The sequence below is a fragment of the Pedobacter punctiformis genome (genome assembly GCF_027213715.1).
GTDB classification, from domain to species: domain Bacteria; phylum Bacteroidota; class Bacteroidia; order Sphingobacteriales; family Sphingobacteriaceae; genus Pedobacter; species Pedobacter punctiformis.
Genome location: NZ_JAPWGM010000007.1, coordinates 1 through 57671, shown reverse-complemented (window position 1 = coordinate 57671; position 57671 = coordinate 1). Strand labels below are relative to the sequence as shown.

Sequence of the window (57671 nt, the reverse complement as noted above, 5' to 3'; positions counted from 1 at the left end):
AAAAAACATGATCGTAAACGCTTACGGTAAAAATGTTTACCCTACCCCTGTTGAAAACATTTATCTGAAAAGCCCTAAAATAGATCAGCTATTTTTAATTGGTGATAAACGTGAATTTATTACCGCCATCATTATTCCAAACCGGGAAACACTGGAAGAAACTTTTAAGTTAAAACCTTCTTTCTTTGATGAAGCAGATCCGTTTATCCAGAATAAGGAAATTATAGACTGGATTGAGCTGGACATTAAAAAGATTTCTAATGAACTGGCTAAATTTGAACGCATTAAAAACTTCAAAATAAAACGCAATCCTTTTAATATTGATGAAGGTGAAATTACACCAACAATGAAGGTAAAGCGCAGGGTTGTTGAAAAGAAATACGCTGAAGCCATTAACGATATGTATGAGGAAGGCATAGAAGCCGAATCATAATTAAAAAGGGTCATGATTGCACAATAATCATGACCCTTTCTTTTTAAAATTGAATTTTAATCCAGTTACAAAGCCAGTCCATTAGCATCTGTAGTAAGTATTTCTGTCATATAATCAAAAAATGGGCGCATATTTTTAAATGCCTGATCACATTTATTCAAAAAGTCAGTACTCAAAACCTCTTCATCTGAAAATTTACGAACCAGCAAAAACTGTTTGTAACGAAGTAAATCAATCGCTTCATGATCTGCCTCAAACCCCTTTGGGGTGGTTTTTAACTGTTCGCCTTTTAAAGTTTCAAACGAAGCAATAAAGGTTTTATCTTTTAATATTTCTCTTAAAGGCTGATCATCAAAAGCAATGTTTTCTCTTATTAGTTTTAAATCTTGCGGTGATGGCCCAAAAAAGCCGCCAGCAACAAAACTATTGCCCGGCTCGATATGAAAATAATATCCTCCCCGCCTTTGCTTACCCATTCGTTTAAAACTACCGCTCCAATGTGTTTTATAGGGCGTTTTATCATTAGAAAACCGTGTATCCCGATAAATCCGGTACAGACTTTTCTTTCCTGAAGGCGTTTCTATTACATCATGTGTATTCATTAAGTCCAGTAAAGCTTGCGCAAAGGATTCTATAAGTACCTGCTTCTTTTGAAACTCCGTTTTATGAGCATTGAACCACTCCCGGTCATTATTTTTCTTTAATAATTTTAAAAAATCTAAACCCGAAGGCTGTATTTGTTTGATAGCAGGCATATTGGAATCTAATTAATTAAAGAACGATAAAAATTGTCCATGAACAAATATAACATCTGCAAAAAATTAAATCACTGTTTTCTATTTGCTAAATTTTTATAATTAACATTATATCCATCAAAGCATTTAGTTATTTCTTTTCCTTTCTTATCTTTGCAACCATCAGCTTTTAAAGATTATAAAAGGTGCAAAGCACTATATTTCGTACCTGAATTTTCGGAAAATTAAAAATGTTTTCATTTTAATCATCGCTGTTAATTTATAATTACATAACAAATTGCAAAATCATTACTTTTGCAAAAAATACCCGAAATGAGTATAGGATTATCAGAACAAGAAATATTACGACGCGAGTCGCTAAAACAACTACGCCAACTGGGTATAGAACCCTATCCTGCAGAATCTTATGAGATTAATGTAAACGCTGCAGATATTTTAGCAAACTACGAAAAGGATAAAACGGCCTACAAGACGGTTAGCTTAGCCGGCCGTATCATGGGACGCAACATTATGGGTGCCGCTTCTTTTGCTGAAATTCAGGATTCTACCGGTCGTATTCAGGTTTATTTAAAAAGAGATGAACTTTGTCCGGGAGATGATAAAACTTTATACAATACGGTATTTAAAAAGCTTTTAGATATTGGAGATTTCATCGGTGTTAAAGGTTATGTTTTTACCACTCAAACCGGAGAAATTTCTATCCACGTTACAGAATTTAAAGTTCTGGCTAAATCATTACGCCCTTTACCTATTGTAAAACGCGATGACGAAGGAAACGTATATGATGGTTTTACAAATCCTGAACTACGTTACCGCATGCGTTACGTAGATTTGACGGTAAACCCTGATTATAAACAAATTTTCATCAAACGCAGCAAGGTTATCAATAGCATGCGCAACTATTTTGATGAACAAGGCTGGATGGAAGTTGAAACACCTATCCTTCAACCTATCCATGGCGGTGCTGCTGCAAGACCTTTTGCTACACACCACAATACTTTGGATATGCCGCTTTATTTGCGTATTGCGAATGAGCTGTATTTAAAAAGATTAATTGTTGCAGGTTTTGATGGCGTATATGAGTTCGGCAAAATGTTCCGTAATGAGGGGATGGACCGTACGCACAATCCAGAGTACACCTCAATGGAAATCTACGTAGCCTATAAAGATTATATCTGGATGATGGCTATGGTTGAAGAATGCCTGGAAAAAGTGGCTATTGCTACTAATGGCTCTGCAACAGTTAAAGTTGGCGAAAACGAGATCAATTTTGAAGGGCCATACGAAAAACTAACCATGTATGAGTCTATTCAAAAATATACCGGAATTGATGTTTCGGCAATGACCGAAGAAGAATTAGCGCAAACCTGTAAAGATTTAAATATCGAAACCGATTCTACAATGGGTCGTGGTAAATTAGTTGATGAAATTTTCAGCGCTAAAGTAGAAGCTAATTTAATCCAGCCTACATTTATTACTGATTATCCGATAGAAATGACACCGCTTGCCAAAAAACACCGTTCAGCAGCAGGGTTGGTAGAGCGTTTTGAAATTTTTGTTAATGGTAAAGAAATCGGAAATGCCTATTCAGAACTGAACGATCCGATTGACCAAAAAGAACGCTTCGAAGATCAATTAAAACTTGCTGATCGTGGCGATGCTGAAGCTATGGCAATGGATGATGATTTCGTTCGTGCTTTAGAATATGGCATGCCACCAACTTCAGGTTTAGGTTTCGGTATTGATCGTATAGTTATGTTAATGACGAATCAAAGTACCATTCAGGAAGTTTTATTTTTCCCCCAGATGCGTCCTGAGAAAAAGAAAATAGAATTGACCGCTGAAGAGACAGAATTATTTTCATTGGTTTCTGAAGGCGAGCAAGCACTTTTATCTGATGTAAAAGGAAAATTAACCGAGTGGAGCAATAAGAAATGGGATACTACCTTAAAAGCTTTAACTTCTAAAGGGATTTTAAAAGTTGCTAAAACCGATGATGGCTTATTTTTATCGCATAAATAGTTAAGTTTTTGCTCCTGAATTTTAAAAAACAGGAGGATCATCTTAACATAAAGATAACAAAAACTTAAAAGGCTTGCTAACAAACAATTAGCAAGCCTTTTCTATATTTACAGCAGTCATCAATAAAATCATCTGTTATGAACTCGAGTTTAGAAATTACGGAAAGCGAATACTGCATTAAGTTAAGTAAAGATACTTTTGATCTTTCCTTAGTACATCAGTTAATTAAAAGAATACAGGCCGAAGCCTTTTTCTTCAAAAAAGCTAACGATGAAGAAGATATCATCAGTCGTAGAGCACAAAGGGAAGAATTAGAAGGTTTTGATTATTTAGGCGATAAATAATCAAAACCTTCCTAAATTTATTTCATAATCTGTTCTAAAATAGGTTATTGAAATAAATTCAGTACAATATCTCTTAATCAATATCCAGATTTCCTTCTACAGAATCATCCATTGTTTTACCGGTTATAACTGATGCCGCTATTTTTAAAAATGCAACAGCGGTTCCATGTTTGGTATCCCAATAATAGCCTTCGGATGGGATTACCTTAATCAAAGTAATATTCGGATCATCTTTCCCTCCCTGAAACCAGGTTTTGATAAAAGGGCTCCACAATTCATCAATTTTCGCTTGGTCTCTGCTCACTTCAGCAATGCCATATATATTTACAAATCCTGAGTGTGCCCCAGCCTGAAATAACAAATGTGTAAACGGGTCTGTTGTAATTTCATTATTCTTATGGCTATCTTTCATGCTCATAAACCAAATATTACCTTCATCGTCAACCTGTTGTATAGCCATTGGCCTAACTGATAAAGGTAAACCTGTTTTAATATTGGTACAAAAAAAGCAACTTTCAGCCTTTTCTGCCAGGTTTTTTAACTTTTCAATAGCTTCTTTTCCGCCTAAATCCTTAATATTTTCTTCTTGCGTATTGTTTGTACTTCCTTCTTGTGATGTTTTCATAGGTATAAGATTTTATATACACTACACTCAAAAAATAGATTTGGTTTTAATATTTTAAAAAGGAGCAGGGAATATTTATTTTATTCTTGCAATGTATATGGTCAAATTTTCTACTTCAAACCAAAAAAGTTATCTTTAATATAACCCTCGTAGTATTTTTTATTTTGAATAAAAAATTGGTATATTACGGTCACATCTCTGTATTTGCAATACAAACCATCCCATTTTTTAACGAAAAAAAATTAATAATGTCAAAATTATCAGATAAAATTGTTGGTGTGGTTTTAATTGCAGGATGCGCTATATTTTGTAAAATGTGTACAGATATGCATTTAAAAGGTGGGGATAATAAGGCAATTTCGAATTACGAAAAAATGATTTTTGATAATTCTATTATTGAGGCAGAGTTATATCCAAATTATAAAGAGGTTACAGTTAAAATTATGAAACTGCCTATAAAAACTTATGAATTCAGGTATCATTTCGATATTAACAATCAAAAATACGAAGGAAGTCATACATTCAATGCCGAATTACCTAAATCAAACATATTAAAAGTTTATTATTTAAAAGATGATCCAAATTTTAATTGCTATGACCCTAAAGCAAATCTAGAAATTGAAAAAGAGGAAAATTCTTCAAATAAGAATTTGTACTGGGCTATTGGCTGGGGAGCATTTGGTTTATTAATGCTTATGGGGTTTATCATTAGTTTAAGGGAAGAAAAAACCCAAAAATTATTAGAAGAAAGTAATGGATAAAGTGTAATTATAAATGAGCAAAGCTATCTTTAATCAACCGATTTATTATGAAGCTTGTCAAACCAGAACCATTTCGTGCCGAAATTTATATTATTGGAATAAATCCTTATGTTTTCATTCCAGAAGCCTATTTAAATTATCTTTTTAAGCAGGCAAAAAAAGAAAAAGGAAAAATTCCGGTCATCATGAAAATAGATGGTCATCTTTTTCAACAAACACTGATAAAATATGCCGGTCACTGGCGCTTATACCTCAACATGCCAATGCGAAAGGCGGCCGGAAAAGATGTTGGGGATACTGCAACGTTTGAAATGGAATTTGATTCTGAAGTACGTAAAATCGAAATACATCCAAAGTTAATGGAAGCTTTGGAAGAAAATAAAAGAGCTAAAGAAATTTTTGAACAGCTTGCACCCTATCTCCAAAAGGAAATTGTAAGATATATAGCAAACTTAAAAACAGAAGAATCGATAGAGCGGAATGTAATTAAGTCCATTCAATTTCTTTTGGGTAAGGAAAGATTTATCGGACGGGATCATCCATAAGCACCATAGCTTATTGCGCCGTACCTTTAAGGCTAAACCTGATGGAAATGGCAGCCCCCGATTTTTATCGGGGCTATAATGTACAGCGGGACTCCAGCAGCAATGGAATACTGCTGATCCATTTCCAAATAAAAAAAGCCACCTCAGTTAAGAAAATGGCTTCTGTTTAAAATTGAATATTCTAACGGTAACGAACTTGCTGTTGCTTATCCATCATTCCCATCTGATCCTTCATTTGTTTAATCTGATCGGCCAGTAATTTATTTTTATCTGCTTTTTTAGCTTCAGCAAGGTACATGGTGGCTTCTCTTTTATTTCTTTTTGCCATTGCAATACCTGCAAGGCTAAGTTTGGCTAAAGCAACATTATGATCCATGTGCAAACCTAAGGCAAGCGACTTTTTAAAATACTTTTCGCTTTGCATAGGGGCTCTTCTGCTTTCAATTAATCCAATCAATAAATTGTAATAGCCGTGTTGAACCTTAATTAACTGAGTTTCGTAATTGGTAATGCGCTTTAAAAACATTTCTGCTTTCGGCATATTGTCTTTACGTAAAAACCATTGTGCTAAAAGCATATTTTCATTAAAGAAATAAGTAACCAGTACAATTAATGCTAATAAAATGGCAACGATGCCCCAGGGCCAGAAACCAAAAATAAATAAAGCTACTGCGCCACCCAATAATGCAAACCCCGCAATTAATCTGATAATATTTGGCATAAATTTTATTCTAATTATTTTTTTTTGCAAATATCGTGTTTAAATAGCAGAAATTAGATTTTAAAACAATAATTTCATTAAAAATTTCAAAACCATGAAAACCCTCTTCTCGATTACCTTAATTGTACTTGCCATGAATGTTGCTGCACAAGAAGTAAATAAAAAAATCCACGACCAGGCCCACAACAAAGATATTTTAATTAATAGTTGTACGCGTGAAGGGATTACAACCTTTCCCGAATTTAAAGAGATGTATGATCCGCTTTATGAAGCGTACGTTCCGGATGCAGCGACTATGATTGAGCTTAAAAAATTAGTTAAAAAAGAAAGAGTTAAAATCATTTTCGGTACCTGGTGTGGCGATAGCAAAGTAAATGTACCTAACTTTTTTAAAGTATTGGATGCCCTGCATTTCAAAGAAAAAAATGTAGATATTATTGCTGTTGACGGGCATAAAAAAGCCGAAAATGGAATTATTGATGGTCTTGACATTCAGAGAGTGCCTACTTTTATTGTTTATGATAAAAAAGGAAAAGAATTAGGCCGAATTGTTGAGCATCCTAAAACAACTCTTGAAGGAGATTTGTTAGCCATTTTAAAAAAGAAAAATCCCTAGATCAAAAGCGATTAATTTTTGATATACATTTACCATTTTATACATTGATATGTCTGCATCATTAGAACCGGGCTGGTTGGCTGTTTTAAATCAGGAGTTTGAAAAAGACTATATGATTAAGTTAAAGGCTTTTTTGCAGGATGAAAAACAAAAAGGCAAAATCATCTATCCAAAAGGTGCTGACATTTTTAATGCCTTAAACACAACGCCATTTGATGAGGTTAAGGTTGTAATTTTAGGTCAGGATCCTTATCATGGCACTGGACAGGCGCATGGACTGTCGTTTTCTGTACAGAGAGGCATGACCATCCCTCCATCATTAAAAAACATTTACAAGGAGTTAGAAACTGATATAGAAGGTTTTAAAGCACCAAATCATGGAAATTTAACTCACTGGGCAGAACAGGGTGTGTTACTTTTAAATGCAACACTCACGGTTCGTGCGTCAGAGGCAGGTTCACATCAAAACCAGGGCTGGGAAATTTTTACTGATGAAATTATAAAAGCTTTATCACAAAAACGGGAACATTTGGTTTTTCTGCTTTGGGGCAAGTATGCGCAACAAAAAGCAGCATTAATCGATCAGAAAAAACATTATGTGTTGACTGCTGCACACCCCTCGCCTTTCTCTGCTTATAATGGATTTTTCGGGAGCAAGCATTTCTCTAAAGCCAATCAACTTTTGATTCAAAGTAATTTAAAACCTATCGACTGGCAATTACCGGCTTAATGAAAGTTTATCTGATCAGCGGGCTTGGTGCTGACAAAAGAATATTTTCCAAAATTAAATTGGATAATCAATTTGAAATTATTCACTTAGATTGGATTGAATATTCAGAAAGCGATGATATGATTAGCTATGCCAAGAAATTAAGCAAGGGTATAGATCACACAAAACCATTCTGTATTGTTGGAGTTTCTTTTGGAGGAATGATTGCTACTGAAATTGCTAAAATTCTAAATCCAAAAATTACCATTGTAATTTCCAGTATTATAAACAGTAAACAACTGCCACGCCTTTATAAATTCTCAGGTAATTTAGGTTTATTAAATATTATTCCGGCGGCAGTTTTAAAATCTTCCAATAAGCTTACTCAGAATTATTATTTCGGAACTAAATTACCCGAAGAAAAAGATTTGCTTAATAAAATTGTTGAAGATACTGATCCTAATTTCTTGAAATGGGCTATTGGTGTAATTCTAGCTTGGAATAATCAGGTAAGGCCAAAAAATCTTTATCACATCCACGGAACAAATGATAAAATATTTCCAATAAAAAAAGTGGAACCCGATTTTGTTATTAAAAATGGAGGCCACTTTATGGTTTATCAAAACGCTGAGGAAATTTCAACGTTAATTAATACATTGCTTATTAATTAACTACCTAAGACATCCTAGTTAATCATTTATAAAACATCCAAAAGTCCTTATTATTTACTTTGGTGGGTTTATAATGATTCAGGTGGAAAAATTTCACACTAAATTTTAATATTCCAAAGGAACGATAGGTTCTTTCTTTGTTGTTGACATGATCATCATCGTTTGGAAAGTTTTAACGACAGAGATTTTGCTAATCTTATCCATAATTAAGCGCTCGTAGGCTTTGATATCCTTTACGTAAACTTTCAATAAAAAATCAGCTTGTCCGGTTACGTGATGACATTCTGTAATTTCTTTAATTTGGTTTACTTCGTCCAGAAAAATTTGAATGGTATTATTTTTATGAAAATCCAGTTGGATTTGAATAAAAGTTTTTATACCTAACCCTAACTTTTCTTCATCAACTAAAGCATGATAACTTTTAATGTACCCGGCCATTTCAAGCTTACGTACCCGTTCTAATGTTGGAGCTGGTGATAAACCGATTTCCTGTGATAAAAGCAGGTTGGTGATTCTTCCGTTTTCTTGTAGAATTCTTAAGATTTTAAAATCAATTTTATCTAATTCTGATGCCATATAGTTTCAAAGGTATTGAGAATACAAACATAACCAAATTATATTCTAAATTTTAACATAATTTATCTTATATATTTTAATTTTATTTTTTTAGATTTACCTAAAAATAAAATTAGACACACATAAATGCAAAGCTTCACTGAGGAGAATTACCTTAAAATAATTTATCATTTATCTGAAAGCACAAATACGGTTCAAACCAATGCCATAGCAGAACAAATTCAAACTAAACCAGCTTCGGTAACAGATATGATTAAGAAACTGGCAGAGAAAGGTTTGATTGATTACATTAAATATCAGGGGGTTACTTTAACAGAAAAAGGCAAGCAAACTGCTATAAATATTGTGCGCAAACACCGTTTGTGGGAAGTATTTTTAGTTGATAAACTAAATTTTAAATGGGATGAAGTGCATGATGTTGCTGAAGAGCTTGAGCACATTAAATCTGAAAACCTAATTGAACGTTTGGATGAATTTCTGGGTTTCCCTAAAGCTGATCCTCACGGCGATCCAATTCCTGATAAAAATGGAAGATTTGCAAAAACACAATTTGTTAAGCTTATTGAATTAAAAATTGGAGAAAGCGGCACCATTACCGGAGTAAGTCAACACAGTTCTGCCTTTTTAAAACATTTAGAAAAACTTGGCCTAACACTTGGTAAGCAGGTTAAAATATCTGATGTGACGGATTTCGATGGTTCAGTAGAAATTTTAGTGGATAACAAACAAATTAATATAAGCAGAGAAGTAGCAAAACATATACTAACAACGGAAAATGGCAAAAACTGAATCACTGAGTGAAGTTCATCAAAGCGTAGCCACAGATAAGCGAAAAGGATGGCGCAGAATATTGGCTTTTATCGGTCCCGCCTATTTAATTAGTGTAGGTTACATGGATCCGGGCAATTGGGCAACCGATTTAGCCGGCGGAAGCAAATTTGGATATCAGTTAATCTGGGTATTGCTAATGTCTAACCTTATTGCCTTGTTATTGCAATCTTTAAGTGCACGCCTGGGTATTGTCCGTGGCCTTGATTTGGCACAAGCCTCTAAAAATGCCTATCCAGGCTGGGCAAATATCCCTTTATTTGGGTTGGCACAAACAGCCATTATTGCTTGCGATTTAGCAGAAATTATAGGTATGGCAATTGGGCTTCAGTTGCTTTTTGGATTACCTTTAATCTGGGGGATTTCCATCACCATTTTCGATACCATTCTGCTGCTTTTCTTACTAAACAAAGGAATGAGGGCTATGGAAAGCTTCATTGTATCCATGGTATTTATTGTTGGTATTTCCTTTTTGGCCGAAATGTTTATTGTAGAACCTTCGATAAAAGAAGTGGTTAAAGGTTTCGAGCCCTCTCTTTTAAGCGGAGATGCATTGTATATCGCAATAGGAATTATTGGTGCAACGGTTATGCCGCATAACCTTTATTTACACTCCTCGCTGGTTCAAACCAGAAAAATAGAAAGGACCAATAAAGGTATTAAGGAGGCTTTAAAGTTTAATCTTATTGATACAACGGTAGCGTTAAATCTTGCTTTTTTCGTTAATGCTGCAATTCTTATTCTTGCTGCTGCAGCCTTCTATAAAAATGGATTACACAAAGTAGCGGAAATACAGGATGCACACAAATTATTATCAAACATTTTTGGAAACGTTGCACCAACCTTATTCGCAATAGCTTTAATTGCCGCTGGACAAAGTTCGACCGTAACGGGAACACTGGCTGGGCAAATTGTGATGGAAGGCCATATAAACTTGAGGATTCAACCCTGGTTAAGACGTTTAATTACCCGTTTATTAGCCATCATTCCTGCATTCTTTACCATTTTATATTATGGCGATGATGCATTAGGTGGTTTACTGGTTTTAAGCCAGGTTGTTTTAAGTTTACAATTGGGCTTTGCCATTATCCCGTTAATTCATTTTACTTCGGATAAAAAGCTGATGAAGGATTTCGCCATTAAAATCTGGGTTAAAGTTTTAGCATGGGCAAGTGCAGCCGGAATCATTGCATTAAATGTAAAGCTGGTTATCGAAGAGATTAGCCGGTGGACAAAAGAGTCGGGTGGCTGGTGGATTTATGTCATAATTTTTCCGGCGGTAATTTTAACGGTATTATTTTTAATCTATGTTTTCTTGCATCCTATTCTTGATAAACAAAACACTGAGAAACAAATGGTTCCGCATGGAAATGCCTTGTCGATTGGTAATATTGAAAAAATTAAATACGAAAGGATTGGTATTGCAATAGATTTTTCTAAAAATGACCGGAATACCATCAGACATGCTTTAATTCAGGGTGGAAAAGATGCTCATTATTACCTGATGCATGTAGTTGAAACTGCCGCAGCCCGTTATCACGGAGATAAAGCAATGGACCATGAAACACAAAGTGACGCAGAAAACCTCGAAAAGTATAAAAGCAATCTTGCCGATTTAGGCTACGATTCCAGCATATTTATTGGTTTTGGAAGTACCGCAAATGCCATTGCAGATATCAGTAATAAAAATAATTTGGAACTCCTGGTTATGGGTGCTCACGGTCACAAGGGCCTTAAAGATTTAATTTTTGGCACCACGGTTGATTCTGTAAGGCATAAGGTTAATATCCCTGTACTGATTATCCGGTAGTCAGTTATTTTTTAATGTTTTTAAGCATTTTCTTAACCCCTCCATCTCCACTGTTGTAAACCAACAATTTTCCGGCAGGAGAATAGAGGTACATTGCAGGATATTTTGAAGGTAGAAATGCAGGAATAAAGGTTTTGTTTCTATCCTGAAGTACGGTTACATTGGCTTTAGCGTCTAAACCCGGTGCATATGATTTAAAAAATTGCGGTACAATGTAAGCTTCGTCCAGGGTAATCATGTAAATATTTACATTTTTGAATTGGTTATAATTATCTTTCAGTAATTTACTCTCTCTTTGGCAATGTTCACAGGTACAGTCAAAAAGAACAAACAAGTTTTGCTTTCCCTGTTTCATGTCTTTATTAGAGAAAGCTTTTCCATCTAACTTAAAAAATGTAAACTGCGGTAAAAAAGTTGGTTGTTGTGCCTTTACCTGTAAGGCAACAAATAAAACAAAGACGAAAAGAAAGTTTTTTAATTTCATTATAATTATAAATTACACTCAAACATAAGTCAATTAATTCTTTAAGACCAATTAAAATTGAGGTTTTACAAACAGATGAACAACAATGTTGTTAAATATCTTCAAGATGATTTAATTTAAAATAGGTATAACATTAATTTTTAAGATATTTGCATCCCGGCTATTTTAGCCATTATTAAAACGTAGGTTTATATTTAAACTTACTTATAGAAAGAGATAAATTTTGAAAAACGATATTAATATAAAGAATAAGAGAGCATATTTTGATTACAATTTAATAGATAAATATGTAGCCGGAATTGCACTTTTGGGTACAGAAATAAAAGCAATAAGACAGGGTAAAGCAAATATGACCGATGCTTTTTGCATGTTTATAGGCAATATTATATATGTAAGAAATCTTCACATTTCAGAATATAGCCACAGTTCTTTTTATCATCACGATATTAAACGCGACCGGGCTTTGTTGCTTCAAAAGAAAGAACTTAAAAAGCTAAGGGTTAAAGGCGAAGAAAAGGGTTATACAATTGTGCCTTTACGCATTTTCATTAACGAACGGGGCTTTGCAAAAATGGAAATTGCTTTAGCACAGGGTAAAAAAGAATTTGATAAACGCGATAGTATCAAAGACCGGGATAGCAAACGCGAACTGGACAGAGCGTTGAAAAGATAACTTAACCGGCAGTTTTCAGTTTAAATTATTAACTGGAAACTGCTGGTTTACAAACTAATTACCAGGCCTGATCGCCAACCAAAGGCACAAACCTAAAGGTATCTAAAACTATTTTTTCATAGTCTGTATCGCTTACCCGAATTACGGTAACCATTTTCTGGGTATCCTCATCACCAACCGGAATAACCAATATTCCACCTATTTTAAGTTGTTTCAGTAATATCTCCGGAACAAAAGGTGCACCGGCTGTTACAATAATCTTATCGTAAGGTGCTTTCGCTGCAATACCTTTAGAACCGTCTCCACAATAAAAATCAGGCTTGTAACCCATTCCCGGCAATACCTGAATGGTTCTGTTGTATATATTTTCTTGTCTTTCAATGGTAAAAACCTTTGCACCTAATTCCATCAAAATACAAGTTTGATAACCCGAACCTGTTCCGATTTCTAAAACTTTATCTCCTTTTTTTATGTGCAGCAGTTCACTTTGATAGGCAACAGTATAAGGTTGTGAAATGGTTTGTCCATCTCCTATCGGGAAAGCTATATCTTTATAAGCCTGATTCCAGAAAGTTTCATCAAAAAAGAAATGACGGGGAACTTTGCCTATTGCTTTCAGCACATTCACATCCTCAATTCCACGGGATTTTAACAACTCTACAAGTTTTTTCCTTGCACCACGTTCACGATAATTATCAACAAATTTATAGGCCATCTGATGTCAAAATTAGCTTTTTTAAATGGGGATACAAGGCTAAAATTATACTATTATGGTAAGTGACAGTAAATCAAAACTAAAAACATTTTCTCTAATTCGGACATAAGAATAATAATTGTAAGTTTAATAAAGAATTATTTTTACTTTTGAAATCGTAAAAAAGCTACCACAATACATGAAAAGAATTTTATTAAGTTTATTTATTTCAATTACCACTCTAGCCTCCTTTGCACAATCTACTGGTGCCGATTATAATTATTCAATAGGGTTCAAAGCTTTTAGCTTAATGCAAATGCCTAAAGTTTTAAACCAAACCAATACACAGGATTATACCAATGCCTATGCTAACGGGATTTTATTAAAATTTAACGACAACCAAATTAGCTATAGAATTAGCGGTAATTACTTTCGTAATGACGTAGAATTTGATAATACCTGCGAGACTTGCGAAACCGGAAAAGGAAAAGTAACGGATTACTCTTTCAAAATCGGATTTGAAAAAAACTTTAACTATTCAAGAATACAGCCTTATTTTGCTTTTGACTTAGGTTATCGTTCTAATCGTTTCACAGGAACTGTTTCTCCTAAAAGTACAGGGGCCAGCAGTGTAAATCAAACTGCAGACGCCACTAAAAATGGGTTGGTTTTAACACCGACCATTGGTTTAAGAGTTAATATCATTTCTCAGGTTAGTGTTTTTGCGGAAAGTAACCTTGATTTTTATTACTCGTATGAAAAACAAGATATTACGTATCCAAGCGGAGCTGCCAGAACGGTAAATACTTATAGAAAATGGGAGTTTTTATTAAACCCAATTTCTGCAGGAATTCAGTTTAATATAAACAGAAAAAACTAATACGGATCTACATCAATCTGAGTAATAACGCTTTTGAAATCTTTAGTTGCATTAAATTCAGTTAAAGTTTCACGTAAAGCGTTTTTTACTTTTTGGATTGCTGTGTGTTTATCGGCCTTAATGATAATTTGCTTGATGTAAAGATTTCTGACCCGGCTTACCAAAGGCTGTTCAGGACCTAAAACCCGTTTACCAAATTTACTTTTTAATGTATTGGCTAGTGTGGTGGCTGCGTAATCCAACACATGTGCATCTTTATGTTTGATGTACAGAAAAATCATTCTGGAAAACGGAGGATATAAAAACCGTTCGCGTTCAGCAATTTCATCGTTGTACATGCCAGCATAATCGTTGTTGACAACCTGTTTTATAATGCGATTCTCTGCATCATAAGTTTGAATACACACATTTCCCTGATCTGCCCTTCTGCCCGCCCTGCCCGCAACCTGTGCAAGCAATTGAAAACTCCTTTCATAGGCTCTAAAATCCGGATAACCAAGTAATGTATCTGCATTAATTACACCGATTAGATTCAAATTATCAAAATCCAAACCTTTTGCAACCATTTGTGTACCAATCAGAATGTCAGTTTTTTTATCCTGAAAATCGCTGAGAATTTGTTGCAAACCATTTTTGGTTCTCGTACTGTCCATATCCAGCCTCGCTATGGTTACATCCGGATAAAGGAGTTTAAGTTCTTCTTCTATCCTTTCTGTACCGAAACCTTTTTGTTCTACATGCACAGAACCACATGCAGGGCATATATTTACGCTACTTTGGTGATACCCGCAATAATGACAGTGCAATTTGCCACTGCTTTTATGATAGGTTAAGCTTACATCGCAGTTTACACATTTTGGAGTATATCCGCAGGTGGCGCAGATTAGAATCGTTGCGTAGCCTCTTCGGTTTTGAAAAAGAACGATTTGTTCCTTTTTTTCAAGTGCCTGATCGATATCTTTAATTAATACGCTTGAAAAATAAGAAACCATTTTTTTCTTTTTGGTTTCTTCGGAAATACTAACTACCTGTTGATTTGGAAGCTGAACGCCACCAAAACGTTCTTTCATTTCTACAAGGCCATATTTCCCGTTCAAAGCATTAAAATAACTTTCAAGCGAAGGCGTAGCCGAACCTAAAATTACTTTTGCCTGATGCAGATGCCCAAGGTAAATGGCTGCATCTCTGGCCTGATAACGAGGCGCCGGATCATATTGTTTATAAGAAGGTTCGTGTTCCTCATCTACAACAATTAGTTTTAAATCCTGGAAAGGCAGAAAAACGGCCGAACGAGCTCCCAAAATTACTCTGTAAGCGCCATTTCTAACTTTATTCCAAATTTCAACGCGTTCACTATTGTTAAATTTAGAATGATAAACGCCAATGGCATTTCCAAAATAACGTTTAATCCGTTCAACAATTTGGGTGGTTAAGGCAATTTCCGGCAGGAGAAATAAAACCTGACCATTACTTTCCTGTATTATTTTCTCAATCAGTTTAATGTAAACCTGCGTTTTCCCGGATGCGGTAACTCCGTGAAGCAATACCACATCTTTTTCTTCAAAAGATTGATTAATGCTGGTTAAAGCTTTTTGCTGGCCATCATTTAACGTAAAATTCACACTAAATTCTTCATCATGGGCCGCAAGCCTGCTTACCGGCCTTTTCATCACAACAAAAATGTCTTTATCCGTTAAAGCTTTTAAGGCAGCGGTACCACAGTTACTTTCTTCGAGAAGCTGTTGTTTAGAAATGGGTATGCCGGCTTTATGAAGTTTTATATAAGTCAGCAGCGCATCCAGTTGTTTTGGTGCCCGTTCTAAAATTTCAAAAAGTTGCTTTAAATTTTCTTCCTCCGTATAAAAATCATTCAGTATAATAAAGGATTTTAGCAACGGTTTATACTTTTGAACCACCTCTTCAGCAACCAGAATCAATTCTTTATCCAGTAAATGATTAATAATTGGATAAACTGTTTTTTGACCTAAAAGCTTAGATACATCATTAACGGTAAGTTTTTGTTGTTTCTTAAGTGCTGAAATAATCAGTTCTTCTTTATCATTTAAGGTTACGTCCTCATTATAGTCTTCGCGAAGAATAAGAATGGTTTCACTGGCCAGTTTTAAGCTTGCCGGAAGTGCCGCAGCCATTACATCACCTTCATTACACATGTAATATTGTGTCATCCAGTTCCAAAACTTTAACTGGTTTGAAGTAATTACAGGTTCTGCATCAATAACATCAATAATATATTTGGCTTCGTAAGCGGTTGGAGGTTTAGTGCTTATGGCATTAATTAATGCGGTATAAATCCGATGTTTACCAAACTGAACAACTACCCTTTTTCCTATTTCTATCTGGCTGTTTAAATCAAAAGGCACACGATAAGTATAGTTCTTCGCCAGCGATAATGGCAAAATAACTTCAACAAAAAGTGTTTCTCTTTCTGTAAAAAAATCGATATCAGGTGTATTCATTATTTATCCTTTACTGCCGCAAAAAACAACATTATCCAGCCTAAAACAAATAACAAACCTCCTATTGGGGTAACAGGGCCTATTAAATTAATAAAACTTAGATTTAAAATGCTACGGGTGGCAAGCAAATATAAAGAACCGGAGAATAATATAATGCCAAAAGTAAAACAGAAATATGCAATATTTATCAGCTTGTTTCTGTAACGGGCAAAGGTTGAAAGGTATAAAAGAGCAAAGGTATGGTAGAACTGATAGTCGACACCTTTTTGCCAAATTTCCAGCGATGGCGCATCTATTAAACTTTTTAAACCATGCGCACCAAAAGCACCCAACAAAACAGCAACAGCACCAAAAAAAGAAGCGGTAAGGATAATTCGTTTATTCATAAAACTTGCTCAAAGCAATCGCTAAATTAATAAATTGACGAAGAACTTCTTACTAATCGATGTAATAAATTAAATTTGTTGCATAAACACATGAAAAAAATAATAATTTTATTAAGCGCACTATTTTTAGGAGTGGCCTTTATGGCCTATCTGTATTTCTCTAAATTAAGTACGGATAATAATGCTAAAGACCTGGCCCTGCAATCGGCCACCAATAATGCTGCACTAATATTCTCCTTTCAAAATGATAAAGGCTTTTATGATATAATTTCAGGACAAAGTTTGATTCAACAGGTTTTAGGAGATGAAAAAACCAAATTACTAAGCGATTTAAAAGAAAATATCATTAACAAACCTGCTTTTAACAATTTAATTAAAGATCAGCAGATTTACCTGAGCGTTTTACCTGATACGAATAAAAGCCTTAACTTTTTATTAACGGTCCAAATTCAGCCTGAAAAAAATGTTAAACAATTTTACGACCAGCTAAAGGCTAACGGTGCAATTTCAAAAACCAATGAACCTAATATTTTCACTTTAAAATTAAACGATAGCTTATCAATTTTTATAGGTATTGAAAATAAGGTTATTACCGCTTCTACCTCTTTAAAACTAGTAAAAGATGCAGAAATAAGGTTAGCAGAAAATCCATTTACGGCATACATAAAAGAAAATAACCGTTTTAATAAGAATGTACTTGCTCATATATACATTAACTTTAATCAGGCTCCGCTTTTACTTAAAAACATAATAGCCGGAAATATTAACGGCGAAATTGCTTTATTTAACAAGCAGGATAGTTATGCGATATTAAATTATAATTTCAGTAAAGAGAAAATTCTTTTCAATGGTAGTACAGAATTAAAAGCTTCAGATAATTACCTTAAACTTTTTGAAAATACAGCTCCGCAGAGTATCGCCATCACTAGCCTACTTCCTGACAACACTGCAAACTATGCTTTATATGCCACGGACAATTATAAAACGTGGTTTAAGAAATTAAATGACTGGTTGACGGAAAGAAACGAAAGTGAGAAAACTGCAAAGATTATTAAAAATATAAAAAGCGAATACAGGACTGATTTAAATACAATATTCCCGGTTTATGCTAAAAATCAGTTTATTGTGTTTCAATTAAGTACAACAGAAAAACTGGGTGCCATTTCTTTAACAAACGGAGAAAAAGTAAAACAACTTTTACTGGATGTTAGTGCTGATTATGATGAGAATACTAAACTTTTCAAATCATCAGACATTTTATACTGTTATTTTGGTGAACCCTTTAAAAAATTTGGCAGACCTTATTATACTATTATTGATAACAATTTGATTGTAGCCAATAACGCCAGTACAATACAGTCGTTTCTTAATCATTATAAAAACAATAAATTGTTAATGCAAAGCCCGCCATATATGGATGCATTAAATCAAATTTCCAATACTTCGAACATTAGTTATTACATTAACACTAAAAATTCAGCAGATATTTTTAGAAACAACATTTTATTGCCATTTTACAAACACTTAAGAGCAGATAGCGCATTGAAAGATTTTGATACTTTTTACTATCAAATGAGTGCGGATAAAAATAAGTTTATCACTAACATGCTTTTAAACAAATATTTAAAACCAGAAATACCAGATTCTTTAAGCAACCGTTAATTAAAAAATAAGCCGTAACTCTGTCTACATGAAGAAATTTTTACTTGCATTAATTCTATTAGTAAGCGTCAACAAATTACACGCTCAGCAATATTCGCTGTTTGGAACCAAAACCATGTTTGATGCTTTCGAGAATCCATCACAAAAGTCTTTTACATTAGATTCTTCCAGAAAATTTTCTTCTAATTTTTTTCTGCCCTATTTTGGGGTAAACGGAGCCAACAGAGGCCCTGCAGAATATGTAGTGAGAAAATATACTCAGGAAGGTATAAATGACACTAAATCGCTTGATATTGGTACGGGCGAGATGAATAACTTTTATGAAAACAGCAACGTGTATATTGCAACATTCCGCCTTTTCAAATCATATAAATACCAAAAGGAAATGGGTTTTGCATGGCAGATCAGATCAGATTCTCATATTGATTACACCAACGAAACCTTAGCTATTTTTGATTCTTATGTTCGATTTCCAGCCAATACTTTACTGACTGATATTTTCAATACCAGCGGATACCAGCAAACCTATCACCAGTTTAGTTTTACTTATCGTGAGAATTACGATAAACAACTCGCTTTTGGTATAAAAGCAAGTTTATTAAGTGGTATTTTATACAACAAATTAAACATCTATAATTCAAGTTTATATATTGATAATACCGAAAATGCTTTAGCGCTGGGTTTAAATGGCACTTATTCGAGCAATTTCAGAGAAACAGATGAAATAAATAAGAAAACTTTCTTTCCTAACTTCAAAAATCCGGGTTTATCCTTCAGTTTCGGCACCAATTATACCACTAAAAAAGGTTTATTTTTAATGGCAAATATTAAAGACCTTGGTTTTATCTGGTGGCGGAGTAATTCTCAAAGAACATCAATAAATACAACAAAAATTATTGATAATCTGGCTTTTAATCAGGCGAATACTAACCAGGAAATTAAAGATATATTTCTGCTTTCAGAAAATCCAAAAAAGTTTCTCAGTCCAACTAATGCTAAAGCAGATCTATACATTTCTAAAGTATACGGCTTTTATAAACCGGGTTTAGTGATTTCTAAAAATCTATTTTATCAGGGTGGAGATATTGCTTTGGTTAATACTTTCAGTTATAATGATTTTTCGGCAAGTGTAACGCCTCAATATAACCTTAACAATATTTTTATGGTGGGCTTACAGGGGAAATATCAAACACCAAATTTTGAGGTATTTTTAGGAACCGATAACTTAATATCAACTGCTACTCAGCTTAATGGACTAAAAAACAGTGATGCTAATATCGGCAGTGGCCCTAATGGCGCTTCATTTTATATGGGTGTAGGCATTAAATTTGGAAACGTAGTAAATCACCCGCAATTTAGTGATACCATGCCCGGAATTAATGATAATGAAGGCGGAAGTTTCTTTAAAAACCTGTTTTCAATTTTCAGCAGAAGGTAACTAAACTTTCTTTTTAGGTTGAGTTAAAACAAAGTCTTTCAGATAAAAGGGTTCAAAATAAGCTACATCTTCAAAATCATTTGCTTTAAAAGCATTAAAGGACAGTGCCGACATGTAACCGGCCGAATTGAAATTTATTTCACTAAAAGCTGAATTTGGATGCGCAAGTATTTCAGCACATTTTGCTGCGCCATCTCCTAAAAAAGTAATTTGATGTTGGTTAAGTACTGCACTGAAACTGGCTTCATCGATAATCTTTGCAGAGGTAGGCATTAAAACCTTTAATTCAGCATCAAACAGCGAAGTGTATACTTCCATTCTTCTTGCATCAATCATCGGGCAAACCAGGCCCTTATAATCAGAATTTTCAAAAAGAAAACCGGCAGCCATCATTTTCAGGGTTTCTATTGCAATTAAGGGAATATCTAATGCGTAACATAAGCCTTTAGCTGTAGAAACACCAATACGAAGGCCTGTGTAAGAACCCGGTCCCTTACTTACCGCAACGGCATCTAAATCTTTATAGGTCAGTCCGGAAGCCGTGATTACTTCTTCAATAAACAAGGTTAAATTACCTGCATGAAGGTTTTGGCCACTTTCTTCTTTTAAAGCAATGGTTTGTCCATCAACAGACAGTGCGACAGCGCAAATTTGAGTAGCAGTTTCAATCTGAAGTATTTTAGCCATTTGGCAAAGATATTAAAAATGTAAAATGAAGAGGATAATAAACATTCATCTAACGGAAATACTAAGGAACGGGATCGTGTCCATGCTTCCCCCAGGGATGACAGCGGCCTATTCTTTTAAGTGCCATCCACCCCCCTTTAAATGGTCCGTATTTCCTTATTGCTTCCATACCATATTGAGAACAGGTTGGTGTAAACCTGCAATTTGCCCCAAGCATTGGAGAAATTGCATACTGGTAAATCCTGATTAAACCTAAAAACAACCAGCCAAATATTTTATTAACGATCTTCATTTGGTTGAATCAAAGTTTTAAACCGTTTAAAAGTAGCCAGCAATTTTTTCTCTAAAAAGGTATAATTATACTTTTCTTTACCAACAAACTGAATGGAAAACAAAAGTAATCCTTTATCTTCCGGTAATTGGGTATAAAAATTTTCTTGTTTGTTTAACCGATAAACTTCACGGATGCGACGTTTTAACAGATTACGGTCTACTGCCCGCTTATATCTTTTTTTTGGAACATTGATAACCACCTGGGCCGGAACTTCGGCAGGTTGATCAATAAAAAGATAAGAAATACGAAATGGGTATAATAAAAAAGAAGAACCGTTTTTAAACAACAGATCTAAATGTTTTCTGCTGCATAACCGTTCTTCTTTTCGAAATGTGTACATGTTTTTTTGATTGATAATTGCAGAATTTGATCTGCCAGTTCCGGTTAAGCCGGAAAAGCAATCAAAAATTATGCTTTGTGCTTGCGCTCGTCAGAAACTGTTAATCTTTTTCTTCCTTTAGCACGACGTGATGCTAATACCCGTCTGCCGTTAGCTGTTGCCATTCTTTCGCGGAAGCCGTGTTTGTTTCTTCTCTTTCTTTGCGAAGGTTGGAATGTTCTTTTCATGACTGTATATTATCTGTTGTAATTTTTAAAATTAAGAGGTGCAAATATAAAATTATTCGTTTATAAATGCAAGTCTCTTTTGTTTTTATTTTTTATTGAAAGGCAAATGTAGTAATTATTCCGGAACTCCCACCCCAACCTGACTTCTAATGATAAAATTTAATGCTTTTTACCCTGTTTAATGTACTTATAAACCAAGTGCAGCCTTCAGTTTAATATAACCAGTTTTACTAACGGGTAGCCAGATATCAGATTTTAACAATACCACGTAACTATCTTTTTCTTTAAGCTCTATTTTAGTTACCTGTGCCAGATTGATAATATAAGAACGGTGAATCCTTATAAATTGTCCTGCATCAAGTGTTTGTTCAAAGAAAGACATTGTTTTATTTTTATAAAAGATACCATCAGCGGTGCTTAATTTCACATAATCGTCATCGGCTTCCAGATAATGAATATCAGCTACAGGAATAATTTTAATTACACCATCTTTTTTAACAACCACCCGGTTATTTTGCGCCGGGCTTAGTGCTGCTGCATCCAAAACAGCTTCGGTATTTTCAGACTGGTTTAACCTGGAAGGCAATTTTTGCATGGCCTGATCAAAACGGGTTTTATCTATCGGCTTAAGCAAATAATCTACTGCATTTACTTCAAAAGCTTTTATTGCAAATTCGTCAAAAGCGGTGGTAAAAATAACTGCTGGTTTACTATCTACAAGTTCAAGCATTTCAAAGCCACTAATTTTAGGCATTTGAATGTCCAGGAAAATCAGATCAGGTTTGTGCTGAGCAATTGCCTTTAAACCATCAAAGCCATCACTGCATTCGGCAATAATTTCTATTTCATTATAATCAGAAAGATAATGTTTTACAATATCCCTGGCCAGAGGTTCATCATCTATTAGTATTGTTCTGATCATTTTTTTGAGGAATTTTTAAAGTGGTAATATATAAATTATTTGCCTCTGTTTCGGTTTGCAGTAAATCTGTATTTGCAAAAAGCAAATATAATCTTCTTTTTATCGCTGTCAAACCAAAACCTGTTCCTCCTGCAGCTTTCATTTCAGGATCGAAAGGATTCTGCACCCTTATTTTCAAAATTTGCTCCTGAACGGTTACATCAATTTTTATCGTAATCCCTGATGAAGTATTATAAAGGCCAAATTTTATAGCATTTTCTACTATTGGCTGTAATAATGTACCAGGCAAGCAAAGTTTAAGGGTATCTTCATCTACATTAACCTCTATATTTAACCGATGACTAAATCTTACTTTTTCAATGTCAAGATAAAGCTGAATATACTCCATTTCTTCTTCTACAGATACCCATAATTCATCATCCCGTTTTAGGGTACCTCTTAAAAAAGAAGCCAGCTTGGTAATCATAACGCCTGCTTCTTTTGGGTTAACCATGGTTAGGGCGAATACAGAATTTAAACTGTTAAATAAAAAGTGTGGTTGCAATTGATGTCTCAACTTGTTCAACTCGGCCTCTTTAGCCAGGTTTTGAGCAGCTAAAAGTCGCGACTGCATTTCTGATTGCTCCTCCAGCCGGTACCATAAAATATTAGCTAAGGCACACCATCCCAGGCATATAAACGAAATTAATCCACGAAAAGAGAATGAGAAATTATAAAAATCAATGTAGTTTTTATAATCTGCAAAAATGTAAAGCAGTATGTATTTTGCGGCAAAAAGAATAACAAGCGATAAGGCCAGTGTTACAATCAATACATATAAAATCCGTTCATTTTTAGGCTGATAATAGCCCAGCATGTTACTAATGCTTACGCAGGCTATTGCAAGTAAAAAATTGCTTGTAAAGCTATCTGTAAAAGAAATCAGCCAGGAAAAATTAATAAAATAGTGCAGGCCGGCAGCGCACAGAACCATCCAGGCAATGGCAAGTGCTGCAGATATTTTTTGTATTTGTGGTACAGATAGCGGTCTAGTTGTCAAAGCTGTTTAGTTAGTTTCTGTTAGCAATTTATTTCTGTGCTTTATTTTTTCAAGGTAATCTTTAACCGATACAGGTTCTAAAATTACCGAACTTATTTCTACGCCTTCTCCAGGTTCAACGATCTCAGCAATTCCACCTACCCCTACAAACTCCCAGATTACGTTTTCATTTAAAAAATTTTTAAACGAACTGTTGTATTCTGTCGCCAGCATCTTTGCTTTTTTAAAAGCACTTTTAATATCAATTTCTTTAATCAGCCGTATTTGCTCATTAAACTGAGGTGTGTGTTTACCTTCTCCACATATAATTTGGTAAACATAATTTACTGCGAACCATTTCATTGCTAAGGATTTAAAAACTTTTTATCTCGATCCCTCCAAACATTGCTGTACCATCTAAAACCAGCGTTTTTTGAATCTCTCCTTGTGGCATCACATGAGATCTTTTATCTTCCACACTACCAAAAATGGCTGTTACATTTGATTTGATTGCCCAGTTTTGTGGAACTACTAATTTTATACCGCCAAAAACTGCGGTTACATCAAGTTTAACTGTATTATTAAAGTCGGCTTGGGTTAAATTGATATCTGCGCCTCCAAAAACAGCTGTAATATCTCCTCCTCTAAAGTTTTTTGAATAAACGGTTTGATGACTGCCGCCGAAAACAGAAACTACCTCTATAACATCATTGTTATTAATATCCTGATCCAGGTTTTGAGAAGTTCCTGTATCTGCATTAGGATCATTAAACTCTTGGTTGAAACGATCTCTGAACCTGCCTCTGTTTTTAAAAGAATATTTAGGTCTGAAAATCAGAAATCCGCCCAAAATAACTAAGCCTATTCCTAAAGCATATTTAGAAAAATCAAAATCTATTCCAGCGATATCATCTAAGGTAAAATATCCGCCAATTAAGACCATAATCAGCCATCCTGCGCCTCTAAATTGACGTCTAATCCCGATAAAGATACCGATTATCAGTAAAAGTGTATGCCAGCTGAACACCCAATGTGGTAGCCCCATCCCTATGTTATTCAACAGGAAAGCCAGCCCAACAAAAACGATTATCAAACCACTTAATGCCCTGCCTGAATTATTATTATTATTTGAATTTTCCATTTGTGCAATCATTTAATATTCAAATGTATTTATAAACTACAGATTACGCGAGGCGTTATCCGTAAGACTTAAACAAACGGCGGTAAATCGACTGATTTCATCGGTGAAAATTATTTTACTATTTTGAGGTCATGAAATTTCTATTATTGATCATCAGTTTTATAGTTCCAGTTGGGCTTTACGCACAGGATATTAGTGTACATTATAAAATATATGATGTTAAAAAACACCAAATCATTACCCTCGAAAACATTGTTTCGGATATGGCTAAAGCAGACGTTTTATTTTTTGGTGAAGATCATAATGATTCTATCGGGCATTATCTGGAAGCAGAATTATTTAAAAAACTCAATGAGAAATACCCTAAACAAACGGCTCTAACCATGGAAATGTTTCACACGGATGTTCAGCCGGTTATAAATGAATATATTGCCGGGTCAATTTCGGAAAAGAACTTTATTAAGGAAAGCAGAGCCTGGGGCAACTATAAAGACTATAAACCAATGATTGAATATGCCAAACAAAATAATTTAACTGTTATTGGTGCAAATGCAGCAACAAGGTATAGCAATGCCGTAACAAAAGATGGATTATCTGCATTAAAAAGCTTACCTAAAACATCAGTACAGTTTTTACCTCCATTACCAATTGATACGGCTGAAGGAAGATATAACGAAAAATTTATAGAGACTTTAGGTGGCCACAGTATGGGAACCATGAAAATTTATCAAACCCAAAATCTTTGGGATGCAACTATGGCCTGGTCTATTGCCAAGTTTTTAAAAGAAAATAAAGGTTTTAAAGTTTTGCAATTAAACGGACGTTTCCATAGTGATGAAAAACTTGGAACAGCGGCCAAGCTACAAAAGTATGCCCCAAAATTACGCACATTAAATATTAGTTCATTCTCTGACGCAGGATTTGATCATCCTGACTGGAATAAATTCTCTAATCTTGGTGATTACATTATCCTTACCGACCCTGGAGTAAAGAGAAGTTTTTAAATTAAGGTAACGATAAAGCCGGGAGCATCTTTATCGTTACAAAAATTATGAATTAAGCTTTCGCCTTAAGTACGTCTCTAATTTCGGTCAACAAAATTTCTTCTTTAGTTGGAACCGGATCAGCAGCTGGTGCTTCTACTTCTTTCTTTTTCGTTTTATTAACTGCTTTAATAATGACGAATAAAACTAAAGCAACAATAATAAATGAAATTAATTGTGATAAAAAGTTACCATACTTAATTGCTGTGCCAGCAATGGTCAGTTTATTCAGATCTTCTAGTCCTGCTGCTTTAAGTGCAGGCCCTAATACAGCTGGAGTAATAATATCTTCTACCAATGAGCTTACAATTTTTCCAAATGCAGCACCAATAATTACACCGACAGCCAAATCGATGACATTGCCTTTTATAGCAAAATCTTTAAATTCTTTTACAAATCCCATAGTTTAGTTTTTTATCAATTTATTTACGAAAGTAACAAACATAAAATTGATTACAAACGTTTAAAAAATATTTTAACCAATCATATCGAAAGCATTTAGATTAATTCTGAGGAATATCTGAGATCATTTGTTTATTTTTGCGAAATACTTTTAATTTAACTATGCTAAAGCAACATTTACAACAAAAATTATTACAAAAGTTATCACCGCAACAAATACAATTTATAAAGTTGTTGCAAGTGCCGACTGTTGCTTTAGATACCCGGATTAAAGAAGAACTGGAAGAGAACCCCGCTCTTGAAGATCCTAGTTTAATGACTCAGGATGAACCAAAGGGCGAATATGACGATTTAAATGATGGTCCGGATGATTACGAACAATCCTCTGAAGATACCAGCATGGACGAGTTTAATGTAGATGATTATTTACAGGATGACAGCACCAACGATTACAGTACCAATTACAATAATGGCGACGATGACGAAGAAAAAAAGGAAACTCCAATAGCCATTGAAAGTACATTTTTTGAAAGTTTACAGGAACAATTAGACCTTATCCCTCTATCTGACGAGGATTTTGTAGTGGGTAAGCAAATTATTGGCAGTTTAGATGATGATGGCTATTTACGTCGTCCTTTAAGTTCGATGATTGACGATTTGGCATTTTCTCAAAATGTGATGGTTGAAGAAGAGGACGTATTGGAAATGTTAAAGCTGATTCAAAGTTTCGATCCTCCCGGAATTGGTGCAAGAGATTTAAAAGAATGTTTGCTTATACAATTGAAAAGAAAGGATGTTCAAAATCCGATCATTGTTAAAGCCATTAATATTGTAGAGAACTATCTGGATGAATTTACCCGTAAACATTACGATAAACTTGAAAAAAGTTTAGGGTTGGATAGTGAAGAGTTGAAAGAAGTTGTAAATGAAATTTTGCGTTTAAACCCTAAACCGGGTGATGCGAATCAGGTTACAACCAAACAGATGCAAATTATTCCTGATTTTCACATCAGTAATAATGATGGCATCTTGATATTAACCTTAAATTCAAAAAATGCTCCCGAACTTAAAGTAAGCAGGTCTTACCAGGAAATGTTTGAGCACTACGATAAAGCTTCTTCTAAGGATAAAAAACTGAAAGAGGCGGTACAATTTGTTAAGCAAAAATTAGATTCGGCTAAATGGTTTATTGATGCAATTAAGCAGAGACAGCAAACTTTGCTTAAAACCATGAATGCCATTATGCACTATCAGTACGAATATTTTTTAACAGCTGATGAACGCAAAATGCGCCCTATGATTTTAAAGGATATTGCCGATAAAATTGATATGGACATCTCAACAGTATCGAGGGTTGCCAACTCAAAATATGTACAAACAGAATTTGGGACATTTTTATTAAAATCTTTCTTCTCTGAAGCCATTCAGACAGAAAACGGTGAAGAGGTTTCCAACAAAGAGGTTAAAAAAATTCTGGAAGACTGTATTGGAAATGAAGATAAGCGCAAACCACTTGCAGATGAAAAATTAACTGAAATTTTAAAAGACAGAGGATATAACATTGCCAGGAGAACGGTTGCAAAATATCGTGAGCAAATGAATATTCCTGTTGCCAGGTTAAGAAAGGAACTTTAATCAATCGTTTTCAATTGATGGTTAGCGGTTTGCTAAAAATTGTTAGCCAATAGCTGAACTACCACATTTTTATATAGGAAGGTACTTTATAAATATTGTTTAGCAACAGGCCTAATACAATTTCGTGACTGCCATTACTAACCTGATTTAGCTCTGAAGTTGTAAAATCATAAGAATAGGTCAAATTCACCATTTTCCCGATATTAAATCCGGCCATTGCAGAAAAAGAGTCGTCTTTGCGATAACTTCCACCCAGCCAAACTTTATCTTTAAAAGCAAACTTCACATTTAAATCTACAGAAACCGGTGCAGGTTGCACATATTTAACCATTATAGAAGGAATCGTCGCAATTTCGTCATCTACAAAAAACTTATAACCAGCGGTAGCAAAATAGTGTGGTACTTCTTTACCTTTATTATAAGCATTATCGTTTGTTAGGTTTAGCTTTTGAGGCAGAATTTGCTGTGCTGAAATACCTGCAAATAACCTGGCCCCGTACAACCACAATCCAATATTCAGATCAGGTTTTAATTGGTTTGACCAAACCCTCGGAATAGACGGATCAGTTGGATTATTAAAAGTTAAGGCATTAATGTCCAGAGATATACTGGAAAGCCCTGCACCAACTCCTGCCGATAAGTTAAAATCACTGTTTAATTGCAAATGGTAAGCATACGTAACATTTACATCCAAACGGGATAATGGCCCTGTTTTATCTAAAACTGCTGTAACGCCCATTCCGTGGTGCGATGGCGAAGACATGTAGTTTTGCATATAATTACGATCCATTGGGCTTCCGGTTTGCTCCGGAAAAGAAGTCAGGGCGTTACTCCACAGCTGATTATTTCCCAGTGCCCAGTTAGCAGATACAAATGAGGTTTGCGGTGCATCATTTATGCCAGCCCATTGCTTACGGTAACCCATTTTAAAGTCGATATAATTCTCAATGCCTGACAGTGCAGGATTAAGCAAATACTGATTAAAAATATATTGAGTATATTGAGGTTTCTGTTGGGCAAAACCTGAAAAATACATAATCAAGAATGGAAATATTAATGTATATTTTTTCAATTTTATCTGATTATTGTAAGTGGTCCATTTATTGTTTTTCTTCCATTCCTTGGGTTTATAAGGTAATAATAAACACCTACAGGAAGTGGTTCATTTTGATAGTTTCCATCAAAAGGCACTTTATATCCATTACTAAAGAAAACACGGCTTCCATTTCTGTTAAAAACCTCAACGGTAGCATTAGGATAGCTATCTAAATAATTTATTGTCCAAACATCATTAACATTATCGCCATTTGGAGAAAATGCATTTGGAGGATTTAAAGCCTGCAATACTTTAATCAACACATAGCTTGTTGCCGGGCATCCTTCATCGGTAAGCACATCGAGTTTATACTGAGTATCCTGATCAGGAGAAGCTATGGGGTTCAAAACAGCATCATTATTCAACCCTGCTGCAGGGGTCCATTTATAAGTCAGATTTGAGCCTTCAGCTGTTGCAGGTATCCTGATTTCTCCGCCGGCTAAAATATAAAGTGTATTACCTGCATCCGCCGTCGGCGATTTAAAAACCTGTATGCTTTTTGTAATGGAAGAGCTGCAATCATTATCACCTATATAAGTGTAAGTAATATTGTGCGAACCTACACCAGCGGCTTTTGGATCATATGTTCCATCCGCCGACATTCCATTCCCATCACTGCTATATTCGCCATGGCCAGCAAAACCGGATGTTTCATTCGCTTGTGTAATCATTACTGAACCTTGATTTTCACATATCGATTGAATATCGTCAAAAACAATTTGCGGAGCAGGTTTCAACGTAATTTCTTTTGTTACCTCCTTAATACAAAGACTATTATCTCCGGTGTAACCAACAATTCTGATTGTATAAGTCTTTGATGCCGTTCCACCAAATGAGTCATAAGATAAATTAATATTATCTGTGTTATTTGGATATAAAATTGTTTTTGTGATCTCGTTTGCCTCTCCTGCCTTATAATCCTTATAAATTTCAATTTTAACAATTTTACCAACTAAAGCTGTAAACCCGCTGGTTATAACCACATCGGCATTGCTGCATAAATTATCAGGGTTATGAACCGTAAAATCTGCAACATCCACCCTTCCGTTAACGACAAATGACTGCGTACTTACAGACTCGCATCCATTACTGTTGGTTATGGTTAAAGTTACAGTATAAGGCCCCGGGCTAATATACTGGTGCCTGCCATCTTTTGTTGTCGACGTATTTGTGCTGGCATTTGCCGGATCTCCAAAATCCCATTTATAAGTAAATCCTCCGCTTGCATCTGTTGCATTTGTTGAAGTATTAATAAAAGTTGCCGCGACATCGGCAGAGCAAATATCTGGCAAGGTAAAATTGGCCTGAGGCAAATCAAATACTATAATTCTTTTTTGAAAAGGTGTACTTACACAACCCTTTTCAGAAGTTGTTGTTAAAGTGATGACCTTGTCACCCAAAGTGGTAAACGTATAATTAAAAGGTGTTCCATCGGTTTTATCAACCGGCGCTGAACCATCGCCAAAATCCCAGTGCCACTTTACAATTTTATTTGGACTTTTTAAACTGCTTATGGTAGATTGATCCGTAATTAAATAACTGGTATTGATACATGCTTTTGCCAGACTGGTAAAATTTGAAACCGGTAATGGGCTCACCACAACATCCTGACTAAAAACATCAGAAGAACAGAGCATTCCGGATTTTACAGATAATTTTACGGAATATGTGCCTTCATGGGTATAAGTATGTTTGGGGTTTTGCGCTGTTGAAGGTGCAGTACCATCACCAAAATCCCACAACCAGCTTGTAATCCCAAAATCAGTGGTATGAGGATCACTTTTATCTATAAAGGTTATTTCGTTTGTTTCGCAGCTTAAAGTTACGGGTTCAAAATCTGCCGTAGGCAATTCATAAATGTTAAATATATAATTTGTTGTTAAATCTCCACTTTGACAACTGGATACGTTTTGTGGTACATGTGCCGTTACAACAAATCTGTGCTGACCTGGAGACGTAAAAGTTAGTGTATTGGGATATTTATATACATAAGTGGTTTGCCCGTTAATTACTTTCACTTCGTGCGGAGGATTAGATCCGGATACGAGCGGAGTTTCTCCATCCAAAGACCAGGTAATCTGATCTGCTTCATAGGGTAAATTCACTTTAAAATCGCTGGCCTGATTTACGCAACCATTAGCACTTTCCTCATTACTTGATTCGTTTATAACCGTTAGATAGTTATTTGAAGCCAAATTGGTGCCGGCAGAATAGGCATAAGATTCAAAATCACCATATCCATATGCAATTGCATTAAAACCGTCGTTTGCGGTTAGCGTTAAGTTTTCATCAGAAACTGCAATTTGTGCATAGGAGAATAATGGATTACCATTTAATGGTATCCAGGTAGCAAGAGGGACAGTATTATTAATTTTAAAAGAAGCGGTTTGATTGGTTTTAATTAAAACATTAATATACTTCTCAAAAATTCTTTCATCATTGGAGGAGAAAACGGTTATATTATTAATGTTAAACTCAACAGAATTCAAGATCACCATATCAGGGTCTCCATAGGGTACTGCTCCTCCACTTGGGTTTGCACAACTAGCAGAATACATATATTGAGCCAGTAAAAAGTTTTGGTCTCCCGTTACAAAAACACCGGAAGCCAATCGTGGAGAAGTAAAGAAATCGCCCTTGTTTAAAGTAGCAACTAAAGCACCGTCCTGATAAATTTTAGTATTGTCAACTACAGCAAGTGCCCGGTAAAAATAAGATTGGTTATGAAATGGCGCAACTCCATAGGTTTTTCCCAGACTTGAAATAGCATATAATTGCTGATAGAGTGGATCAGATCCTCTTAACAAAGAGCAATCCCCAATTGCAGTATTAGATGTACCTGAAAAGGCCGCAAATCTTTTACAGGATGAAGTGCTGGCATCTGTCTCTACATATACCCCTGTTAAATCATTTAATCCGGATACATATTCATAAACATCACCTATATTAGTCAATGTTTTATGAATCAAATTGCCATTTTTTTCGTGGATAATAATAGATGTATTTTCTTCAACGGCAACTACAGCCAGATAATTGTTCCCATTAGCCAATTGAGTATAATTAACGGAGTAATAATTTTGCCCTAACGTTTCAAAAGGTAAAACTAAGGTTGCAGCAGAACGTGCTCCTGCATAAATATGTGCATAAACAGAAACCTTTGGTTTACCGTCAGTTACTTTAATATGAATTCCTCTATTGGGTAAAATGGTATTTTGCTCACTTAAATCTATGTATGCATTGGTTCTTGGAATATCAAACGGAACCCTGGTATTTGCAGGTATTGTTGTTGCCGGACTGGTATAAACTCCACAGCTTACAGTAACTTCTGATGTAGTTTTTGAAGTAACGTAAATCCTGATTTTTGCAAGAGCGTTTGATGCGCTTTCTACGTGAGTTGGAAATACAGTCCAAAAATCGGTACCCTCATTAGAAATATTTTGACTGAGAGCACGATTTGACAGAATAAAAATAAAACCAAGAACTAATAATGCAATTTTATTCATCGACCATTAGTTATACAAAAACAATACATGATATAGATTATTATAAATGCAATATACTATTAAAGACAGGTAACAGAAATACCTGCAAAGAAAATTTAACAATTTCGGCTCAGAAAAATACGGTTTCGTGTAAAAAACTGATAGGTTGGTGTAAAAAAAGAGATTTTATTTCACCTTAATGTTAATTTAGTTTATCCCTGTAAGTATTGAATTTCAATGTATTTCTAGAAAATATTTTGAAACTCAACGCATCCCATCTTGTAAATAAGATAAGAACCAGTTTGATTAATGTATTAATACTATTTTTATGAATGCTTACAGATGCTTGCTAAACAAAATTTATCCAGCCCGGATAGGAGAACAATCTGATTTATTACTTTATTTTACTGCTGAAAAAGCATTTTATAATTTTCAAAATGCAAAAGAAAATTTTGAAGTGTTACAATTGGAGTTCAGAAATGCATTTTTCTTTTTAAGAAAACATCTTTGTAACTGCATAAACGATGCTTATAGTGTGTTAAAGTATCGGTTGGATAATTTTGATAAAAAACAACTTGAATTTCATATTAATAAACTTAATAGTTCATTTTACGACATTAATGAACTGGAAAGCATTTTAAGTCACATTAATATTATCATTATCCAGTACGAATTAGCTTCAAACGAAGAACATTATCCAATTTTAAGCAAGTCTGCATAGTGTGAAGACAGCATCTTACTGCTTAGATTGATGATGATGATCAAATTTCTCTGAAAAAGCTTTAGCCTTTTCATCAGCAGCAAGGTCTTTATGGTCTGTTGATTCAAGATTTTCATCTAAGCGGTCATTCCAAAGATCAAGTCCGCTTGATTTCTTTTCTTCTGTTTTAATCAATTTATTTTTATGGTCATTTTTAGTGTTCATTTTAGAAAAGATTATAAAACTAAAACAGAAGAATTTAAAGAAGGTTTTAAATCAGACTATTAATTAACCGGAGGTTCATTTTTTGCATCTTTAAATTCTTTAACACTCTTTCCTATTCCACGCATTAGTTCAGGTATTTTTTTACCTCCAAATATTAGCAGAATAACAACTCCGATTAAAATAATTTCTATTGCAGACATATTCTATTTTTTTTACAATGTACGTTAAAAAAGCTAATTGTGTTTTTAAAAATCAAATTTTTAAACTAAAAGTGCCTGTAAACTTCTTACTTTTACTTTAGGTACAGCACCGTGACGCATAAATTCGGCAAACCCTTTCAATTGTTTAATAGATTTTATTGCTTCATAACCTTCAAAATTACTTCGGATTTTATTTAATAAAAGGGTATCAGTTTTAAATAAATCTTCTTTAATCAGCAACCCTTTCTTCAAAAACCCCTTAATCAATTCGGCCATTTTACCATTTGCATATAAATGTAGCGGTAATTTAAATACTTCCTGATTTAGTTTTTCAAAAGTTTCATTAATCCAGGTTGCCTCTTTTTCTACTGTAACCGCTATTCTCCCATTTTTTAAAGTAATGGCATTCAAAAATTCCTTTGCCCGCTGCCGGCTTATAATACCACCGTAAATCCCATCACGTAATGTATAATCTAAACGATCGGCACAAAGTGACGGCAGAGCTTGTTCCAAAATATTAAATTCTCCATTAATAATCTGATCTGCCCGATAACCATGCCTGGCTAAAACAGTGGGAATAGTCGAATTTTCAATAACCTGAGTAAATATTGTCTCATGGTAATCTTCGTCCTGATGATCAAAAACATAATCTCCAACATGCGAAAAAGCAGTATGAGAAACATCATGAAGCAAACCTGCAATCTGCTCCAACTCCGAACCACCAAGCATTTTAATTAGCATCATTACTCCGGTTGCATGTTCCAAACGGGAATGACAAATATCAGGATTTACTAAAAAAATAGCTCCGCTTTGATGAACACCAGCCAAACGTTTTAAAGCATCTGTTTCCAGCAAATCAGCAATAACTTGCGGAAATTCCATTTTTCCATATAAAAAATCATTTACCTGTATCATAAGCTCAATTTAAATCAAAACAAAAATACTAATTATATTAGTAATAAGAAGTATAACATTGATTTAATTTAAAATAAATACTAAAATATTTAGACTACAAGTGTTTAGGGTTTTATAAAGCCTGTATATGGATTTACACAGATATTTTATGGAGGAGTTTAGAGCAATTAAAAAATTAAGGTAAACCCATCTATATAGATTTACCATAATTTGATTTTAACTGAAATTATTCTGCATTGCGTTTAACTACATCAACCATATGATCGATATCAAATGGTTTCTCTATATAATCATCGGCATTACAATCTTTTGCCTGTTGTGGTAATTTATCAGATGTAGAGGTTAAAACAACAGACAAGTCTTCTGTTTGGGGATCATTTTTAAGTTCTTTTACAACTTTCGATCCTTTAACCTCTCCTTTAATATGATCGTCAATCACAACTACATCAGGATCAATCTTATCAATATTTTTTATAGGTTCGGTTGTTAAAGATGGGGTTACATCAAATCCCTCCTCCTCTAATACCTGATCCATAATTTCCAGGATTTCTTCATTATCCTGAACAAGAACAACCTTTTTTTTCATGAATTAAGTTGAATTAAATTTTCTTTTAAATATAATAAAAAGAATAATCTCAGCATAAATCTTAATTTATTTTACAATTCATTTAATATTCTAAATTTTTCGTCTTTGAATTACGCCTGTTCGTCGATTAGTTTATAGTGATAGTATAAAAGTGAGGGTTAGGCTGCAACGTTTTGAACCTAACGGCGTCTTATTTACGAAAGCTTCAGAAAGCATACAAATCACTCAATAACAATAAATTAATAAATTAAAATATTATGAAAACCTCAATCAAAACCCTAATCGCATCATCATTAACAGCTATTGTTTTATCAACAGCTTTAATCACTACAAGTGTTTCTGCAATGGACGCAAAACCTGCAAAAATTTCAGCCCCTGTTAACGTTAAGAGAGTTTCTGTAAAAGGAAACGTAGAAGTTTTATTAGTACAAAGATCAACTGACGGCGTAAGTTATGCGGATGATAATACCGGAAGCGCAACTGTAATGCAAGACGGAGACATTCTTAGAATTACCTCAGAAAGCAAAGGTTTAACCAAACTGGTTGTTTATGTAAACAATATTTACAGAATTGAAGCTGCTGATAATGCAGTAGTTAAAACAGAAGGTAAATTAAAAACTCAATTCCTTCAGATTCTTTTAAATGGCAATGCACATGCAGAAATCAACACCAGCACTGAAAGCTTATATACTGTAATTAAAGATCATGCAGACTTAAAATTAAGCGGTTCTACTGATAACCATACTTTAATTATGGATAAAACACCATCTCTTACAATAGATAAGTTTGCAGCGTTAAAAACAAACATCAGCCCAACAGAAACCATTAGCGCAATAGATAAAGAAATTGCTTTAAACAAATAAAAACACGCAAATTAACCCCAAAAGCGGTCAGCATTTACTGACCGCTTTTTTTATGCAAAAAAATGGCCTTTTAAAATTAACAGATAACTTCAGTTTTTCTTCAGATTATGTAACTAACTTGCGCAAATTTTCAACAACAATAATGACCAAATTATTTAAAAGCAGATATTCCATTTTAATGGGATATTTAAGCTATTTTATTCTATTTTCTTTTATCATCCGGAGCATTTTATTTATTTCTGCCTGTCAGCATACCGATTTTAAAATACTTGAAATCATTAAATTTTACTTAACCGGATTATTTTTTGACCTTGGAACAGGCTTACTTTTGGTTTCATTTTATGCCCTTTACCTGTTAATTATTCCGAACAGGCTTTACCACAAAAAATGGAATAAGATCGTTACTTATAGCTTATTTTTTATATTTCTGCTGATTACTTTATTTTCTTTTTTCGCAGAATTAACCTTTTGGCAGGAATTTGAAAGCCGTTTTAACTTTATAGCTGTTGATTATTTAATTTATACTTATGAGGTAATTCATAATATTAACGAATCTTACCCGCTGCCTCTGCTAATTTCAGGGATGCTGTTGCTGGCTGTTGGAGTTACCTTCGCTTTCCATAAATTTAAATTATTTAAAAACAGTTTTAACAGCCAGATTGCCTTTAAGAATCGTGTACTTATTTCATCCTTAATTATTGTACCTGCCATCCTGTTTGCAGTAATCGTTAAAAACAGTTGGGCAGAAAGTGGAAATAACAGGTATACAAATGAACTCAGTAAAGCAGGGATTTATTCGTTCTTTGCTGCATTTAAAAACAATGAATTAAACTATTTAGATTTTTACAGCTTAATTGACAGCACAAAAGCTTACGATTTAGTTAAGAAAGAGCTTTATGAAAACGGAACTGTTTTCGATCATTCTAAAAATACGATTAAAAGAACAATCCAGTCTACCCGTACGCCATATAAGCCCAATGTAATTATGATTACGGTGGAAAGTTTAAGTGCTGATTTTCTGGAGCACTTTGGCAATACACAACATATTACACCAAGATTGGATTCATTTGCCAATAACAGCCTATTTTTTAGTAATATGTATGCCACCGGAACCCGTACAGTGAGGGGAATGGAAGCGCTTACACTGGCGATTCCACCAACACCAGGCAACAGTATTGTACGCAGAACAGATAATGAGAATCTTTTTACGGTAGGTCATGTTTTTAAAGAAAACGGTTATACCAATACATTTTTTTATGGTGGCGATGGTTATTTTGATAACATGAACCACTTTTTTGGCAACAATGGATACGATATTGTAGACCGTGGCCGCAAACTGCTTGATGAAACTTATGGTGGCAAAAGAACACTTATTCAGGATAATGAGGTAACTTTTGAAAATGCCTGGGGCATTTGTGATGAAGATATTTTTAATGTGGTTATTAAAGATGCAGATGAAAAATATAAGCAGAATAAACTGTTTAATAATTTCATTATGACGACTTCTAACCACAGACCATTTACTTTTCCCGCCAATAAAATTAATTTACCTGCCGGAAGCAGAGAGGCTGCTGTAAAGTACACGGATTACGCCATTGGAAATTTTATTGATCAGATTAAAAACAAACCCTGGTTTAACAATACGGTTATTATTATTGTTGCTGATCATTGTGCCAGCAGTGCCGGAAAAAATGAAATTGACATTTCGAAATATCAGATTCCGTGTATGATTTTAAACCTGAAAGATGTTGCGAAGACCAATATTAGTAAAATGACTTCTCAGGTCGATCTTTTTCCAACTTTATGGAATTTATTGGGCTGGAATTATACCAGTGAGTTTTTTGGTAAAAATGTACTCGATGAGCAATATCAGCCAAGAGTATTTTTAGGAACTTATCAAAAACTGGTTTACATGAAAGGTGACAGTCTGGTTATTTTAAGTCCGCAGCATAAAGTTGATACTTACCTGTACAATAAAGCTAAAAATGAACAAAAGCCAGCTCAATTGCCAAAGGAAATTACCGATCAGGGAATTGCAAATTACCAGGCTGCTTTTGATCTGTTTAAAAGCGGGAAATTAAGGATTAAATAAACCACAAATAAAAAAGGTTCCTGGTAAACCGGGAACCTTTTTTATTAATTTGAGCTTTGTAAAAGCTGCTCTGTTTTAATTAAAACTTCTTTTGCTTTAATCTTTGTTTTTTTCTCTTCTAAATATTTCACACCTACTCTTAGTGCTTTCAAACCAGAAACACCCTGTAGTTCATCTAAATCCAGTTGTTCAAGGTCATCATTTAAAAAGCCCTGATCCTGCATATATTTAATGTATTCCGAGTACTCTTTTGCTTCATCCGCATTAAAATAAACCATGGCAATTTTATGCGGCTGGGTTAAACGTTCGTTAGTGCCTTTAATAAGAACCTTATCAATTCTTTTCTTGACCACCTCGTAACGAATATTATAGGCACCTTCTACATCAAATCTACGTTCATCATTTCTAAAACTAATATCAATGGCGTTAGAATGAATAAAAATTAATTGCGTCGTTTCCAATGGCTTCGACATCTCTCCTATTAAACTGTTAGAAAGACGGGCAATTTCAACCATTGAGGTTAATTGCCACAAACGAATATTTTTAAGGTATAATAAATCAAAAGGCTTATCCGGTGCTATCTCCTGTCCAATATAAATGTCGTATTCTACCCCATCCGTTCTGAATTTAGCAAAATAACAAGGATAAGAAGTTTGTAAATTTTGTTGTGCTCTTTCCAGATACTGACTAACTTCTGTATTAATCAGTTGCATAGAATTTTCGAGCTTCCTTCTGTTTTCAAATGCAGCACCGGCTTCGGCACTAATATCTTCAAAATACCGGTTTACCGTTTCCGCGGTATTCGGGTAATTGATTTTCATAATAGACAGAAATGGATAAACTTCGCTTTCCAGAAACTCGTTCAGCAACATTTCTTCGTTTGATGAAGCAAAATTACTGATGCGCTTAATCCAGTCTTTACAATTGAAAAGTAATTTATCAGTCAGTTCTAAATAGACAAATTTTCGAAGTTCTTTCAGCGTGCGTACTAAACTGCCCAGCTGAACCTCCATATCGTCTTTTAAAGCTTTATTCCGCTCTATTGTTGAATTGCGGATATCAATAGCTCCAAAAAGTGGATACATGTGTTTAAATGTAACCGTTTCTATCTCTTTTAGTTTATGGAAGCCTTTATTTTGCTGAAGGAAACGCCAAACAGCTTCATTAAATTTCCATTGTACCGAAGGTTGCAAAGCCGTAAACTTATCCATCAGCACATCATCCATTTTCGCACTAAATTCTTCAATACTATATTGAAACAGCTGTCCGATTAATGGAATTGCAGGACGTAAACGTGATAGTAATTTATCATCAACAACAATTTCCTTTTTAGAATAAATTTCAAGCACGCCGGCCAGTTGCGAATTGTAATAAACCGGCAAAATAGACCATGAATTTACACCTGCTTCTTTTAAAACCCTTAAAATCGGATCTTTTTTAACGTGATCGTCATTAATAGCGGTTACAAAAATAGACCTTGGATTTTCTTTGTATTTATCAACCAGCGAATAAAAAATTTCTTCTTCCAGATTAGCTGCTTTAGCTGAATTGATGAGCATACTTTGAGAAAAGTCGCCGTCATTAAAAACCAGCTTGTTATTTACAGTTAAAAAAGGCATCAGTCCAAATTCCAGCTGACCATTTCCACCTAAGGTTTTTAAAGCATGCATTACATGGTTGTAAGCTTCTTTTTGATAGTTATGATTTACCAACGCATCACGAATACCATCAATAGCATGCTGAGTGGTTACATCTGTTATAGAAATTACCGTAAATCCTTCGAAACTTATATTCTCTAAAGGAATTTTTTCATCCAGGTATTCCAGTTCATTTCCTTCCTGAAAGTGTTGGGCAAGCTCTTCAAAATTAAGTTCAGGTAAATCGCCTTTGTAGAAAACATCTACAAACTGTAAATCAGTATGAATATTATAGTACTGTGTTAAAGCCGTATCCGGATTCAGGTGTGCATAAATAATTTCATTTTTAAGTACAGAATTGAAATTATAAAAGCGGTCGAGAATTAAATTGTAAATAAATTTCTTTTGTTTTTTCTCTACAGGCTCATCATCCTTTTTAACTTTACTTTTTGGATCGTGATCTTTAAAAAAATTATAAAATGCGTTGGTGCTGAAAAATATTTCATCTGGTACAGGTGTACTCAGTGCCCAGAACATATCGTTCTCATTCGCCATTAACGGCGTAAGTATTGTAAAAATTAATTCAAGTGTATCTTTATGTTTTGATAATTTTTGTGCGTTGATATTGCCAAGCAAGGCATCTTCTTTTTCAATCTTTTCTAATAAAAACCTGTAAAATTCAGATTTTACAGATTTTTCAGTAATTAGCCTTCCTTTTAAATAGGCCACAAGTGGGCCGAATGACAGGCTTGATTTTACCTGGCAATGAATACATTCATCTTTATGTATTTTAATTACATTGGTATTCATTGTATATGTTTGTTATAAGTTGTCTTTTAATTAGCGTTATGTATTTAGTAACTAAACGTTTGCAAAGATATGAATTGAAAAAGTTACACAAAGTCTTCTAAACGTAATACTATTTACGAAAATAACTTTTCCAGCGTTTTTTTGTTTTATTAATATCTAAAATTCATAGATATATATGGGTACCATCCATCACTGGAATGCCCCATAACAAACCTGAAAACAGTAAGTGATGCAGGTGCAAAATAAACTCCGCCGCCCACACCATGGTGCCATACATCTGACACATCATTACGTTTCCACACACGGCCAACATCGTAAAAACCCAGCAATCCCACTTGTCCCGGCAATACATAACTAACCAAATCGCCTAATTTAGCCCTCAATTCCAGATTGTTGTAAAAACTATGGTCTCCTGCAAAACGGTACTGACGAAAACCCAGTAAGTTACCCTGCCCTCCTAAAAACTGTGCCTGATAAAATGCAGGTTTCCCAAAGGTTAACCCGCCACCAACGCGGTCGGCCAAAATAAAATTCTTTCTGCCATCCAGGTTTTTATACAATGCAATACTGGCTGTAAATTGTCCAAAAGAGTTGGAATTTTTATTTACACCTTTATAAGCTAACAGTTTAAAATCTATATAACTTCCCAGGGTTGGCAATAAATCATTATCACGTGTATTATTGGTAAAGTTTACCACAGCACCAGCAAACATCTTTTCGTTTTCTATGGTTAAACTATCTGCGGAGTGTAACTGAGCAGTATTTTTTATAAAACGACCTTCATTTCCATCTTTATTAAATTTATAGTACTGATATGAAGGGCCTATACTAAGCGTGGATTTTGGCCTGCGCCACCTTAATGATGCATCTATCTGATAGAGGTTAAATCTGGACCTGTAATAGCGTATATCATCACCGTGACTGTCAAAATAAGTTTCATTTCCAAGACCAAAGAAATTTTGAGTATTATTTGGTGCATTGGCACTTCCTTTCAGGATAAAATCGGCTTTTCCAACTGCTTTTAACCATTCTCCTTTATAATCAAATTTAAAGGCAGCTGTTTGAAAAGAATGCAAAAATGAAATGGTTTGCGAATTGCCATAGGGCGTTTTTCTAAAACCCGGGTTGGTTTGTTTATAAATTAATCCGAGCAACAGGCCATCATCACTGTTGTAACCTGCATTAAGCAAAACAGAATTTCTTCTGTACATATCTTTAGCAATGTAACTCACATTAGCCGTATCATTTGATAATGTTTTGGTTATTTTAGAAGCATCATCTCCTTTAAATACTGTTTTATTTTTTTTATCATAAAGTTTTACCGTACCATTGCTTTTTTCAAAATCGTAAACTTTATTGCCTTTACCTCCAATAATCCTGATTTTAATGCTCGATGTTTTGTTGTTCAAAATCAAACTATCGTTGCCATCATGAAGATAAACACGAAGCTCTTTGGTTACTTTTGGATCAAAAACCCGGTTAAAAAGTTCGCCTTTAATGTTTCCTTCTTTAGAAATTTTATTGATTTTAACAGCTAAACCTTTATCCTTTGTATCATTAATTTGTACGAGTTCATTCTTATCTGATACTTCTATATCTACAATTCTGTTGAAGAAATGATAATAATCGTTCATCATTTTTGGCAAAGTGGCCCTACGTTCTTTTAACTCTGCCAGAATTTTATCGTGATGTAATGAATAAGCAGGTGCAGGAAGTTTTTTTAATGCATTTTCAAAAATTTCATCAGTATAATAAGCACAAAACTCATTTATAATTTTATTCCATTCCTGTTCATCAATATTGGCTGTCCAACGGCTGCTTAATTCCCTTCCCTCCCATAAAAACCAGTTAATATTTTTAATATTTCGTTCGTAGCCCTGCATCATTGGCAGCAGAGAAGAACTTTGTGTATAACGCTGAATAAAACCGTCTGACATGAAAAACACCTGATCCCGGTCTCTCGGAACAGGAATATAATGTTTGCCCCCTTCTTTCTGAGTATCTTTCCAGCGCCACTGGTCATCGTGCCTGTCCCAATCTCCAAGCAAAACATCAAAAGCTCTTGCTTTTAGCCAGGCTGGTCCGTCAAAAGTATTGTCGTTATCTTCGTTTAACTTTTTATACATTTTTGCTGAATTATCAGAATCGCCCAAAGGTTCTCTTTCTTCCAGTAAACAAACCGTATTGGCAAAAGCTGGTGCAAATTCGCCGAGATTATCATCAGGAGAAACCCAGCCTATTTTTGGTGTACTGTGCGGAATGCCTGCTGCTTTAGCAAGATCAGGCACCACCAATGCAGAAAATGGGTTTTGAGCCGACATGTTATCCTGAATAATATCCTTAGCAAAAGTTTCACGCAACTGTGCAGGTAACAAAACTTCCGGATATTTTTCTACACTGCGTAAAACCCATTCTTTTCCATTTTTATCTTCTAAACGTAATGAACGGGATTGATTACCACCACCACGTTTGGTTGCCTTTAATCCTCCGGCAATTTCAGAAATTCTGATTACGGGCATTTTCGTTTTAGCAGCATATTCCTTCCGGTAGTTTTCGCCAAATAAAAAGCGGTGAAAACGTCCTACACTATCATATTCAGGTTTAATGCTAACCATAATACTGTCAGCAGTAATTGGTTTTTCTTTATTTCTTTCCTTTAAGGTAGTTTTTTCAAAAGGTTTGGTATAGCTATAAACCCGTTGTACGCCCGTATCTGCATAAACATAATATTCGTAACGCATATCATTGTTCATCAGCTGATCTGCCACAACATAACCTTGCTTCATTTCATGAAACAGGGAATTTTTTCCTTTCTTATTTGGAGAAATTTTAGAACCAGAGCCACTAACAATCTGCAATTGTTTACTCTTAATTAGCTGTAAGCCGTGCTCATGTCCGGCAACATAAGTTACATTAGGATAATCGCCAAAAACATCTGTTACCGACTTAATCATGTCCTTATAGGCCGGATGGTTTAAATCTTCAGGGCTAAGCAATGTAGATCTCAAAATTGGATATAAAGACCCCACTCCAGGCATTGGAATGTATAAATTATGATTTAAGGCTGTTAATGGAAAAATATGATTTCTTAAATTAAAATACCCGCCATGTGGCCCATAACTTTGAAAGGGATGATGCGATGCTAAAAGGATAACTTTACCTTTATTCTGTTCCAGTAATTCTTCCATTCTGATGAGAATTTCATCTTTTGTATTGCAATCGCATTCTGTATCAGTATTTTGCTTTTTGTAAGGGAAAAGCCACCATTCACTATCGTAGGCAATTACAGTTAAGCGATCTGTTAAATTTATAGCAACAGGATCAGGGCAACCATTTTGAGGAATCAGCTTTAATAGGGGATCATTTTGTGCCTGTAAAAAATCGCCCTGCGCCTTAATTTTAGCTAAACCTTTCGGACCGGATTTGTCCCAATCGTGGTTACCCGGTATAAAGTAAACGGCTGCACCCATTGTCCGCATGGGTTCAAACTGCGATCTCAAAATCTTTTTTGTATCTTCTTCTTCAACACTGCCAGGTAAACCCATACCGGTAGGATAAATGTTATCACCAAGGTATAAAACAGTCGTTTTTTGAGGTATAATCTGCTTTGCGGCATTTTTCAAATCCTGGGTTTGTCCTGAATTCATTTCTCCGGCATCACCAAACAGGATCACACGATATTTAACTTCCTTTTGGGCAAAGGCCATTAAATTAAGGAGTAATAATGTTGTAATCAGGGTAAATTTCTTAATCATTATAGGGCGTTTTGAGCATCCAATTTTTCCAAAAAAGCCTGACTAAGGCTTTTTGTATTTAAACATTAATATATTTCCGGCGGCTAATGTTCCACCTTCATTGGAAATGTAGAGGTTATTATCTTTATCAAAGGCAATGCCTTCGGGTTGATTAAATAATGATCCATCCAATGGCTGACTGGACTTTACCTTAAAGCTAGCATCTGTAATTAAAATCATCTTATTGATTGAAGAAAGGATATACCATTCATCGGTTAATGGATTTTTAGCTAATGCTGAAGGACGGAATTTAACTTTAGAATTGCCTGAAACTTCGGCAATTTCCTTAAATGATAAATTAAACTCATCGCTTTTGGTTAATGTTCCATCATCGGCTATTTTAAATGAGTACACTACAGCTTGTTTATTCTTTGTTTCGGCTTTATTTTCTTTAGTTAAAATATACAACAAACCAGCTTTTTCATCTGCGAACAAACCCTCATATTCGGCTTTTGGCACCATATCTTTGGTTTTAACTACATTAGGTACTTCGGACTGATTAATTGCCGAGATTGGGAAAGTATGCAGTTCTCCATTACTTTTTAATACAATAATTAAGTTTTTATAAATGGCAACATCCTCATAATCGCCTTTACCACCAAATTTTGTAAACTTAGCTTCTTTATCGTTCAGGCCTAAGTGAAATAAATCTCCATCCTCATCCTGAATTGCAAAAACTTCTTTAGCATCTCCGTTATGAAATACAATGCCTGAAATTTCAAAAAGGTTTTGGGGCATATTATACTTAACCGGATTTTTAAGATCATAGCTAAAGTCTGCAGATGAAGCAACTGCAGTCGTGTCGTTTTGTTGAGTTTTATCTTCTTTACGGGCGCCATTAACACATGAAACGCTTAAAAAGCCAAACCCTAGGGCCAGTAATGATAATAGTATGGTGTTTTTGTTATTTTTCATGTAAGGTATTCTGTTTTGATTTTAAAAATTGATAAATTTCATATTGAGATTGAATTGCTTTGCCTTCTTTTACCACAGGCACATTATTCATTTCGTCATCAATAACAACGGCCTGAACGTTATCTTGTTTTTGAAAATCGATGATTTTCAGCAATTCATTCTTAATCTGCTGATCGTAAATGGGGAAACAAACCTCTATCCTTCTGTATATATTACGGTTCATCCAGTCTGCAGACCCCAGGTACATATCCTGTTTACCTAAGTTATGGAATATAAAAACCCTTCCATGCTCCAGATAACGATCCACAATCCGAATTACTTTAATATTATGGCTTAAATCTTCCACTCCGGGAACCAGGCGACAAATGCTACGCACAATCATGGTAATTTTTACGCCTGCTGCCGAAGCCTCGTAGAGTTTACTAATTAAAGTTTTCTCTTCGAGGTTATTCATTTTTATGGTAATTGAAGCCTCTTTTCCTTCTTTTGCATGTTTAATTTCCCGGTCAATTAATTTGAGAAATACATTCTGCAAATTAAACTGAGCAACTAATAAATGTTCAAATTTAATTAAGTCAGGTGAAGTTGGTTTTTCCCGTTTTGCCAAAAAGATAAACAGCAGTTCTACCTCACGCAGCATGTCTTTATTGGCTGTCATTAAAATATGATCGGTGTAAAAAGCAGCTGTACTTTCGTTAAAATTTCCGGTTGCAAATAAACCGGTATAATCGGTACGGTTTCCAACTAACCGCTTAACAAGTCCTACTTTTGCATGTACTTTTAGTGCGGTAACACTGTAAATAATATCCACTCCTGCCTCTTTCATCTTTTTAGCCCATTTGATATTATTGGCTTCATCAAACCGGGCTTTTAATTCGACTAAAACGGCTACTTTTTTACCATTTTTCGCCGCACTGATTAAAGCATTTACAATTTTAGAATCACTGGCCACCCGGTACAAAGTCACATAGATTTCGCAAACCGCAGGATCGATTGCGGCTTCGTTAAAAAACCTTAAAACAGGGTCGTAACTTTGATATGGGGTATGAAAAATAAGATCATTTTTATGAATGGCTTCTGTTAAAGTGCCGCCAGCAATCTGATCGTTATAAATTTTCGGCCATGATTGATTAGACAAATTGCCCGAACTTACCGGAAAAGCCATAAAATCTTTAAGATTGTGGTATCTGCCTCCTTCAACCATATTGGCTTTCTTTAAATTGAATAACTTTTTAATCAGTTCCAAACCTCTTTCGGAAATGCCGGGCTGATGCAGAAAGCGGGTTGCCAGGCCTGAATCACGCTTTAAAAGCTGGGCTTCTATTTGTTCAGATAATCCACCGGAATATTCATCTGTAAGGTCAATTTCAGCGTCTCTGGTAATTTTAAAGCTAAAACAACCCGTAATTTCAGCTGATTCAAAGACAAGGTTTAAATGTGTCCGGATAATATCATCCAAAAAAACAACTGAGGTTTCTTCGCCATGCACTACCTTATAAAAACGGGGCAATTGGCTTGATGGAATATTTAAAATTACGCCTTTGTCTTTACCTTCTTTTTTAAGTGTAACCAAAAAATAAAGTTCGTTGTTGGATGGAAAGAAATCTGTTTTTTTATTGATGTAAACAGGTTGCAGAAAGGCTAAAACCTGACTCTGAAAGTAGCGGGTAATTTCGTTTTTAATTTCATCAGGAAAAGCTTCGGCATAAACTAAATTAATATGATTTTGCTTGAGTTCAGGGATAATATCCTGCTGCAAAGTTTTACCGTAGCGTTGTTGTTGCGCTAAAATTAAATTATTCGCAGTATTTAATAAATCCCGTTCAATTTGAATATCGTTATCTGTTTTACCACGCAATTTCTCCAGAGCAAGCAAAACAGGCATCCGTACCCGGTAAAATTCATCCAGATTCGACGAAAATATAGACAGGAATTTTATTCTTTCTAAAAGTGGCACCTCTTTACGTTCGGCTTCCATTAAAATCCGTTCGTTAAACTTTAACCAGCTTAAATCTCTGTTAAAAAAAGAAGTGGTATTTTGTATTTCTACCATAAAAACTAGTCCTTACCGAAAAATAAAAAAGCAACCATAAATGACAATACCGAAGCAATTAAGCCAAACATAAAAATATTGTAGGCTAAACGGATTAATTTGTATTTACGACCTAAAACAACGCCCTGCGAGTATACATCGCGGATGAGTGTGCCGTATAAAAAGTCTTTATCGTTCATCACCTTCACCATACCTTCGGTATAGTTTTGTAAAGACATTTTGTAGAAATTACCAAAAAATAAAAGGTTTACACTTTTCTTATCCAAATCATCGGGTGTAAAAATACCTGCGGGTATAGATGGCCGCGTTGATAAAATGGAAACCACCACGCAGGACAAACTGACCATTAACAAAATAAAAGTTGGAATCATCAGAAAATTACTGCTATCGAGCTTTCTTAACAGTAAACTTACCACCAATGATAAAATAATAGAATTTACGGTAATCAGAATGTGTGCTTTATTATCTGCCATATCGCTCAAACGCTGGTTATTTGCCGAAGTGATTCTAAACATAGTTTCAATTCCCTTTTCGGGACGATCTTTTTTATTTGTTTTGGTCTCTTTTTCTATAATGGCCATTGGTTTTTCATCGATGTGATCAGGTACTTGCCCTTCTTTGTCCTCCTTATCTTTAATGTCTTCGGCTAACCTGGTTTTAAGCTTATCAATATTTTTTTGCTTCTGATCGTTCAGCAATAAATTAGCGTAATCGGTATGGTAATGATGAGATGCCATAAACTGAATATCTAATTTGCGCCAGTCAGACTTACTGATGTCTTTTTTATGGATTAATTCCACCTCTTTATGCATCAGTTTTCCCTTTCTTCTGAAATCTTCTAAGCCCAGGTGAAAAAGATCAGCATCACATAAAATTTTGTCAAGCTGATTAACCGGTTTTTGAGGAATCCTGGTGCTTAAAATTGCCGCGGTTACCTGCTCTCTTACTTCCTGATCTACATTATGCTTAGCCAGATAACGATCTGCAAGCCCGGCACCTTTTGCTTCATGATGTATTGCGTCTTCAAAATAACCTGTATCGTGAAACCATGCGGCAACTGTAACAATGAAAAAGTCCTGTTCGTTTAACTGATAATGATTGGCAATTTGTTGCGCAGCGTGAACAACATCTATCGTATGCTGCAAATTGTGGTAAACTAATCGGGGATCGTGGTGTGTATTAAAATAACCGGTAACATGTTGTTCTACATCCCCCTGCAGTTTTATATAATTCATTTTTTGTCTGATAAAATGGTTCAAGGTTTTTTAAAGAGTTGTATCAAAACCCTTGTAAGGTCGTAATTCTAATAATAGACCAATAATAAGTATAAAAATAAGTTAAATTTCAGATTTTTGCACTTGCTCCATAAACAATAATAATGCCTGTTAAAACTGAAATAAAATTTTAAGCTACAACTTTAGTCAGTAAAATAGTTTTACTGTATATCACTCCGGCAATTGCACTAAAATATGGTACAAACTTAATGTGTAAGACAAAAGATGCTATTGATCTTTGATAAGAAATTAATGGATGTATTTTAAATTGTATAATTAAAAAGCTATTAGAAACAGGACATTTGAAAACATTTATTGAAATTATTTGATTGAAAATGAGTGAATCTAATTTTTTTTAAAATTTTAAGGCAAAACTTTTTCTTAAATTGAATGCAAATTAGTAACATTGCACTCGCAAAAAACAAATGTTTTTTCGGGGCCTATAGCTCAGTTGGTTAGAGTAGAAGACTCATAATCTTTTGGTCGCTGGTTCGAGCCCAGCTGGGCCCACTTTATTAAACCCCTTTGAGTTAATACTTAAAGGGGTTTTTATATTTTAAAGCCACATGAAAATATTTCATGTGGCTTTATTTGTTGTAAATCTTTACTTAATTATCATTAGAAAGTGAAGGGGCTTTAAAGATAAGGCGGTTTAAAATGGTATTTAACAGTTTTTCTGCATTACCTTTATCCACCGCTTTATATTGCAAGCTACCCGAAATACCTCTGCTTCCTTTTTTATCTGAAATGAACGAACAAAAATATTCGTCATTACGCAAGGCGGTCATTATAAGGAATTTTGTGTTGTTTACTTTAATAATTTCTGCTCGCTCAACATTCTTATTAGGGTTTGAGTTATTTTCATACATAGCGCCCAGCCATTCGTTCTTTCTATCCTCCAGGGTCCTAAAATCATCTTTTTGAACCTTATAATCCTCAAATCCAAATAAAACCTCATCAACTTTATAAAGTTGATCGAATTGTGATATGACATAAGTGGATTTAAATTTTCTTTTTGTATTATTATTTATCTCGTTTTTGTTGATTCGTTCTGCCCTTTGCGGAAGTTCTATATTAGCCACTTTACTTAGTGGTTCATCTTGTTGAAAAAAGCCAAGGCAATAGATCATGCCTGCTAATAATGTTATTTTCATGCTGTTGATTCTTAAAATTAATAATTATTCTACTACTTCTCCAGGACAAGGCACTATTAAAACTGTACCATCTGAACCTACTGTTAACGGTTTCATATTATTACTGCCATTATTTGATTTATAAAGGTTAATCGCATTACCGAGTAAACTTAAAAGAGCCTGTGTTGGCCCCCCAGATTTAGAGGCAAAATCTTGATATCTGCTAATATAAGCTGCTTTATCACTTAAATAGGTATTATATGCGCTTTGTAATGCACCCCAATCTTTTACTGTAGCCACATAGTTTCCGTTTGAAGTGACTACCGTAATAGAAACGTTAGTTTTATAAAAAGTTATATCTGCTGCACCAGCATTTTGTAATTCTGCCTTATTGAAATTTTCCACCATCCCGAAAACATCTTGCGGTGAGGGAGGAGTTCCGAGTGGATGACTGTGTACATCGCCAATGGTAAACCCTTGCGTTGCATTCCAGGTAAAGTACATATTGAAAGTGTTTGTACTGTTATCTGATCTTACAGCTATATCCATATATGTTGTTCCGTTTACCGCTGTTACCTTTTGTTCATATCCGTATTCATTTCCGGTTGCACTTGTCGCTGTTTTGGCATAATTATTTTTATCTGCTAATTGCTGTGTAGATGCAATTGTATTTACCTTTACCTTTCTATCGCAAATGTTATATGGATCGCTGGTAGGTGTTGAACTTCCCCCTCCACCTATTCCAACATAACCCCCATCAGGCGGGCCACCACCTGGGCCCTCACTGCCTGGCACACAATTAACAACAGTTAACGAATAAGAATATATCCAGCTACAATTAGTACCTAATTCTGGCATTCCAACAATGTACGTACAACTTTCATAATAAAAATCATATGTTTCTGCTGTACAGTCATCATTAATATTGTAAAGTGCCAATTTATCACCTGGTTTTGCGCCAATATTGTTTTGTTTCTCTTTTAACGCTAACATTTGCTCAGGCTTAAGTACAGATTTTGTAAGGCTCTTGGTAATTTTGCCCGAATTTAACTCATAGCCATTTTCAAATTTACCGGCGAAATTATAATAGGAAAGCATTCCGCTAAACGATCCAAAATTCTTATAGTTTACATTATTAACATTTTGTTGTGTGTTTTCTTGTAACATCATAAAAGCTGCTTCCACGGTGTTACTCCCAGGCATATTAAAAAGCAATAATTTTACATGAGTCCGGTCTAAAACTTTGTCACGGTCGGCATCTGTCTTTTCGCCGTGTAGCATTACAACCTTGTTTGGGTTTATAAAATTAACTTCGGTAACATTATATCCATCTACTGAACTGGTTTGGCTGGTTTCCCAGTTTGGTACATAATTCGCAAACATATTAGTGCTTACATTCCGCGTTTTGATTTGCTGTTGATACCAGCTTTTGAGTTCTAATATGCTCAATCCTTTAATTTCTGTTTTTTCGTCTTTTTTACAGGAATAGACAAATACACAGGCGGAGAACAATAATGCTAAAACAATCCAATGTCGTTTTAACGAAGCGTTAATTTTTCTCATCAGTTTAAAAATGGTTAAATAATTGGTTATCTATTTTTAGGGATGATGATTATACGAATGTAATTCCATAAATTGATAAAACAAAATTAATACTACATTAAGTAAATAATAAAAAATACATTGATTTAAGAAGGGAATTTATAAATTAAGAATACCTAACGAAATTAATTTGAAATTTATATTTTAGATTTTGAATTACACGTTGCTGCCATCATCCCCGGCAATAGCAATATTCAAAATACAATTTGAATTCAAAAAAATAAACGAATTACTAAACACTTCTACCTTAATGCATAGTATTTTACCTTTTTTACTGGCCATGATTGCGGCCATTGTGCTTTTGCAAATGTTGGCCACCAAACTTAAAATTGCCTACCCCATATTATTGGTTGTTGCCGGGTTGCTTGTAAGTTTTATTCCTGGATTACCGGTTGTAAGAATTAACCCGGATCTTATTTTCTTTATTTTCCTGCCGCCTCTTCTATTTGAAGCTGCATGGTCTATTTCATTTAAGGAAATGAGGAAATGGTGGCGCATTATCAGCAGCTTTGCTTTCCTGGTGGTATTTTTTTCTGCATTATCGGTTGCACTGTTTACCAATTATTTCATTCCGGGGTTTTCGCTTGCATTAGGCTTTTTGCTTGGAGGCATTGTATCGCCGCCCGATGCGGTGAGTACCGGGGCCATTACAAAGTTTGTAAAAATCCCTAAATCTACATCAGCCGTTTTAGAGGGAGAAAGTTTATTAAATGATGCCTCTTCTCTCATTATCTTCCGGTTTGCACTGGTAGCAGTAGGCTCTGGTCAGTTTATTTGGCAGGAAGCAACACTAACTTTTGGGTGGATGATTATTGGTGGCATTGGACTGGGCTTATTATTGGGTTGGATATTTGTGCAGGCACACAAACGGTTGCCTACTGATGCGCCTTCGGATATTGCACTTACCCTTATTGAACCTTATTTTATGTATTGGATTGCGGAGCAATTACATAGTTCGGGTGTGCTGGCAGTTGTAGCGGGTGGATTATTTATGTCATCCAGGCGATTGATCTTTTTAAACAGCAGCAGCCGTATTAAAGGTTATAGTGTATGGGAAAGTTTCGTGTTTATACTGAACGGAATTGTTTTTTTAATTATAGGACTTGAGTTACCCGAAATTACCGAGGGTTTGAGAAGTAAAGGCATCCCGCTGGGCACTGCTATAGGCTATGGGGTTATGGTTACCGGGGTTTTGATTTTGGCACGAATAATCAGCTCTTATGCGGCATTGATTACCACACTTATATTTCGACCCGGCGTTGCGCCCCGCGTCACATCTATTAAAAGAAGGCTATTGTTGCCGATTTTACTAGGCTGGACGGGCATGCGTGGAGTGGTATCGCTGGCCGCTGCCCTGGCTATTCCGGTAACGCTTGATCATGGTATTGCCTTTCCGCACCGCAACCTTATCCTGTTTATCACTTTTGTAGTGATACTGCTTACCTTATTGCTGCAAGGGCTTACGTTGCCTTATTTAATTAAACGAACACAATTATTTACAGGGCTTAACGAGGAACCTGAAGAGGAAACCAGTCATAGAGTAAAGCAAAAACTAAGGGCGCACATTTATCAGTTTCTTAAAAATAAACATGAAAACGAGTCGTCCGATCATAAGATCATAGAGAAAATATTACAACATTGGGAAGAAAAGACTAAAGCAGCCGATGATGACTGGATGAGTGAAAAAACCAAAGCTATATTTATCGAGATGCTTGAAAGCCAGCGCCAATTTTTGGCTGAGCTTAATAAAGATCCGTCAATTAATGAGGAAATAATCCGCACGCAATTGTACCAGATTGATTTGGAAGAGGAACGATTAAAAATAATTTAGTAAGTACCTCATTAAATAGAAGAATTTACCTCCTTACCCGATCTATTAATCAGTACAATCCTATTTTAACCTTTCTATCATTAAATTCGTATTCCTATGTTTTTATTTGCCAGATAAAAATAATCTAAAAAGCATCAGGCAGAATTTCTGAAGAAATTCTGCCTGATGCTTTTTTAAAGTACTAAGAAGATTATATTGTTTAGACTATTGTTTTACAATCTTAAATTCAGTTCTTCTGTTTAACTGATGTTCAGCTTCTGTACATTTTACCCCATTTGCGCAACGGTTTAACAACTGGCTTTCTCCGTAACCTTTAGCTGTAATCCTGTTTTTACTGATTCCATGATCAATGATGTATTGTACAGCAGAATTTGCCCTGCTTTGTGATAACCATTGGTTATATTGATCATTACCCCTGCTATCGGTATGCGATCCCAGTTCAATCCATATGGTTGGGTTGTCCTGAAGTATCTTAACCAACTTATCAAGTTCAATTGCAGCATCTGGTCTGATGTTCGATTTATCAAAATCGTAATAGATGTTTTCCAGTCTGATGGCCTGATTTGGAACTATAGGATCCAGAAACAAATCCTTTTTAATTACTGTAGAGGTATTTAAGTTCCTGGTGGTTAAATTGGTTTTATCACTTAAATAAGCGGTTTTATCACCTCTTAAATCATAATCCGAATTTTCTTCTAAATTAAATTTAAACTTTCCATCATTGTCTGTCTCTACTTTTAAAGTGCTTCCGTCAATTTTATTTAAAGTAACTTGTGCATTAGCAATAGGTTCGTTAGTTTTTTTGTTATAAACGACCCCTTCAAGCCGTAAAGCCATTATTTTTTGTTGTATAAAGCTATAAATATCATCACTGCCTGATCCTCCTGTACGGTTAGATGAAAGGTAAGCTTTTCCACTTTCAACGGCATTATTCATATTAAAAGCAAAGTCATCCTGAGCAGAATTGGCAGGGTAACCTAAATTTTCTATCGCTCCAATGGTACTGCCGCTAAGTTTGGCTTTATAAATATCCAGCCCGCCCATACCAATTCTGCCATCGCTGCTGAAATACATATTATTATCCTGATCAAAAGCCGGGCTGCGTTCATTACCTGGAGTGTTTACGTCTTTTAGATTAACGGGTTTATCCCAATCTCCTCCATCTTTACGGAAACATACATAAAGATCTGTCCCTCCTAAACCACCGGCCATATTGGATGAGAAATAAAGTGCATCACCTTTAGGCGATAAAAAAGGATCACCTACTGAATATTCTTTTACGTTATTGTAAGCAAAAGCTACCGGATCAGACCACTTGCCTGCTGCATCTTGTTTGCTACTGTAAAGTTCTACGTTAATGGTGCGCAGTTTGCCGTTTGTCAGTTCAGATTTTTCAGGAATGCGTGTCAATGTAAAATACACTTCTTTACCATCCTGGCTAAAACTTGCCGAACCGATGTGGTAACGGGTATCCGCATTAATTGGGAAAAGGCTGATGCTATCCTGATCTTTGCCCTTGAAATAAAGACGCAGATAACCATTACCTGTCCAGCCGTAAATCTTAGGATCAGGAACTTTAGAGCCATCAAATTTTAAAAACGGACGGCTGCCATTTGCGTTGCCTGCATCGCTTTGATGTGCACGGTCTGAAGTAAAAACCACGCCACCCTGATAGTTTACTGCTGCCCAGTCTGACTGGCTGCTGTTTAATCCTTTTTCATTTTGGATAGTGTATTTCTTTGGATTACGCATCCATTTTATAGCTGAATCGCAGGAAAGGTACCATACATTTTGCTGTTCCAAACTTACAGCATTATTCAGTGCTACATAATTCTGATATTGCGTTTTTGCTTCACTGTATTTACCATTATTTTGTAGAGCCTTTGCATAATTCAGTGTATTTTCTGCTGAGCTACCCGGCATTTTTGAAGCTATTGCATACCAGCTTTCTGCTTCTTTATAATTTTGAGTTAACTGATATGATGAAGCCAAACGCTCGGCCGTATGCAGGCTTTCTTTTTTTGCCCAGGCTTGTTCATATAAATCAATTGCCTTAACATAGTTAAACAATTCGTATTGTATATCGGCTTCTTTAATTACATATTGGGCTTTTACCGCTATTGTTGAAGCCAATAACAGGGTTAAAAGAAACAGGCCGGTCTTGTTTAATATTATTGTATATATTTTTTTCATTTGAATCTGTTTAATCACCATTAAAAATATCGTGGGGTTAACATTCTTGTATTCTTGTTTTTAAAGAAATAACCAATAGAAACTTCATGCGTTCCTCCGCTATAACCTTGCAAAGCACCGATAGAAAAATCGTAGGCATAACCAATACGAAAATTGCTGTTTGGAAATACTTGTATTGTAGCCACTGCAGAGTTTAAAGGTGTTAAATCTTTTTGAAGATAGCTTTTATCATATAGCTTTATCCCTGTTCTGTAAGAACCGCCAAACCAAACTTTATCTGCCATGATAACGAAGGCACTTAAATCTAAACTGGTTGGACCACCACGGTCGTCTTTTAACAAAAATGAAGGTTTTAACTGAATCGATTCATTTAGTGGAAGCAGCATTCCGGCGGTTAGATAATAGTGGGGCTTTGGTTGAGGTATAAAAGCATATTTATCTAATTTTATGTATTGCGATACCAGATTATCTGCACTAAAACCTGCATAGAAGCGGCTGTTTGAAAAGAATACACCTGCTCTTGCATCCGGTACAATACTGCTTTGCATACCTGCTGGCTGATCACGCTCAGGATCGTTCGGGTTCAGCATAGACCCATCTATACCCAGTTGAACCATCCCTGCACCAATACCAAAAGCTAAACGGGAAGTTCCATCTGCATTCATTTTAATGCGGTAGGCATAATTTGCATAAGCGGCCAGATTACTCTGAGCACCGAGTTTATCGCTTGATATTTGTAAGGCCAGCCCCACATTTCCATTGTTGGCGATGGCATCAACCGCTAATGACATTGTTTTTGGTGATCCGGTAATACCTGTCCATTGATTGCGGTAGAAACCCTGAATATTTAGTTGTTCCCGGTAACCTGCATAAGCTGGATTGATATAAATCCCATTGAACATGTACTGACTAAACTGCGCATCCTGCTGACCATGAACCAGCTTAGCGGTAAGCTGAAGTATCGCGAATAATATTAATAGTTTTTTCATATATGAATGATTTATAACCGGAGGAACTGCTAACAGTCCTCCGGTTAATCTTTACGCTTTTATTTATTAAATGCCCTGATTAAAGTGATGTAACCTTTGTAAACTTTCCACTCTGATCCGGTGGTTTCTTTTACCCTCAGTACATAGAAATAAGTGCCTTCATTCAATCCTTCACCCGTCCAGTTATTTTGATAGTTGGTTTGTTTATAAACCTCCCCACCCCAACGGTTTACGATAATCAAATCATTTTCAGCAAACATTTCCAGTCCTCTGATGACGAAAGTATCATTGGTACCATCACCATTAGGGGTATACAGGTTAGGAATAAAGAAATCGGTAATTGTAGTCGGAACCTCTACGAAAGGTTTATCCGGGTTGTTCGGATCCAGAGGATCTGTTACGATAGCCGTATTTCTGATATTGGTTGTACTTACAGGCAAGTTGGCTTTTACCGTTGCATTAAAGCTTAATACTAAGGTTCCATTTGCTGGTATCGTTAAGTTATTCCAGTTAATTACATTACCGGTTAATGCACCTCCGTTATTAATATTGGTAATATTATACAGTTGAACCGGAATGGCATCACTTACATTTACCCCTGTTTTTACTGTGCCATAACTATTTGTAATTGTGATATTATAGGTAATTACATCGCCCGATTTAACACTTGCAGGGTTTCCTGCAATAGTTTTGGTTGAAGTAACTTTACCTTCTGTAGCCACTTCTACTGATGGTTTTTGCGGGTTATCAGGGTACGATGGATCTACAACAAGCGCAATATTCTTAATGTTTGTTGTACCTACCGGAAGTGAGGATACAACTCTGGCTTTGAAACTTAAGATTAAACTATCTTTTGCAGCTACTGTTAAATCTGACCACTTGATGGTGTTACCTGTTAATTTACCATTATTACTGATGTCTGTAATATTGGTTAAAGTAGCCGGAATATCATCGGTCACCATTATACCCGATTTGATTCTGTTAAATTTATTTCTTAAAATAATGTTATAAGTTAAAACATCATTTGCTTTAACACTTACCGGGTTACCTACAATTGCTTTTCTGGTTGTAAGTTCACCATCTATTGGCACCTCAACTTCAGGTTTTTCAGGGTTATTCGGATCAATAGGATCCACTACTGCTGCAACGTTTTTAATCGTTGTTGTGCCGGTTGGAAGTGTTGAGGCTACCGTTGCCTGAAAGCTTAAAGTTAAGCTGCCATTTGCCGGGATTGTTAAGGCTGACCAGTTGATCGTGTTGCCTGTTAAAGTACCACCGTTGCTGATGGCAGTAACGTTAGTCAGTGTTGCAGGAATCGCATCACTTGCCGTTACCCCTGTTTTTGCTGTTCCAAAGCTGTTGCTGATTTTAATATTGTAAGTCAGTACATCATTTGGTTTAACGCTTGCCGGGTTACCAACA

The 57671-nt window shown here is 35.1% G+C and carries 53 protein-coding genes and 1 tRNA gene (1 of these 54 running past the window's edge); 21 read left to right on the top strand and 33 right to left on the bottom strand.

Annotated features, from left to right (window positions below):
* Positions 1-433 carry the final stretch of an AMP-dependent synthetase/ligase gene (locus O0955_RS17265; protein WP_269428813.1) on the top strand. The gene continues 1484 nt to the left of window position 1, outside the view, so the window shows 433 of its 1917 coding nt (coding positions 1485-1917); the start codon falls outside the window, past its left edge; the stop codon is at positions 431-433.
* A gap of 65 nt (positions 434-498) precedes the next feature.
* Here O0955_RS17265 and O0955_RS17260 read toward each other — a convergent pair whose 3' ends face one another.
* Complete coding sequence (locus O0955_RS17260) at positions 499-1188, bottom strand: DUF2461 domain-containing protein (RefSeq protein ID WP_269428812.1); 690 nt, start codon at positions 1186-1188, stop codon at positions 499-501.
* Between the two features lie 312 nt (positions 1189-1500).
* On the opposite strand from O0955_RS17260, the gene lysS reads away from it, so the two are divergent.
* Positions 1501-3210, top strand: a complete 1710-nt coding sequence (gene lysS, locus O0955_RS17255) for a lysine--tRNA ligase (protein ID WP_269428811.1) — start codon at positions 1501-1503, stop codon at positions 3208-3210.
* 137 nt (positions 3211-3347) lie between these two features.
* Complete coding sequence (locus O0955_RS17250) at positions 3348-3554, top strand: hypothetical protein (protein ID WP_269428810.1); 207 nt, start codon at positions 3348-3350, stop codon at positions 3552-3554.
* Between the two features lie 73 nt (positions 3555-3627).
* Here the strand turns inward: O0955_RS17250 and O0955_RS17245 are convergent, their stop codons facing one another.
* The gene (locus tag O0955_RS17245) at positions 3628-4179 is read right to left on the bottom strand and encodes a pyridoxamine 5'-phosphate oxidase family protein (RefSeq protein WP_269428809.1); all 552 of its coding nucleotides are present in this window, start codon (positions 4177-4179) and stop codon (positions 3628-3630) included.
* Positions 4180-4427: 248 nt separating this feature from the next.
* Here O0955_RS17245 and O0955_RS17240 point away from each other — a divergent pair, with 248 nt between their 5' ends.
* Together O0955_RS17240 and O0955_RS17235 are read left to right on the top strand one after the other, a co-directional pair.
* Positions 4428-4940, top strand: coding sequence for a hypothetical protein (locus O0955_RS17240; protein ID WP_269428807.1), 513 nt, complete (start codon positions 4428-4430; stop codon positions 4938-4940).
* A 47-nt stretch (positions 4941-4987) separates the two neighbouring features.
* Positions 4988-5485 (top strand): YdeI/OmpD-associated family protein, encoded by a 498-nt coding sequence (locus tag O0955_RS17235; RefSeq protein ID WP_269428806.1) that lies wholly within the window; start codon positions 4988-4990, stop codon positions 5483-5485.
* A gap of 181 nt (positions 5486-5666) precedes the next feature.
* Here O0955_RS17235 and O0955_RS17230 read toward each other — a convergent pair whose 3' ends face one another.
* Entirely contained in the window at positions 5667-6206 is a 540-nt protein-coding gene (locus O0955_RS17230; protein WP_269428805.1) for a DUF2892 domain-containing protein, read from the bottom strand.
* 94 nt (positions 6207-6300) lie between these two features.
* On the opposite strand from O0955_RS17230, the gene O0955_RS17225 reads away from it, so the two are divergent.
* From O0955_RS17225 to O0955_RS17215, 3 genes are read left to right on the top strand one after another with little or no spacing between them, the layout of a single operon-like run.
* Complete coding sequence (locus tag O0955_RS17225) at positions 6301-6822, top strand: thioredoxin family protein (RefSeq protein WP_269428804.1); 522 nt, start codon at positions 6301-6303, stop codon at positions 6820-6822.
* Positions 6823-6871: 49 nt separating this feature from the next.
* Positions 6872-7552: a uracil-DNA glycosylase gene (gene ung / locus O0955_RS17220; RefSeq protein WP_269428803.1), complete on the top strand. Its 681-nt coding sequence runs from the start codon at positions 6872-6874 to the stop codon at positions 7550-7552.
* Positions 7552-8202, top strand: a complete 651-nt coding sequence (locus O0955_RS17215; protein WP_269428802.1) for an alpha/beta fold hydrolase — start codon at positions 7552-7554, stop codon at positions 8200-8202. The genes ung and O0955_RS17215 overlap by 1 nt, the downstream gene beginning before the upstream one ends.
* Positions 8203-8307: 105 nt before the next feature.
* On the opposite strand, the gene O0955_RS17210 is transcribed toward O0955_RS17215, so the two are convergent.
* Positions 8308-8778, bottom strand: a complete 471-nt coding sequence (locus tag O0955_RS17210; protein ID WP_025142637.1) for an Lrp/AsnC family transcriptional regulator — start codon at positions 8776-8778, stop codon at positions 8308-8310.
* A gap of 126 nt (positions 8779-8904) precedes the next feature.
* On the opposite strand from O0955_RS17210, the gene O0955_RS17205 reads away from it, so the two are divergent.
* Positions 8905-9567: a metal-dependent transcriptional regulator gene (locus O0955_RS17205; RefSeq protein WP_269428801.1), complete on the top strand. Its 663-nt coding sequence runs from the start codon at positions 8905-8907 to the stop codon at positions 9565-9567.
* A complete protein-coding gene (locus O0955_RS17200) occupies positions 9554-11416 on the top strand; it encodes an Nramp family divalent metal transporter (protein WP_269428800.1) in 1863 nt (620 codons plus the stop codon). Before O0955_RS17205 ends, O0955_RS17200 begins: the two co-directional genes overlap by 14 nt.
* Before the next feature lie 4 nt (positions 11417-11420).
* On the opposite strand, the gene O0955_RS17195 is transcribed toward O0955_RS17200, so the two are convergent.
* Positions 11421-11900 carry a TlpA family protein disulfide reductase gene (locus O0955_RS17195; RefSeq protein WP_269428799.1) on the bottom strand — a complete coding sequence of 160 codons (480 nt, stop codon included), beginning with the start codon at positions 11898-11900 and terminating at the stop codon, positions 11421-11423.
* Positions 11901-12123: 223 nt separating this feature from the next.
* On the opposite strand from O0955_RS17195, the gene smpB reads away from it, so the two are divergent.
* Entirely contained in the window at positions 12124-12573 is a 450-nt protein-coding gene (smpB, locus tag O0955_RS17190) for an SsrA-binding protein (protein WP_269428798.1), read from the top strand.
* Between the two features lie 58 nt (positions 12574-12631).
* Here smpB and O0955_RS17185 read toward each other — a convergent pair whose 3' ends face one another.
* Positions 12632-13288, bottom strand: a complete 657-nt coding sequence (locus O0955_RS17185) for a protein-L-isoaspartate(D-aspartate) O-methyltransferase (RefSeq protein ID WP_269428797.1) — start codon at positions 13286-13288, stop codon at positions 12632-12634.
* A gap of 178 nt (positions 13289-13466) precedes the next feature.
* Here O0955_RS17185 and O0955_RS17180 point away from each other — a divergent pair, with 178 nt between their 5' ends.
* Positions 13467-14147, top strand: a complete 681-nt coding sequence (locus O0955_RS17180; protein WP_269428796.1) for a hypothetical protein — start codon at positions 13467-13469, stop codon at positions 14145-14147.
* Here O0955_RS17180 and priA read toward each other — a convergent pair.
* Together priA and O0955_RS17170 are read right to left on the bottom strand one after the other, a co-directional pair.
* The gene (gene priA / locus O0955_RS17175; RefSeq protein ID WP_269428795.1) at positions 14144-16624 is read right to left on the bottom strand and encodes a replication restart helicase PriA; all 2481 of its coding nucleotides are present in this window, start codon (positions 16622-16624) and stop codon (positions 14144-14146) included. The two genes, O0955_RS17180 and priA, sit on opposite strands and share 4 nt — an antisense overlap.
* Positions 16624-17010 carry a DUF423 domain-containing protein gene (locus tag O0955_RS17170; protein WP_269428794.1) on the bottom strand — a complete coding sequence of 129 codons (387 nt, stop codon included), beginning with the start codon at positions 17008-17010 and terminating at the stop codon, positions 16624-16626. Before O0955_RS17170 ends, priA begins: the two co-directional genes overlap by 1 nt.
* Positions 17011-17100: 90 nt before the next feature.
* Between O0955_RS17170 and O0955_RS17165 the strand changes: the two genes are divergently transcribed.
* Together O0955_RS17165 and O0955_RS17160 are read left to right on the top strand one after the other, a co-directional pair.
* Positions 17101-18672, top strand: a complete 1572-nt coding sequence (locus tag O0955_RS17165) for a hypothetical protein (RefSeq protein ID WP_269428793.1) — start codon at positions 17101-17103, stop codon at positions 18670-18672.
* Between the two features lie 28 nt (positions 18673-18700).
* On the top strand, positions 18701-20110 hold the full coding sequence (locus O0955_RS17160; RefSeq protein WP_269428792.1) for a DUF5723 family protein: 1410 nt from the start codon (positions 18701-18703) through the stop codon (positions 20108-20110).
* Here O0955_RS17160 and tsaB read toward each other — a convergent pair whose 3' ends face one another.
* The 8 genes from tsaB to O0955_RS17120 form a co-directional block, all read right to left on the bottom strand.
* Positions 20111-20797: a tRNA (adenosine(37)-N6)-threonylcarbamoyltransferase complex dimerization subunit type 1 TsaB gene (tsaB, locus tag O0955_RS17155; RefSeq protein WP_269428791.1), complete on the bottom strand. Its 687-nt coding sequence runs from the start codon at positions 20795-20797 to the stop codon at positions 20111-20113.
* A gap of 61 nt (positions 20798-20858) precedes the next feature.
* Positions 20859-21089: a membrane protein insertion efficiency factor YidD gene (gene yidD, locus O0955_RS17150; RefSeq protein WP_269428790.1), complete on the bottom strand. Its 231-nt coding sequence runs from the start codon at positions 21087-21089 to the stop codon at positions 20859-20861.
* A complete protein-coding gene (locus O0955_RS17145) occupies positions 21076-21471 on the bottom strand; it encodes a ribonuclease P protein component (RefSeq protein WP_269428789.1) in 396 nt (131 codons plus the stop codon). Before O0955_RS17145 ends, yidD begins: the two co-directional genes overlap by 14 nt.
* 68 nt (positions 21472-21539) lie before the next feature.
* Positions 21540-21698 carry a 50S ribosomal protein L34 gene (gene rpmH, locus O0955_RS17140; RefSeq protein WP_090883778.1) on the bottom strand — a complete coding sequence of 53 codons (159 nt, stop codon included), beginning with the start codon at positions 21696-21698 and terminating at the stop codon, positions 21540-21542.
* A gap of 187 nt (positions 21699-21885) precedes the next feature.
* On the bottom strand, positions 21886-22620 hold the full coding sequence (locus O0955_RS17135) for a LytR/AlgR family response regulator transcription factor (RefSeq protein WP_269428788.1): 735 nt from the start codon (positions 22618-22620) through the stop codon (positions 21886-21888).
* Positions 22595-23659, bottom strand: coding sequence for a sensor histidine kinase (locus tag O0955_RS17130; RefSeq protein ID WP_269428787.1), 1065 nt, complete (start codon positions 23657-23659; stop codon positions 22595-22597). The genes O0955_RS17135 and O0955_RS17130 overlap by 26 nt, the downstream gene beginning before the upstream one ends.
* A gap of 6 nt (positions 23660-23665) precedes the next feature.
* Positions 23666-24001, bottom strand: coding sequence for a DUF4288 domain-containing protein (locus tag O0955_RS17125; protein ID WP_269428786.1), 336 nt, complete (start codon positions 23999-24001; stop codon positions 23666-23668).
* Between the two features lie 10 nt (positions 24002-24011).
* Complete coding sequence (locus tag O0955_RS17120; protein WP_269428785.1) at positions 24012-24779, bottom strand: LiaF transmembrane domain-containing protein; 768 nt, start codon at positions 24777-24779, stop codon at positions 24012-24014.
* A gap of 131 nt (positions 24780-24910) precedes the next feature.
* Between O0955_RS17120 and O0955_RS17115 the strand changes: the two genes are divergently transcribed.
* Positions 24911-25783 carry a ChaN family lipoprotein gene (locus tag O0955_RS17115; protein ID WP_269428784.1) on the top strand — a complete coding sequence of 291 codons (873 nt, stop codon included), beginning with the start codon at positions 24911-24913 and terminating at the stop codon, positions 25781-25783.
* A gap of 52 nt (positions 25784-25835) precedes the next feature.
* On the opposite strand, the gene mscL is transcribed toward O0955_RS17115, so the two are convergent.
* Positions 25836-26225, bottom strand: coding sequence for a large-conductance mechanosensitive channel protein MscL (gene mscL, locus O0955_RS17110; protein WP_269428783.1), 390 nt, complete (start codon positions 26223-26225; stop codon positions 25836-25838).
* A gap of 161 nt (positions 26226-26386) precedes the next feature.
* On the opposite strand from mscL, the gene rpoN reads away from it, so the two are divergent.
* Complete coding sequence (gene rpoN, locus O0955_RS17105) at positions 26387-27859, top strand: RNA polymerase factor sigma-54 (protein ID WP_269428782.1); 1473 nt, start codon at positions 26387-26389, stop codon at positions 27857-27859.
* Positions 27860-27917: 58 nt separating this feature from the next.
* On the opposite strand, the gene O0955_RS17100 is transcribed toward rpoN, so the two are convergent.
* Together O0955_RS17100 and O0955_RS17095 are read right to left on the bottom strand one after the other, a co-directional pair.
* The gene (locus O0955_RS17100) at positions 27918-28931 is read right to left on the bottom strand and encodes a PorP/SprF family type IX secretion system membrane protein (RefSeq protein WP_269428781.1); all 1014 of its coding nucleotides are present in this window, start codon (positions 28929-28931) and stop codon (positions 27918-27920) included.
* A 2-nt stretch (positions 28932-28933) separates the two neighbouring features.
* Positions 28934-32458 (bottom strand): PKD domain-containing protein, encoded by a 3525-nt coding sequence (locus tag O0955_RS17095; protein ID WP_269428780.1) that lies wholly within the window; start codon positions 32456-32458, stop codon positions 28934-28936.
* Positions 32459-32765: 307 nt separating this feature from the next.
* On the opposite strand from O0955_RS17095, the gene O0955_RS17090 reads away from it, so the two are divergent.
* Positions 32766-33158: a hypothetical protein gene (locus O0955_RS17090; protein WP_269428779.1), complete on the top strand. Its 393-nt coding sequence runs from the start codon at positions 32766-32768 to the stop codon at positions 33156-33158.
* 15 nt (positions 33159-33173) lie between these two features.
* On the opposite strand, the gene O0955_RS17085 is transcribed toward O0955_RS17090, so the two are convergent.
* The 4 genes from O0955_RS17085 to O0955_RS17070 all read right to left on the bottom strand — a co-directional run bounded on the left by O0955_RS17085 (position 33174) and on the right by O0955_RS17070 (position 35063).
* Positions 33174-33362 (bottom strand): hypothetical protein, encoded by a 189-nt coding sequence (locus O0955_RS17085; protein WP_269428778.1) that lies wholly within the window; start codon positions 33360-33362, stop codon positions 33174-33176.
* 59 nt (positions 33363-33421) lie between these two features.
* On the bottom strand, positions 33422-33562 hold the full coding sequence (locus tag O0955_RS17080) for a Sec-independent protein translocase subunit TatA/TatB (protein WP_269428777.1): 141 nt from the start codon (positions 33560-33562) through the stop codon (positions 33422-33424).
* Positions 33563-33622: 60 nt separating this feature from the next.
* Entirely contained in the window at positions 33623-34477 is an 855-nt protein-coding gene (locus O0955_RS17075; protein ID WP_269428776.1) for an HD domain-containing protein, read from the bottom strand.
* A 226-nt stretch (positions 34478-34703) separates the two neighbouring features.
* Positions 34704-35063, bottom strand: a complete 360-nt coding sequence (locus O0955_RS17070; RefSeq protein WP_269428775.1) for a response regulator — start codon at positions 35061-35063, stop codon at positions 34704-34706.
* Positions 35064-35320: 257 nt separating this feature from the next.
* Here O0955_RS17070 and O0955_RS17065 point away from each other — a divergent pair, with 257 nt between their 5' ends.
* Both O0955_RS17065 and O0955_RS17060 read left to right on the top strand, forming a co-directional pair.
* The gene (locus O0955_RS17065; protein ID WP_269428774.1) at positions 35321-35926 is read left to right on the top strand and encodes a GIN domain-containing protein; all 606 of its coding nucleotides are present in this window, start codon (positions 35321-35323) and stop codon (positions 35924-35926) included.
* Positions 35927-36068: 142 nt separating this feature from the next.
* The gene (locus O0955_RS17060; RefSeq protein WP_269428773.1) at positions 36069-38018 is read left to right on the top strand and encodes an LTA synthase family protein; all 1950 of its coding nucleotides are present in this window, start codon (positions 36069-36071) and stop codon (positions 38016-38018) included.
* Positions 38019-38062: 44 nt separating this feature from the next.
* Here the strand turns inward: O0955_RS17060 and O0955_RS17055 are convergent, their stop codons facing one another.
* The 5 genes from O0955_RS17055 to O0955_RS17035 all read right to left on the bottom strand — a co-directional run bounded on the left by O0955_RS17055 (position 38063) and on the right by O0955_RS17035 (position 48462).
* Positions 38063-40465 carry a GAF domain-containing protein gene (locus tag O0955_RS17055; protein ID WP_269428772.1) on the bottom strand — a complete coding sequence of 801 codons (2403 nt, stop codon included), beginning with the start codon at positions 40463-40465 and terminating at the stop codon, positions 38063-38065.
* 149 nt (positions 40466-40614) lie between these two features.
* Complete coding sequence (locus tag O0955_RS17050) at positions 40615-44220, bottom strand: BamA/TamA family outer membrane protein (protein WP_269428771.1); 3606 nt, start codon at positions 44218-44220, stop codon at positions 40615-40617.
* Between the two features lie 42 nt (positions 44221-44262).
* Positions 44263-45174 carry an SdiA-regulated domain-containing protein gene (locus tag O0955_RS17045; RefSeq protein WP_269428770.1) on the bottom strand — a complete coding sequence of 304 codons (912 nt, stop codon included), beginning with the start codon at positions 45172-45174 and terminating at the stop codon, positions 44263-44265.
* Complete coding sequence (gene ppk1 / locus O0955_RS17040; protein WP_269428769.1) at positions 45164-47227, bottom strand: polyphosphate kinase 1; 2064 nt, start codon at positions 47225-47227, stop codon at positions 45164-45166. Before ppk1 ends, O0955_RS17045 begins: the two co-directional genes overlap by 11 nt.
* A gap of 5 nt (positions 47228-47232) precedes the next feature.
* Positions 47233-48462 (bottom strand): Pycsar system effector family protein, encoded by a 1230-nt coding sequence (locus tag O0955_RS17035; RefSeq protein ID WP_269428768.1) that lies wholly within the window; start codon positions 48460-48462, stop codon positions 47233-47235.
* 475 nt (positions 48463-48937) lie between these two features.
* Between O0955_RS17035 and O0955_RS17030 the strand changes: the two genes are divergently transcribed.
* Positions 48938-49011 (top strand) — tRNA-Ile (locus O0955_RS17030).
* A 98-nt stretch (positions 49012-49109) separates the two neighbouring features.
* On the opposite strand, the gene O0955_RS17025 is transcribed toward O0955_RS17030, so the two are convergent.
* Positions 49110-49655 (bottom strand): hypothetical protein, encoded by a 546-nt coding sequence (locus O0955_RS17025; RefSeq protein WP_269428767.1) that lies wholly within the window; start codon positions 49653-49655, stop codon positions 49110-49112.
* A 24-nt stretch (positions 49656-49679) separates the two neighbouring features.
* Entirely contained in the window at positions 49680-51197 is a 1518-nt protein-coding gene (locus O0955_RS17020; protein WP_269428766.1) for a hypothetical protein, read from the bottom strand.
* Between the two features lie 289 nt (positions 51198-51486).
* On the opposite strand from O0955_RS17020, the gene O0955_RS17015 reads away from it, so the two are divergent.
* A complete protein-coding gene (locus tag O0955_RS17015; RefSeq protein ID WP_269428765.1) occupies positions 51487-53067 on the top strand; it encodes a Na+/H+ antiporter in 1581 nt (526 codons plus the stop codon).
* A gap of 204 nt (positions 53068-53271) precedes the next feature.
* Here O0955_RS17015 and O0955_RS17010 read toward each other — a convergent pair whose 3' ends face one another.
* The 3 genes from O0955_RS17010 to O0955_RS17000 form a co-directional block, all read right to left on the bottom strand.
* Positions 53272-55260 carry an OmpA family protein gene (locus O0955_RS17010; protein WP_269428764.1) on the bottom strand — a complete coding sequence of 663 codons (1989 nt, stop codon included), beginning with the start codon at positions 55258-55260 and terminating at the stop codon, positions 53272-53274.
* 20 nt (positions 55261-55280) lie between these two features.
* Positions 55281-56249 (bottom strand): PorP/SprF family type IX secretion system membrane protein, encoded by a 969-nt coding sequence (locus tag O0955_RS17005; protein WP_269428763.1) that lies wholly within the window; start codon positions 56247-56249, stop codon positions 55281-55283.
* Positions 56250-56308: 59 nt separating this feature from the next.
* Positions 56309-57671 (bottom strand): T9SS type B sorting domain-containing protein (locus tag O0955_RS17000; RefSeq protein WP_269428762.1); only part of this gene is annotated, 1363 nt, incomplete at its 5' end.

Bases quoted from the DNA above. Each gene is read 5' to 3' on its own strand.
- O0955_RS17095 (WP_269428780.1), bottom strand. From the start codon at position 32,458: ATGAATAAAATTGCATTATTAGTTCTTGGTTTTATTTTTATTCTGTCA.
- O0955_RS17145 (WP_269428789.1), bottom strand. From the start codon at position 21,471: ATGTACACATTTCGAAAAGAAGAACGGTTATGCAGCAGAAAACATTTA.
- tsaB (WP_269428791.1), bottom strand. From the start codon at position 20,797: ATGGCTAAAATACTTCAGATTGAAACTGCTACTCAAATTTGCGCTGTC.
- O0955_RS17015 (WP_269428765.1), top strand. From the start codon at position 51,487: ATGCATAGTATTTTACCTTTTTTACTGGCCATGATTGCGGCCATTGTG.
- O0955_RS17070 (WP_269428775.1), bottom strand. From the start codon at position 35,063: ATGAAAAAAAAGGTTGTTCTTGTTCAGGATAATGAAGAAATCCTGGAA.
- O0955_RS17075 (WP_269428776.1), bottom strand. From the start codon at position 34,477: ATGATACAGGTAAATGATTTTTTATATGGAAAAATGGAATTTCCGCAA.
- O0955_RS17195 (WP_269428799.1), bottom strand. From the start codon at position 11,900: ATGAAATTAAAAAACTTTCTTTTCGTCTTTGTTTTATTTGTTGCCTTA.
- O0955_RS17210 (WP_025142637.1), bottom strand. From the start codon at position 8,778: ATGGCATCAGAATTAGATAAAATTGATTTTAAAATCTTAAGAATTCTA.
- O0955_RS17135 (WP_269428788.1), bottom strand. From the start codon at position 22,620: ATGATCAGAACAATACTAATAGATGATGAACCTCTGGCCAGGGATATT.
- O0955_RS17180 (WP_269428796.1), top strand. From the start codon at position 13,467: ATGAAAAGAATTTTATTAAGTTTATTTATTTCAATTACCACTCTAGCC.
- O0955_RS17200 (WP_269428800.1), top strand. From the start codon at position 9,554: ATGGCAAAAACTGAATCACTGAGTGAAGTTCATCAAAGCGTAGCCACA.
- O0955_RS17245 (WP_269428809.1), bottom strand. From the start codon at position 4,179: ATGAAAACATCACAAGAAGGAAGTACAAACAATACGCAAGAAGAAAAT.
- O0955_RS17025 (WP_269428767.1), bottom strand. From the start codon at position 49,655: ATGAAAATAACATTATTAGCAGGCATGATCTATTGCCTTGGCTTTTTT.
- O0955_RS17060 (WP_269428773.1), top strand. From the start codon at position 36,069: ATGACCAAATTATTTAAAAGCAGATATTCCATTTTAATGGGATATTTA.
- O0955_RS17035 (WP_269428768.1), bottom strand. From the start codon at position 48,462: ATGAATTATATAAAACTGCAGGGGGATGTAGAACAACATGTTACCGGT.
- O0955_RS17230 (WP_269428805.1), bottom strand. From the start codon at position 6,206: ATGCCAAATATTATCAGATTAATTGCGGGGTTTGCATTATTGGGTGGC.
- priA (WP_269428795.1), bottom strand. From the start codon at position 16,624: ATGAATACACCTGATATCGATTTTTTTACAGAAAGAGAAACACTTTTT.
- O0955_RS17085 (WP_269428778.1), bottom strand. From the start codon at position 33,362: ATGAACACTAAAAATGACCATAAAAATAAATTGATTAAAACAGAAGAA.
- O0955_RS17215 (WP_269428802.1), top strand. From the start codon at position 7,552: ATGAAAGTTTATCTGATCAGCGGGCTTGGTGCTGACAAAAGAATATTT.
- O0955_RS17115 (WP_269428784.1), top strand. From the start codon at position 24,911: ATGAAATTTCTATTATTGATCATCAGTTTTATAGTTCCAGTTGGGCTT.
- O0955_RS17205 (WP_269428801.1), top strand. From the start codon at position 8,905: ATGCAAAGCTTCACTGAGGAGAATTACCTTAAAATAATTTATCATTTA.
- O0955_RS17090 (WP_269428779.1), top strand. From the start codon at position 32,766: ATGAATGCTTACAGATGCTTGCTAAACAAAATTTATCCAGCCCGGATA.
- O0955_RS17045 (WP_269428770.1), bottom strand. From the start codon at position 45,174: ATGAAAAATAACAAAAACACCATACTATTATCATTACTGGCCCTAGGG.
- O0955_RS17170 (WP_269428794.1), bottom strand. From the start codon at position 17,010: ATGAATAAACGAATTATCCTTACCGCTTCTTTTTTTGGTGCTGTTGCT.
- O0955_RS17185 (WP_269428797.1), bottom strand. From the start codon at position 13,288: ATGGCCTATAAATTTGTTGATAATTATCGTGAACGTGGTGCAAGGAAA.
- O0955_RS17010 (WP_269428764.1), bottom strand. From the start codon at position 55,260: ATGAAAAAAATATATACAATAATATTAAACAAGACCGGCCTGTTTCTT.
- O0955_RS17165 (WP_269428793.1), top strand. From the start codon at position 17,101: ATGAAAAAAATAATAATTTTATTAAGCGCACTATTTTTAGGAGTGGCC.
- yidD (WP_269428790.1), bottom strand. From the start codon at position 21,089: ATGAAGATCGTTAATAAAATATTTGGCTGGTTGTTTTTAGGTTTAATC.
- ung (WP_269428803.1), top strand. From the start codon at position 6,872: ATGTCTGCATCATTAGAACCGGGCTGGTTGGCTGTTTTAAATCAGGAG.
- O0955_RS17240 (WP_269428807.1), top strand. From the start codon at position 4,428: ATGTCAAAATTATCAGATAAAATTGTTGGTGTGGTTTTAATTGCAGGA.
- O0955_RS17235 (WP_269428806.1), top strand. From the start codon at position 4,988: ATGAAGCTTGTCAAACCAGAACCATTTCGTGCCGAAATTTATATTATT.
- O0955_RS17050 (WP_269428771.1), bottom strand. From the start codon at position 44,220: ATGATTAAGAAATTTACCCTGATTACAACATTATTACTCCTTAATTTA.
- O0955_RS17225 (WP_269428804.1), top strand. From the start codon at position 6,301: ATGAAAACCCTCTTCTCGATTACCTTAATTGTACTTGCCATGAATGTT.
- mscL (WP_269428783.1), bottom strand. From the start codon at position 26,225: ATGGGATTTGTAAAAGAATTTAAAGATTTTGCTATAAAAGGCAATGTC.
- rpoN (WP_269428782.1), top strand. From the start codon at position 26,387: ATGCTAAAGCAACATTTACAACAAAAATTATTACAAAAGTTATCACCG.
- O0955_RS17005 (WP_269428763.1), bottom strand. From the start codon at position 56,249: ATGAAAAAACTATTAATATTATTCGCGATACTTCAGCTTACCGCTAAG.
- O0955_RS17260 (WP_269428812.1), bottom strand. From the start codon at position 1,188: ATGCCTGCTATCAAACAAATACAGCCTTCGGGTTTAGATTTTTTAAAA.
- O0955_RS17160 (WP_269428792.1), top strand. From the start codon at position 18,701: ATGAAGAAATTTTTACTTGCATTAATTCTATTAGTAAGCGTCAACAAA.
- O0955_RS17080 (WP_269428777.1), bottom strand. From the start codon at position 33,562: ATGTCTGCAATAGAAATTATTTTAATCGGAGTTGTTATTCTGCTAATA.
- O0955_RS17250 (WP_269428810.1), top strand. From the start codon at position 3,348: ATGAACTCGAGTTTAGAAATTACGGAAAGCGAATACTGCATTAAGTTA.
- O0955_RS17065 (WP_269428774.1), top strand. From the start codon at position 35,321: ATGAAAACCTCAATCAAAACCCTAATCGCATCATCATTAACAGCTATT.
- rpmH (WP_090883778.1), bottom strand. From the start codon at position 21,698: ATGAAAAGAACATTCCAACCTTCGCAAAGAAAGAGAAGAAACAAACAC.
- O0955_RS17120 (WP_269428785.1), bottom strand. From the start codon at position 24,779: ATGGAAAATTCAAATAATAATAATAATTCAGGCAGGGCATTAAGTGGT.
- ppk1 (WP_269428769.1), bottom strand. From the start codon at position 47,227: ATGGTAGAAATACAAAATACCACTTCTTTTTTTAACAGAGATTTAAGC.
- O0955_RS17125 (WP_269428786.1), bottom strand. From the start codon at position 24,001: ATGAAATGGTTCGCAGTAAATTATGTTTACCAAATTATATGTGGAGAA.
- O0955_RS17055 (WP_269428772.1), bottom strand. From the start codon at position 40,465: ATGAATACCAATGTAATTAAAATACATAAAGATGAATGTATTCATTGC.
- lysS (WP_269428811.1), top strand. From the start codon at position 1,501: ATGAGTATAGGATTATCAGAACAAGAAATATTACGACGCGAGTCGCTA.
- O0955_RS17020 (WP_269428766.1), bottom strand. From the start codon at position 51,197: ATGAGAAAAATTAACGCTTCGTTAAAACGACATTGGATTGTTTTAGCA.